Genomic DNA, 57,388 nt, shown 5'->3' with positions numbered 1-57,388 from the left:
TGCAGCGACTCGACCGCCAGACTGGAGGCGTAACCCTCGTTGCAGATCACCACGACGCGCAGATCGTGACCCGTGGCCTCGGGGGCGCGATGGCTGCCCCGCGGGTCGAGGCGCCACTCCAGCTCGTTCCGCTCGACGACGAGGGCGCCGGGAACCAGTCCGTCCCGTTCGCGCAGGGCGGCGTAGCGGATGTCGACCAGCAGCGCCTCCCCGCGCCGGGCGGCGTCGTACGCCTCCCGGGCCTCGATCCGCTCGTAGCCCTCGCGGACCCGCTCCAACAACTCGTCGATGCCGACCGGGAGTTCGCCCGAACCCTCACCGAGGCCACCCACCCGCTGCTCCTCCCGCGTGCCCGAGCCGCTCACTGCCAGTCCTCCGGGCGCTCCACGTGCTCCAGGCGCAGCACCTGTCCGGTGCGGCTGTAGCGGCGGATCTGCGGCAGGGGCGGGTAGTAGGCGTGGACGGAGACCGCGTGCTCGGCGGTGGACTCGTTGAGCACCTCGTGGACGTGGTGCTGCGCGAAGGAGCGCCCCTTGCCGGCCGTGAGCCGCCGCTCCCGGTCGATGCCTTCGGAGAGTTCCAGGGTCTGCCAGCCGTCCGCGGGGAGCCGGGCGGTGAGCGAGTTCTCCTTGAGCTCACCTGAGGCCGTCACGAAGGCGCCGACGGACTCGGCGTGGTCGTGCCAGCCGGTGCCCGTACCGGGCGGCCAGCCGATCAGCCAGGCCTCGCTGCCGCCGGGCCCCTCCAGGCGCACCCAGGTGCGGCCCTCGGGGTCGAGCGGGAGCGAGGAGATCAGCTCGGAGTCGGCGGCGGTCCGCCGTACGAAATCGAGGAGTTCCGCCTGCGTCGGCGTGGAAACGGCGGACACAGAAGGGGAGACAGACACGGGCACCGTCCTGATGAACGTTCGCGGGAAGCGCGCGGCAGCACCGAAGCGGCGCGCGCTGGAAAAGAGAGAGGCGAATTCAGCAGGACACGCGACACACGCAGCCCGCATAGCGGACGAGGTCCATATGGACCCTCCGCCACAGGCGCACACAGGTGTCGGTCACGATCCGGAGTACACCATGACGGTGCAGACCGGTCAACTCACTGTCACGATGTGGACCTCACGGTGACGGTGCGTACGGCAGCCACGGACTGTGCGGCTCGGCCCGTGACCTCGGGCCGAGCCTTCCGCACCACTCGGACTCGACCCCGCGACGACCGCGGCCCGAGCCGTCCGCCACCCTCGGTGCGAGCCGGATTCCGCTCCCGCACGAGCTCCCCGGCGCCGTCAGCGCGCCCCCGCTCCCGCCTCCGCCTCCGTCTTCGCCGGCCCGCCCAGCGTCGCCTCGGCGGCCGCGTACAGGTCGGCCGGCCGCACGCCGTTCAGCGCGGTCACCAGGTGACCGTCGGGCCGTACCAGCAGCACCGTGTGGGCCGCCGCGCCCGGATAGCTCTCCGCGACCAGCAGCTCGGCCGGATGCGGCAGCGCCGTCACCGCGGCCGCGAGGCGGGGCATGAGCCCGGCGCCCACCCAGTGCTTGCGCTCCCACACCCCGGTGCCCGGCGCGATCAGCACCACGAGCAGCGCCCCACGACCGAGCCGGTCCCGCAGTCGTACGAAGGAACCGTCCTCGGCGGTGACCCGGACATCGGCGACCGGCGCGCCCGGCGCGGTGTTCACCGGGACCTCCGCCTCCAGATGCCGCGGCGCGAGCGGCGAGGTGGCGTACGCTCCCGGCGCACCGAGGGCCCCGCGCCCCAGGTGACCGTCCGTGAGCAGCGCGTCGTGGCCCCGCGCTGCACCCGGGACGACGGCCCGCAGCCCTCCGCCGCCGCGCACCAGCGGCAGGGCCTGGTCGGCGGCGCGCAGGCGGGCGGCGACGACCGCGCGCCGCTCGGCCTGGTAACTGTCGAGCAGCGCCTCGTGCGGCCCGTGATGCCAGGCCAGGGCCAGCTTCCAGGCGAGGTTGTCGGCGTCCCTGAGTCCCTCGTCGAGCCCCTGCGTGCCGAGCGCGCCGAGCAGATGCGCCGCGTCCCCGGCGAGGAACACCCGCCCGATCCGCCAGCGGCGCGCGAGGCGGTGGTGCACGGTGTGCACTCCGGTGTCGAGGAGTTCGTACGGCGGTGTCGGGCCGCCCGTCCAGCCGGCGAGGGTCTCCCGGACGCGGGCCACCAGGAGCTCGGGTGTGACCAGCTCCTTGCCGGGCGGCAGCAGCCAGTCGAGGCGCCAGACACTGTCCGGGAGGGGCCGTCCGGTGACCTCCCCGGCCGAGGGCCCGGACGTCCGCCACGGAGGCATCCGATGGAGCAACGCTTCGTCCTCCCACGGAAGTTCCGTGCGCAGCGCGGCGACGGCGTGCCGCTCCACCGCCGTACGGCCGGGAAAACGGATGTCGAGGAGTTTGCGGACCGTGGAGCGCGGGCCGTCGCAGCCGACCAGGTAACTGCCCCGCCACCACGTGCCCTTGGGGCCGCGGGTGTGGGCGGTGACGCCGGAGGGCTCCTGCTCGACGGAGTCGAGACGGCTGTCCACGGAGACCTTGACCAGCCGCTCCTCGGCGCAGGCCTCGCGCAGGGCGCCGGTCAGCACGTGCTGCGCGATGTGCAGGGGCGCCGGCTCGACGTCGTCGAAACTGACCTCGCGCATCACCTGCTTGCGGCGCAACGACCGCCATCCGGCCCAGCGGCAGCCGGCCTCGGAGAGGGGGACGCCGGTCAGACGCTCCATCAGGGCGGCGGTGTCCTCGCGCAGGACGACGGTGCGGGCGGGACGCGGTTCGTCCTTGCCGGGACCCTCGTCGAGGACCACGGACGGCACGTCCTGACGGGCCAGCGCAAGGGCGAGCGTGAGCCCGACAGGCCCCGCTCCGACGATGATCACCGGGTCCACGACGCGGCGCCCCCTGCCCGCGAGGGCGTCTCGAGAGACGTATGTGAACAGGAGGTTGGAGCAGGGTGCACGATCACAGAACGTATGCAACCCATTGCCGGTGCTTGCGTCAAGTGACGGAGGCAGTGGCGATCATGCCACTGCCTCCGCACTGGTCACGGCGGTGTGCCCGTGCCCTTCAAGCAACTTGACTGTTCATCAGATCATCAAGGTCCGATGGAATGGATCATCAAGGTTTCTTGGTGAAGGTGAAGCCACCTGGGCCACCGCCCTCACCACCGGTCCCGAGGGTGCCGCCGATCCCGGCGGGGTTCATCTCCTCCATGTCCTCGGCGCCGAGGACCGCGCCCGTGCTCCTCTTGCTGCGCCGCAGCCGCTTCTCCAGCCAGCTCGCGAAGCTGGTGAGGATGAAGTTCAGGACGATGAAGATGATCGCGACGACGATGAAGCTGGGGATGACGTTGGCGTAGTTGGCCGCCAGCGTCTGGCGCGAGTTGAGGAGCTCGGTGAAGTTGAGCATCACGCCGCCCAGCGCGGTGTCCTTCACGATGACGACGAGCTGGCTGACGATCGCCGGCAGCATCGCGGTGACGGCCTGCGGCAGCAGGATGCTGGACATCGTCTGCCCCTTGCGCAGACCGACCGCGTAGGCGGCCTCCGTCTGGCCCTTGGGCAGGGAGAGGATGCCGGCCCGGACGATCTCGGCGAGGACGGACGCGTTGTAGAGCACCAGGCCGGTGACGACCGCGTACAGCGGCCGCTGCTCGCTGCTGATGTCCGTGGAACGGTCGTAGAACTCGTTGGCGAACAGCATCAGCAGCAGTACCGGGATGGCCCGGAAGAACTCCACCACCGTGCCGGCCGCACCGCGCACCCATCGGTGGTCGGAGAGGCGGGCGATACCGAAGACCGCGCCCAGCGGAAGGGCGATCACCATGGCGAGCGCCGCGGCCTTCAGCGTGTTGGCGAGTCCTGGCAGCAGATACGTCGTCCAGGCCTGCTCGGTGGTGAAGGGCTCCCACAGGTTCCACTCGAGCTGGTTCTTGTCGTCCATGACCTGCCATACCCACCACGCGAGGAGGGCGAGCAGGAGGAAGAAGACCACCGAGATGAGGACGTTGCGCCGTTTGGCGCGGGGTCCCGGGGTGTCGTACAGAACGGAGCTCATCGCTTCACCGCCAGTCGCTTGCTCAGCCATCCGAGGAAGAGGCCGGTCGGCAGGGTCAGGACGACGAATCCGAAGGCGAAGACGGCGCCGATGGCGAGCGTCTGGGCTTCGTTCTCGATCATCGTCTTCATCAGGGCGGCGGCCTCGGCCACACTGATCGCGGCCGCCACGGTCGTGTTCTTGGTCAGGGCGATCAGTACGTTGGCCAGCGGGCCGATGACCGCGCGGAAGGCCTGCGGCAGCACGATGAGCCGTAGGACCTGGCTGAAGTTCAGTCCGATGGCGCGTGCCGCCTCGGCCTGCCCCACGGGCACGGTGTTGATGCCCGAACGGATCGCCTCGCAGACGAAGGCCGCGGTGTAGACGATGAAGCCGAGGATCGCCAGCCGGAAGCCCTGGACGTCGAAGTCCTTGGAGCCCATGGTCACGCCGAAGGTGTCGGCGAGGCCGAGCGACGTGAAGACGATGATCACCGTCAGGGGGGTGTTCCGGACGATGTTCACGTAGGCGGTGCCGAACCCGCGCATCAGCGGGACCGGACTGACCCGCATCGCGGCCAGCAGGGTGCCCCAGATCAGGGAGCCGAGGGCGGAGATGACGGTGAGTTTCACCGTCATCCAGAACGCCGCTAGGACGTCGTAACCATCAAGAAAGTCGAACACGATCTCCCGCGCTTCCGGGTGTCTGGGGTACGTGGAGGGGCGCGGCGCGCCGCCGCCCTGATCGCGGCGGGCGGCGGCGCGCCAGTGGATCCCGGTGTTACTTGACGATCACGCCGATCTTCGGGGCGGGCTCGTTCTTGTAGTCGGCCGGGCCGAAGTTGTCCTTGACGGCGGTGTCCCACGCGCCGTCGCTGACCATCTTCTCGAGAGCCTTGTTGATCTTGTCCACGGTCGCGGTGTCGCCCTTCTTGACGCCGATGCCGTAGTTCTCGTTGCTCAGCTTGAGGCCGGCGAGCTTGAACTTGCCCTTGTACTGCTCCTGCGCGGCGAAGCCCGCGAGGATCGAGTCGTCCGTGGTGAGCGCGTCCACGGTGCCGCTCTGGAGGCCGGAGATGCACTCGGAGTAGCCGCTGACCGTCTTGAGGTTGGCCTTCGGCGCGAAGTCGTCCTTGACGTTCTGCGCCGAGGTGGAGCCGGTCACCGAGCACAGGTTCTTGCCGTTGAGGTCCGTGGCCTCGGTGATGTCCGAGTCCGCCTTGACCAGCAGGTCCTGGTGGGCCAGCAGGTACGGGCCGGCGAAGTCGACCTTCTGCTTGCGCTCGTCGTTGATCGAGTAGGTGGCGGCGATGAACTTGACGTCACCACGGGCGAGCGCGTTCTCGCGGTCGGCGCTCTTGGTCTCGACGAAATCGATCTGGTCGGCGTCGTAGCCGAGCTGCTTGGCCACGTACGTCGCGACGTCCACGTCGAAGCCGGCGAAGGAACCGTCGGGCTTCTTCAGGCCCAGACCGGGCTGGTCGTACTTGATGCCGATCTTGATCTTGCCGCCGCCGCTGGAGCCCGAGTCGGCGCTGTCGCTGTCGCCGTCGTCTCCGCCGCACGCGGTCGCGGTCAGGGAGAGGACCAGCGCGGCGGCGGCCGCGGCGGTGACCTTGCGGAGCTTCATGGTGAACATCCTTTGTGTGATGAGAGATGCGGTCCGTCGAGACTGGGCGGCGGGTGACGCAGGTCGTGACGCAGGTCGTGACGCGCTGTCAGTGGTGCAGGATCTTGGACAGGAAGTCCTTGGCGCGGTCGCTGCGCGGGGCGCTGAAGAACTGGTCCGGCACAGCCTCCTCGACGATGCGACCGTCCGCCATGAACACCACCCGGTTCGCGGCCGAACGGGCGAACCCCATTTCATGGGTGACGACGATCATGGTCATGCCGTCGCGGGCGAGCTGCTGCATGACCTCGAGGACCTCGTTGATCATCTCGGGGTCGAGCGCCGAGGTGGGCTCGTCGAAGAGCATGACCTTGGGGTCCATGGCCAGGGCACGGGCGATGGCGACGCGCTGCTGCTGGCCGCCGGAGAGCTGGGCGGGGTACTTGTCCGCCTGGCTCGTCACGCCTACCCGGTCGAGCAGGGCACGGGCTTTCTCCTCGGCCTTCTTCTTGTCCGCCTTGCGGACCTTGATCTGGCCGAGCATCACGTTCTCGAGCACGGTCTTGTGCGCGAAGAGGTTGAAGGACTGGAAGACCATCCCGACGTCGGCGCGCAGCCGGGCCAGCTCCTTGCCCTCCGCGGGCAGGGGCTTGCCGTCGATGGCGATCGTGCCGGAGTCGATCGTCTCCAGGCGGTTGATGGTTCGGCACAGCGTGGACTTCCCGGACCCGGAGGGTCCGATGACCACGACGACCTCGCCGCGGGCGATCGTGAGATCGATGTCCTGGAGAACATGCAACGCGCCAAAGTGCTTGTTGACGCTCTTCAGGACGACCAGTTCGCCGGTCGCGGCCACATCTTCCTTGGCCACCGATACTTCGGTCATCGCTATCGGGCTCCGTCCTCCTCGGTTTCGGAGGACAGTAGTGACCCCACGCGACCTGCGTCATTACCTTTGAGGGGAATCTGAGCATCACGATCCGATAGCAATCGGACACGTGTCGTAGCAGTTATGAGCAGGGCGCATATCGGCCGGGTAACGGAAGCGGCTCGCAACCGGAACCCACTTGACGTCGTCCTCTTCCATCGGCGTGACTTCACAAGGTGCACGCGCGCGCGTGCACGCGTTTTTGTACACACCTGAATCGTACTTTTACCCTCATTTAGATCGTACGGCCGATGAACCGAAGGAGGCCCGGATGAGACTGCTCCTCGTAGAGGACGACAATCACGTCGCCGCCGCTCTGTCCGCGGTTCTGGCGCGGCACGGTTTCGACGTCACCCACGCGCGCAGTGGCGAGGAAGCCCTTCAGGCACTCGTCCCGGAAGGCGCCGGCTTCGGAGTCGTCCTCCTCGACCTGGGCCTGCCGGACCAGGACGGGTACGAGGTCTGCGGCAAGATCCGCAAGCGCACCAGCACCCCGGTGATCATGGTCACCGCCCGCTCCGACGTCCGTTCCCGCATCCACGGCCTCAACCTCGGCGCGGACGACTACGTGGTGAAGCCGTACGACACCGGAGAGCTGCTCGCCCGGATCCACGCCGTCAGCCGTCGCACCGCCCACGAGGACCCCGCTGCCGAGGCCGAGGCCGCGCTGCACCTCGGCCCGGTCCGTATCGAGCTGCCGACCCGTCAGGTCAGTGTGGACGGTTCGGTCGTCCAACTGACCCGCAAGGAGTTCGACTTGCTCGCCCTGCTGGCCCAGCGCCCCGGAGTCGTCTTCCGCCGGGAGCAGATCATCAGCGAGGTGTGGCGCACCAGTTGGGAGGGGACCGGGCGCACTCTCGAGGTCCACGTGGCCTCCCTGCGCGCCAAGCTGCGCATGCCGGCCCTCATCGAGACCGTACGCGGCGTCGGCTACCGGCTCGTCGCCCCGTCCTCGTAGCGGGCCCGGGTGCGCACACGACTCCTCCCGCTGCTGATCGTCCTGATGGCGGCCGTACTGCTGGCGCTCGGCATCCCGCTCGGCTTCAGCGTGGCCGCGGCCCAGCAGCAGAAAGTGGTCGTCGACCGGATCGACGACACCGCGCACTTCGCGGCCCTCGCCCAGTACGTCACCGGTGAGGGCGGCGAGCGCCAGAAGACGCTGCAGAGCGAACTCGACAGCTATTACGAGGTCTACCGCATCCGCGTCGGCGTCTTCTACCAGAACAAGAGCATCATGGCCAACGCTCCCATGACCTTGTTCATCCCCGAGGCGGGCGAGGTGCGGACCGCGTTCGACGAGGCGCTGCTCAGCCGGCGCAGCGAGGATCCACCGCAGGTCTTTCCCTGGCAGCAGGGGCGGCTCGTGGTCGCCTCCCCGGTCATCCGGGACGGTGACGTCATCGCGGTCGTCGTCACCGACTCGCCCACGGGGGAGATGCGTTCGCGCATTCTGCACGGCTGGCTGATCATCGGCGCGGGCCTGATGGCCGCGATGCTGGTGGCCGTCGGCGCCGCCCTGCGGCTGACCGGATGGGTCCTCAGGCCGGTGCGTGTCCTCGACGCCACCACGCACGCGATCGCGAGCGGCCGCCTGAAGTCGCGGGTCGCGGCCGCCGGCGGACCGCCGGAACTCCAGCGCCTGGCCCGGTCGTTCAACGAGATGGCGGACAACGTCGAGGACGTCCTGGAGCAGCAGCGCGCGTTCGTCGCCGACGCCTCGCACCAACTGCGCAACCCCCTCGCCGCGCTGCTGCTGCGCATCGAACTGCTCGCCTTCGAACTCCCGGAGGGCAACAAGGAGATCGCCTCGGTCCAGACGGAGGGCAAGCGTCTCGCCCAGGTCCTGGACGACCTGCTGGACCTGGCCCTGGCCGAGCACACGGACGCGCATCTGCGCATCACGGACATCGGCGCGCTGGCCGCCGAGCGCGTGGCGGCCTGGGCGCCCACCGCCGAGGCCAAGGGCGTACGCCTGGTGGGTGACTGCCCGCCCACCACCGGCTGGGCCGACCCGGTCACCCTGTCCAGCGCGCTGGACGCGGTCATCGACAACGCGGTCAAGTTCACGCCCGAGGGCGAGTGCGTCGAGGTGACGGTCTCCTCCAACGGCGAGACGGCGACCGTCGTCGTCACCGACAACGGCCCCGGTCTGACCGCCGAGGAACTCGCCCGCATCGGCGACCGCTTCTGGCGCAGCAACCGCCACCAGAACATCAAGGGCTCAGGCCTAGGCCTGTCCATCTCGCGGACCTTGCTGCACGCGGGCGGCGGCACGATCTCGTACGCCCCTCACGAACCGCACGGCCTGAAGGTGACGGTGACGGTGCCCCGCAGCGCCGCTACGGCTTGACGGAGCGGTAGTAGCGCCGTGCGCCCTCGTGCAGCGGCAGCGGGGAGGTGTAGATCGCGGTGCGCAGGTCGACCAGCTGTGCGGAGTGCACCTTGCCGCCGATGTAGTCCCGGCTGCGGATCACGGTCCGGGTCAGCCACTCGGTGAGCCGCGGGTCCAGGTCCTCGCGGGTGATCAGCAGGTTGGACACGGCGATCGTCGGCACGGCGTACGCGTCCTGCCCGTCGTAGGCCGCCTCCGGGATGTTGGTGGGCCGGTAGTAGCGGTTGGCGGCGCTCTGGGTGTGGAGTTTGGCGACGAAGTCGGCCTTGATCGGGACGAACTTGAAGGAGGCCGTCTCGGCGAGCGCCTTCAGTCCGTTCGTCGGCAGTCCGCCGGACCAGAAGAACGCGTCGATGGTGTGCCCGAGCTCGTCGACGTCCTTGATGCCGTACGAGAACGGCTTGATGTCCGTGGCCGGGTTGATGCCCTCCGCATTGAGCACCCGCTCGGCGATCAGCCGCACGCCCGATGTCTCCGGCCCTATGGCGACCCGCTTGCCCTTCAGGTCGTCCAGGGACTCGATGGTCGAGTTCCGCGGGACGATGAGCTGAACGTAGTCGTCGTACAGACGTGCGACACCGCGCAGTCGGGCGGCCTCGACCGGATGGTCGATCGCGAACGACTCGACCGCGTCAGCCGCAGCGATGGCGAAGTCGGCCTCGCCGGACGCCACGCGCGCGACGTTGTCCTGTGACCCGTCGCTGGTCTCCAGGTCCACCTTGAGGTCGGGCATGTCCTTGGCGAACTCGTCGCTCAGGTCCTTGCCGTACTCCTCGTACACCCCGCCGTGCGATCCGGTGGCGAAGGAGATCGTCCCGCCGGGCGGCTCCTCGCCCGGCAGCAGCCACCACAGCAGCAGCCCGAAGACCACGAAACCGGCGGCCGCACCCTGTAGCGCCCGGCTCCTGCTCATACGGGGGAACACCTTGGACATGCGCGCGATCCTGCCAGCAGGGACGCGGTGCTGACCAGGGCAGGGGTCACAGGGGCGTCCGGTGGGTTGCCGGGCGGGGTGGACGGGCGCGGTGAGGCGGTCGGTGGGTGCTGGGCGGGGTGCCGGTGACGTCGGTCGGGGTCGGCAGAGCCCGCCTGACTGTCAGTGGTGATCGATAGAGTCGCCGTATGAGCTCATCGCCCGCCGACCTGGTCCGTCAGTTCCACCTCGCGTTCGGGCTGGACGCCCGCAGTACACCGACCGCGGTCTCCCCGGAGCTGGCCGCCCACCGCGGCGAGCTGCTGGCGGAGGAGGCCGCCGAGGTGGCCGAGGTGGCCGTCGAGGGCCCGCTCGACCGGCTCGCGCACGAACTCGCCGACGTGGTCTACATCGCCTATGGCACGGCTCTCGTCCACGGCATCGACCTCGACGCGGTGATCGCCGAGATCCACCGTTCCAACATGACCAAGCTGGGGCCCGACGGCCATGTCGCCCGCCGGGCCGACGGCAAGGTCCTCAAGGGTGAGCACTACGAGGCGCCGGATGTGTCGGGTGTGCTGCGGAGACAGGGGTGGGCGCCGGAGGGGGTTGCCTGAGTGGGCGGAGGCGGGGGCGGGGGCTTGTCGGGCGGATGGGACTGATGCCATGCACCCGACATGGGGCTGATGTCACGCGCCTGACGCCGTCCCTCAGTCAGCCACCGATGCCTCCGCCACCGTCGACGAGTCCTCCCGAACCGTCCGACGCTCCTCGGAGCGTCGTGTCCACCAGGACGCCAGCGGCTCGGTGTAGCGCGCGGTCAGTGGGCCCAGGACGACCAGGATCAGGACGTACGCCGTGGCCAGCGGGCCCAGCGACGGTTCGATGCCGGCGCTCACCGCGAGGCCGGCGATGACGATCGAGAACTCGCCGCGGGCGACCAGCGCGCCGCCCGTACGCCAGCGGCCCTTGACGGAGATCCCCGCCCGCCGGGCGGCCCAGTAGCCCGTGGCGATCTTCGTCGCCGCGGTGAGCACGGCCAGCGCCAGGGCGGGCAGCAGTACGGGCGGGATGCTCGCCGGGTCGGTGTGCAGCCCGAAGAAGACGAAGAACACGGCGGCGAACAGGTCCCGCAGCGGGCTCAGCAGTGTGTGCGCCCCCTCCGCGACCTCCCCGGACAGCGCGATGCCGACCAGGAAGGCGCCGACCGCCGCCGACACCTGCAGCTGCTGGGCCACGCCCGCGACCAGGATCGTCAGCCCCAGCACCACGAGGAGCAGCTTCTCCGGATCGTCGCTCGACACGAACCGCGAGATCAGCCGCCCGTAGCGCACCGCCACGAACAGCACCAGCCCCGCCGCGCCCAGCGCGATCGCCAGCGTCACGCTCCCGGCCAGCAGTCCGGCTCCGGCCACCAGAGCGGTGACGATGGGCAGGTACACCGCCATCGCCAGGTCCTCCAGGACCAGCACGCTGAGGATCACCGGCGTCTCCCGGTTGCCCACCCGGCCCAGATCGCCGAGCACCTTCGCGATGACGCCGGACGACGAGATCCAGGTGACGCCCGCGAGGACCACGGCGGCCACCGGCCCCCAGCCCAGCAACAGCGCGGCCACCGCACCCGGTACGGCGTTCAGCGCGCAGTCGACGAGCCCGGACGGATAGTGCGCCTTCAGGTTGGTGACGAGATCGCCCGCCGAGTACTCCAGGCCGAGCATCAACAGCAGCAGGATGACGCCGATCTCGGCGCCGATGGAGACGAACTCCTCGCTCGCGCCCAGCGGCAGCAGCCCGCCCTCCCCGAAGGCGAGACCGGCGAGGAGGTAGAGCGGGATGGGGGAGAGCCGGAACCTGGCGGCGAACCGACCGAGCAGGCCGAGGCCGAGAATGATGGAACCGAACTCGATGAGCAGGACCGCGGAGTGCACCGGTTCACTCCCGCCCGAGTATCGCCGCGGCGGCGTCGACGCCCTCACGCGTACCGACGACGATCAGCGTGTCCCCGCCCACCAGCCGGAAGTCCGGCGCCGGGGAGGGAATCGCCTCGGCCCGGCGCAACACCGCCACGATGGACGCGCCCGTGTCCGTGCGCATCCGGGTCTCGCCCAGCACCCGCCCGTTCCAGCGTGAGGTCGCGGCCACCTCGATCCGCTCGGCGACCAGCCCCAGATCCGTGGTGTAGAGCAGGCTCGCGCTGTGGTGGGACGGCATCAGCGCGTCGATCAGCGAGCCCGCCTCCGCACCGGTCAGCCGCAGCGACTGGGCACAGGAGTCGGGGTCGTCGGCCCGGTACAGGCTCACCGTCCGGGCACCGTCGCGGTGCGCCACCACGGACAGATGGCGGTGTTCCCGGGTCACGAGGTCGTACTGGACCCCGATCCCCGGCAGCGGCGTCGCCCTCAGGCGCGGTGCAGACACGTTTCTCCTTTTGTACTGAGCCTAAGTACCAAGCGTGATCGTGGGTGCCGAGTCCGCATGCTGCCATCGGCCCGTACCGTGGCGACATGGGTGTTGCCACGGATATGCGCGACCGGCGCCGGGCGGCGAAGCTGGTCGCGGAAGGGCCATGCGACAGGGGCGAGGAAGGCGAGACCACGCACGTGTCACTGTTCTGGCGGATCTTCTCGCTCAACGCCGCCGGTCTGGTCGTGGCCGCCGCGCTGCTGCTGGGCCCGGTCACCGTGTCGACACCGATCAGACAGGCCGAGGCGCTGGTCGTCCTCGTCGGCCTCGCCCTGCTGCTGGTCGCCAACGCCCTGGTACTGCGCGTCGGCCTCGCCCCGCTCAAGCGGCTCGGCCGGGCCATGTCCACCGCTGACCTGCTGCGGCCCGGCGCCCGCGCCGACGTCGCCGGTCCCGCCGAAGCGGCCGAGCTCATCACGACGTACAACACGATGCTCGACCGGCTGGAGGCCGAGCGCGCCGCCGGGGCGGGCCGTGCCCTCTCCGCACAGGAGCGGGAGCGCCACCGCATCGCGCGTGAGCTGCACGACGAGGTCGGTCAGACCCTGACCGCGGTCCTCCTCCAGCTCAAGAGGGTCGCCGACCGGGCCCCCGAAGGGCTGCGCGAGGAGGTGGCCCAGGCCCAGGAAGCCACCCGCGCGGGGCTCGACGAGATCCGTTTCATCGCCCGTCGGCTGCGCCCCGGTGTCCTGGAGGAACTCGGCCTGGCCAGCGCGCTGCGCTCGCTCGCCGGTGAGTTCAGCGCCCATGGTCTCACCGTGCGCCACCACGTCCCCGGCGGACTGCCGCCCCTGACCGAGGAGTCGGAACTCGTGCTCTACCGGGTGGCCCAGGAGGGCCTCACCAACACCGCCCGGCACGCCGCCGCCGCGCACGCCGAGGTCCGCCTCCGGCAGATCGACGGCGGTGTCGAGCTGCTCGTGCGCGACAACGGCAGGGGCCTGGGCGACGCCACCGAAGGGGCGGGGATACGGGGCATGCGCGAGCGGGCGCTGCTGATAGGAGCGGAGCTCACGGTCGCCGGGGCCCCCGGCGGGGGCACGGACGTACGCCTGCGCGTCGGAGGGCACCGATGAATCCCCACGCCCCCCGCACCCCGGTCCGCGTGCTGCTCGCCGACGACCACACCCTCGTACGACGCGGAGTCCGCCTCATTCTCGACGGCGAGGACGATCTCACGGTCGTCGCCGAGGCCGGCGACGGTGCGGAGGCCGTCGAGCTGGCACGCGCGCGTGACGTCGATCTGGCCGTCCTGGACATCGCCATGCCCCGGATGACGGGCCTCCAGGCGGCCCGTGAGCTCTCCCGCCGCCTGCCCGACCTGCGCATTCTCATCCTGACCATGTACGACAACGAGCAGTACTTCTTCGAGGCCCTCAAGGCCGGGGCCAGCGGCTACGTCCTCAAGTCCGTCGCCGACCGCGATCTGGTCGAGGCGTGCCGGGCGGCCGTCCGCGACCGGCCGTTCGTCTACCCGGGAGCCGAACGCGCCCTCGTCCGCTCCTACCTGGACCGCCTCCACCGCGGCGACTCCCTGCCAGAGCGGGCCGTCACCGAACGCGAGGAGGAGATCCTCAAGCTCGTCGCCGAGGGGCACACGTCCAAGGAGATCGGCGAGATGCTGTTCATCAGCGCGAAGACGGTCGAACGCCACCGTGCGAACCTGCTGCAGAAGCTGGGCATGAGGGATCGCCTGGAACTCACGCGGTACGCGATACGGGCCGGGCTGATCGAGCCCTGAGACCCCGGTTGTCCACAGGGCGACCGAAGCCGCTTCCGGCACCGCCTACCCTTGTCACATGAGCAGCATCGACCGGAGCCAGGCAGTGGACGTCTCCTCTTCCAAGACCTACGAAGTGCGCACCTACGGGTGCCAGATGAACGTCCACGATTCCGAGCGATTGTCCGGGCTGCTCGAAGACGCCGGTTACGTGAAGGCGCCGGAGGGTTCCGACGGCGACGCGGACGTCGTCGTCTTCAACACCTGCGCGGTGCGGGAGAACGCCGACAACAGGCTGTACGGCAACCTCGGCCGGCTCGCCCCCATGAAGACCAAGCGCCCCGGGATGCAGATCGCGGTCGGCGGCTGTCTGGCGCAGAAGGACCGCGACACCATCGTGAAGAAGGCGCCCTGGGTGGACGTCGTCTTCGGCACGCACAACATCGGCAAGCTGCCCGTCCTGCTGGAACGCGCGCGCGTGCAGGAGGAGGCGCAGGTCGAGATCGCCGAGTCGCTGGAGGCGTTCCCGTCCACGCTGCCGACCCGGCGCGAGAGCGCGTACGCGGCGTGGGTGTCGATCTCCGTGGGCTGCAACAACACCTGCACCTTCTGCATCGTCCCGGCCCTGCGCGGCAAGGAGAAGGACCGCCGGACCGGCGACATCCTCGCCGAGATCGAGGCCCTGGTCGGCGAGGGCGTCTCCGAGATCACGCTGCTCGGGCAGAACGTCAACGCCTACGGCTCCGACATCGGCGACCGCGAGGCGTTCAGCAAGCTGCTGCGGGCCTGCGGGAAGATCGAGGGCCTGGAGCGCGTGCGCTTCACGTCCCCGCACCCGCGTGACTTCACCGACGACGTGATCGCGGCGATGGCCGAGACGCCGAACGTGATGCCGCAGCTCCACATGCCGATGCAGTCCGGCTCGGACACGATCCTGAAGGCGATGCGCCGCTCGTACCGGCAGGAGCGTTTCCTCGGGATCATCGAGAAGGTGCGTGCCGCCATGCCGGACGCCGCGATCTCGACCGACATCATCGTGGGCTTCCCCGGCGAGACCGAGGAGGACTTCGAGCAGACCATGCACGCGGTCCGCGAGGCCCGCTTCACGAACGCCTTCACCTTCCAGTACTCCAAGCGCCCCGGAACCCCCGCGGCGACCATGGAGGGGCAGGTCCCCAAGGAGGTCGTGCAGGCGCGCTACGAGCGTCTCGTCGCCCTCCAGGAGGAGATCTCCTGGGAGGAGAACAAGAAGCAGGTCGGCCGCACTCTCGACCTCATGGTCGCCGAGGGCGAGGGCCGCAAGGACGGCACCACCCACCGCCTCTCCGGCCGTGCCCCCGACAACCGCCTCGTCCACTTCACCAAGCCGGACGACGAGGTCCGCCCCGGCGACGTCGTCACGGTCGAGATCACCTATGCCGCCCCGCACCACCTCCTCGCCGAGGGCGAGGTCCTGAAGGTCCGTCGCACGCGCGCGGGCGACGCCTGGGAGAAGCGGAACGCCGCCGAGGCGGCGAAGCCGGCGGGCGTGCTGCTGGGGCTGCCGAAGATCGGCGTACCGGAACCGCTGCCGGCGGCGACGGGTGGCTGCGCGGTCGACTGAGCGCACGCCATACTCGTCGTCCGACGAGGGACGGGGGCGGGACATGGCGCGCTGGGTGGTCGTGGTGCAGGCCGGCTACGGGGAGTCGTACTCGCTCGATGAGGTGGAGCACATCGAGGACACCCTCGAACGGGCTCGCGCGAGGCTGTACGAGATCGCCTGCACCCACCGGCCGCGGTCCGGGCTGCGGCAGAAGAGCCGACAGGTCTACCGGATCGGCGACGGGGACGCGTACTACGCCACCATCGAAGGCAAGATCTCCAAGCATCACGTGCTGTACCGCCTGGCCGAACTGGCGTGGAGCACCGATACCGAGCCGAACCCCTGGCAGTAGGCTGCCGATCATGCTTGTCGCCGCCGCCGTCTGCCCTTGTCCGCCGCTCCTCGTGCCCGAGGTCGCCGCGGGTGCCGCGCCCGAGCTGGACACGGCCCGGACCGCGTGCACGGACGCGCTCGGGGTGCTCGCCGCCGCCCGGCCCGACCTGCTGGTGGTCCTCGGACCCGCCGAGCAGAGCGGGCGCGGAACGCATCCGGAAGGCACGGCGGGGTCCTTCCGGGGCTTCGGCGTGGCGCTCGACGTCAGGCTGGGCGCGGATCAGAGCGCAGACCTGGGCGCGGTGTCCGGGCGTGAGCTTCCGCCCTCCCTCGCCGTGGCCGCGTGGCTGCTGGAACGCACCGGTTGGGCGGACGCCCCGATCGAGGGACTCGGCGTGGGGGAACCTCTGGCCGCCGAGCGGTGTATTGAGACCGGAAGGGACATCGCCGCGCGAGCCGAGCGCGTGGCGCTGCTGGTGATGGGGGACGCCAGCGCCTGCCGCACGCTCAAGTCACCCGGCTACCTCGACGAGCGCGCGGCGCCCTTCGACGCGGAGGTCGCGCGTGCGCTGGGGGCGGCGGATGTGGCGGCCCTCGAAGCGCTCGACGCCGAGCTGGCGTACGAGCTCAAGGTGTCCGGACGGGCCCCCTGGCAGGTCCTCGCGGGCGCCGCCGAAGGGGCGGGCCTCGATGGCCGACTGCTGTACGACGACGCGCCGTACGGCGTGGGGTACGTGGTCGCGACCTGGTCGTGACCGGCCTCGTCGTGACCGGCCTCGTCGTGACGCCGGTGTGGGTCGTGTGAAACGGCGGACGGCCGCCAGGCGTCATGCCCCGCGGCCGTCCGTCGGTGTGCCGTTCAGGAAGCAGGCGGCGGTGTGGACGGGGGCGTGGTCGTGCCGCCGCCCGTTCCGTCGTCCTTGTGCGCGAGTCGGTCCATGGCGTTCTTGGCCTTGCCCGTGCCCGTCTGGATCTTGTCGCTGTACTTGCCCTTGGTCTTTTCGTCGACGACCTTCGCGGCCTTGTCGAGACCGTGCTGCACCTTGTCCCCGTGCTGCTGTGCGAGGCCGGAGACCTTGTCCTTGGCCGGGCTGAGCTTGGCTTTCAAATTGTCCAGGAGACCCATCGTTCACCTTCCCGCGCGGGGCAGTTACGTGCGGGCGCCCTCGCCGGCCTCGCTGTCGGCCGCCTCCTCGGCGGACTGCTGCTTGGGGATGTCGACGCCTTCGGCGGCATCGGCCTCGACGGCCTCCGTCGCCGTCGGCTCTGCCGTGTCCCCGGCGTCGGTCCCGGCCGTGGCGTCCGCCTCGGCCGGCTCCTTCGCCTCTGCCGCCTTCTCCGCCTCGGGTTCGGCCGTCAGCGTGGCGGCCTCTGCCTCGGCGGTTGACGCCTCCTCCGCAGCCTTTGACCTCCGGAGAAGTCGTGCGAAAACGCCCATATCCACTCCATACGTTACTCGTGCGGGGGAAATCCCGCGTTGCCCGGTGCGTCCGTTTGCGTCGCCCGGGACGCCGCCTCTCGAAACCGGCGGCGAAAACCTCGCAACAGGCAACGACCCCGCACGCGTGCCGTCACGTAACTCGTTCGAGGCCATGCCCTGACGTTTGCGAGACTGGGGCGGTGAGCAGCGCACCCCCCGCCCCCCGCGTCATCGCCGTCGTCGGACCGACCGCGGCCGGAAAGTCCGATCTGGGCGTTTTCCTGGCCCGACGCCTCGGCGGCGAGGTCGTCAACGCCGACTCCATGCAGCTCTACCGAGGGATGGACATCGGCACCGCGAAACTGACGCCCGAGGAGCGCGACGACGTCCCGCACCACCTCCTGGACATCTGGGACGTGACCGTCACGGCCTCCGTCGCCGAGTACCAGCGACTCGCGCGCGAGCGCATCGACGCGCTGCTCGCCGAGGGACGCTGGCCGATCCTGGTCGGCGGCTCCGGCCTGTACGTCCGTGGCGCCGTCGACAACCTCGAGTTCCCCGGCACCGACCCCGAGGTCAGGGCCCGGCTCGAGGAGGAGCTCACGCTCCGCGGCTCCGGCGCGCTGCACGCCCGCCTGGCCGCCGCCGACCCCGAGGCCGGCCAGGCGATCCTGCCCAGCAACGGCCGCCGCATCGTCCGGGCCCTGGAGGTCATCGAGATCACCGGCAAGCCCTTCACCGCCAACCTCCCCGGCCACGACTCGGTCTACGACACCCTCCAGATCGGCGTCGACGTCGCGCGCCCCGAGCTCGACGAGCGCATCGCGCGCCGGGTCGACCGGATGTGGGACGCGGGCCTGGTGGACGAGGTGCGGGCGCTGGAGGCGCACGGGTTGCGCGAGGGGCGTACGGCCTCCCGCGCGCTCGGGTATCAGCAGGTGCTCGCGGCGCTCGCCGGGGAGTGCACGCTCGGGGAAGCGCGGGACGAGACCGTCCGTGCCACGAAGCGCTTCGCGCGCCGCCAGGATTCATGGTTCAGGCGCGATCCGCGGGTGCACTGGTTGAGTGGGGCTGCGGCGGATCTCACAGAACTTCCGCAGCTCGCGCTGGCGTTGGTCGAACGACCGGTCACAGCCTGATCACGTCCTGGCATCGGGACGCTCAGGCCGTCATCCGGCCCTCCGGCGCCGTGCCATCATCGAGCTTCGATCGACCAAGTGGAGTCCGAGTTGGGAGGGCGCGTGGCGATGGAGGCCGGCCCTCGCGACACCGCACAAGGCACCGAGCCCCTCACCGTCGACGGCGGTGAACCGGAGCAGGACGGAGACCGTCTGAGCCCCGACGGGCCCGACGACACACAGGGCGGTGTGACCGCCGACGGTCCCGAGCCCGAGGAGATGTTCGCGGGCGGCCCGGAGGTCGAGGTCGAGCTGCGCCCGCAGCGCCGGATGCGCATCTGGCAGCTCGCGCCCATCGTCGCCCTGGCCGCGGTCGGCTCCCTGATGTTCGCCTTCCCGCTGGCCTTCGACTTCGGCGACAGCGGGGCCGTGATCGCCATGCTGGGCCTGCTGATCTGCTCCTGCGCGGCAGGGTGGGGCATGATGGCCGCCCGCCGGGTCGGTTACACATGGCCCGGACTGCCGCAGCGAGGGTCCGGGCGGCGTCCCGACTGGCGCGTGGTGCTGCTGTACGTCGTGGTCGTGGCCGCGGTGATCGCGCTGGCCGTGTTCCGCGTGGCCCGGCTGCGCTGACCTCGTGCGCCCGGCGTGACGTGCGACCACGTACGCGTGGAGACGTCGTAGGGCTGTCCGTGACTCGGTGTCGTACCCACCCCGTACGATCGAGGAATGAGCACGCGGATCGCCTTCCTCAAGGGTCACGGGACCGAGAACGACTTCGTGATCGTCCCGGACCCAGAGAACGCCATCGACCTCCCCCCGGCCGCCGTCGCCGCCCTGTGCGACCGCCGCGCCGGCATCGGCGGTGACGGCCTGCTGCACGTGGTGCGATCCGCCACCCACCCGGAGGGGCAGGGCATGGCCGCCGAGGCGGAGTGGTTCATGGACTACCGCAACGGCGACGGCTCCATCGCGGAGATGTGCGGCAACGGCGTACGCGTCTTCGCGCGCTACCTCCAGCACGCCGGGCACATCACCGAGGGCGACCTGGCCGTGGCCACGCGTGGGGGCGTGAAGACCGTGCACCTCGCGAAGGACGGTGACGTCACCGTCGGCATGGGCACGGCCCGGCTCCCCGAAGGGGACGTCACCGTGAGCGTCGGCGAGCGCAGCTGGCCCGCGCGGAACGTGAACATGGGCAACCCGCACGCCGTGGCCTTCGTGGACGACCTCGCCCACGCGGGCAACCTGTACTCCCCGCCGCCCTTCAGCCCTGCCGCCGCCTACCCGGACGGGGTCAACGTGGAGTTCGTCGTCGACCGCGGCCCCCGTCACGTCGCCCTGCGCGTGCATGAGCGCGGCTCCGGTGAGACCCGGTCCTGCGGCACGGGCGCGTGCGCCGTCGCCGTGGCCACCGCTCGCAGGGACGGCGCCGACCCGGCTGTGACCGGGACCCCGGTGACGTACACCGTCGATGTGCCCGGCGGCACCCTCGTGATCACCGAGCGGCCCGACGGCGAGATCGAGATGACCGGCCCCGCCGTGATCGTCGCCGAGGGCGAGATCGAACCGGAATGGCTGGAAAACGCGGCCCGCTGAGCGCGTGAATCATGGGGTCCGGCGGCCCCGGTCGCTGGGATCCGCAGCTCCAGGCATCCGGAGCGGTTCGAATCGACGGACAATCGCAGGTCAGCTGGCGCGAAATCGTAAACCTCGGAATCGTCGCTCGAATGGGTGATCCGTTTCACGCTCGACGAGAGGCGGTCAGCCGCACGTGGTGGGCTCGGTAGCATCAAGCACCGGCCCGGACGGGGGACCGATGCCATCCCCTGAGCCGTGTCCGCCCTGGGGCACCCCGTCCGCCGGTTGACGCAGCCGGAGGTGCCCATGAGTGCGGAGGCCACGAACCCCGCGACCCCAGGTCCGGTAACAGGGCCTGCGGCGCGCTGGCGGGCGCGGATCGACCTGCGCCGTCTGGGCCGCGCCGCCCTGCTCGGCCCCGCGACCCGCGACCGGCTGCCCGACGCCATCAGCCACGTCGTCGAGGCCCACCGGGCCCACCACCCCGACGCCGACCGCGACATCCTGCGCCGCGCCTATGTCCTGGCCGAGTCCTCGCACCGCGGACAGATGCGCAAGAGCGGTGAGCCGTACATCACACATCCGCTCGCCGTGACCCTGATCCTCGCCGAACTCGGCGCCGAGACCACGACTCTGACGGCGTCTCTGCTCCACGACACCGTCGAGGACACCGATGTGACGCTCGATCAGGTGCGGGAGCAGTTCGGTGAGGAGGTGCGCTTCCTCGTCGACGGTGTGACGAAGCTGGAGAAGGTCGACTACGGCGCCGCCGCAGAGCCCGAGACCTTCCGCAAGATGCTCGTCGCCACCGGCAACGACGTCCGTGTGATGTCGATCAAACTCGCCGACCGGCTGCACAACATGCGCACTCTCGGAGTGATGCGCCCCGAGAAGCAGGCGCGCATCGCCAAAGTGACCCGCGACGTCCTCATCCCGCTCGCCGAACGGCTCGGCGTGCAGGCGCTCAAGACCGAACTGGAAGACCTGGTCTTCGCGATCCTGCACCCCGAGGAGTACGAGCACACACGGGAGTTGATCGTCGACAACGCCTCCCGCGCCGACGACCCCCTCGCGGAGATCGCGGACGAGGTGCGCGGTGTCCTGCGCGACGCGGACATCCAGGCCGAAGTCGTCATCCGGCCCCGGCACTTCGTCTCCGTGCACCGTGTGTCCCGCAAGCGCGGCCGGCTGCGCGGCGCCGACTTCGGCCGGCTGCTGGTGCTGGTCAACGAGGACGCCGACTGTTACGGCGTGCTCGGCGAGCTGCACACCTGTCTGACGCCCGTCGTCTCGGAGTTCAAGGACTTCATCGCCGTACCGAAGTTCAACCTGTACCAGTCGCTGCACACCGCGGTCGCCCGCGGTGACGGCCAGGTCGCCGAAGTCCTCATCCGCACCCACCAGATGCACAAGGTCGCCGAGGCCGGCGTCGTCGCGCTCGCCAATCCCTACGCTCCTCCTTCGGAGGAGTCCGTGGACGGCGAGCGCGAGGACCCCACACGTCCCGGCTGGCTCTCCCGCCTCCTCGACTGGCAGGAGGCCGCACCCGACCCCGACACCTTCTGGTCCACCCTGCGCGAGGACCTCGCCCAGGACCGCGAGATCACCGTCTTCCGGCCCGACGGCGGCACGCTCGGTCTCCCCGAGGGGGCGACCTGTGTGGACGCCGCCTACGAGCAGTACGGCGAGGACGCGCACGCGTGCATCGGCGCCCGCGTCAACGGGCGGCTGGCGACGCTCAGCACCGTTCTGCGGGACGGTGACACCGTCCAGCTGCTCATGGGCCAGGACCCGGCCTCCGAGCCCTCCAGAGAGTGGCTGGAGCACGCGCACACGCCCGCCGCGCGGATCGCCATCCAGCGGTGGATCGCGACGCATCCCTCGCAGGAGGAGCCGCACGAGGTCGAGGAGCGCGAGCCGGCCCCGCGCTCCGCCGCCGAAGCGCCGGTCGCGGACGGTCCCGCCGCCCGCCCGGGCACCGCCGACGTCCTCGTCGACCAGCCCGGTGCGACCGTACGGCTGGCCGGGTGCTGCACGCCCGTACCGCCCGACGACATCACCGGTTTCGCCGTGCGCGGGGGAGTGGTCACCGTGCACCGCGTCGGATGTGCCGCGGTGGCGCGTATGAAGAACGCGAAGCGCACGGAGGTCGATGTGCGCTGGGGCGACACCACCGAGTGCCGGGTCACGCTCTTCGCCGAATCGTTCGGCCGCCCTCATCTGCTCGCCGACCTCACCGAGGCCATGGCACTCGAAGGCGCCGAGATCGTCTCGGCGACCGTCGAACCCCCCACCCAGCAGCGCGTCCGCCACACCTATACGGTCCAACTCCCGGACGCGGCACTGCTGCCCGCGCTCATGCGGGCGATGCGGAACGTCCCGGGTGTGTACGACGTGAGCAGGGCGCAGACGACGGGCGTGTGACGGGCTCGCCCTACTCGAACTCGAAGGCCGTCTCGGCGAAGGAGCAGCCGTCGCGCTCGGCGTGGCCCAGGACGAGGCGGGGCGAGAGCCGGGGCGGCTGCCGGATGTACTGGCGGAAGCCGGGGGCGCGGAACCTGAGGTCGAACGCGTGCCCCTCCAGGTGCCACAGCGGCGTGTCACTCCACCCGGGCCTGTCGTCCTCGGGCGTCAGCCGGTGCAGCGCGTCGATCTCCAGGTCCACGCCCAGCCCTCTGAAGTCGAGGTCCCCTTGGAGATCCCAGACGTCGTCGAAGACGAGCGTCGACGGCGCGATCCAGAAGCTGAAGTGTGTCTCCGGCGGGACCGGATGGACCCAGCGGGTGATGTAGTCGAGATCGAACAGCAGGCGCGGCAGCACGTCATCGGTTCGCTGTACGTACATGGCGTGCACGGTGACGTCGTGCCACCCCAGCTGCTCGAAATCGGCGTCGCTCCAGACCGCCTTCGTGAGTCCGGACTCCTCGTACACGTCCATGCCCGCATCCAACCAGGCCGTTACCCGTTCGGGTGGGCCGGGCGCGAGTCGCCGCCGTACGGCACGCGCGCGCTGGTAGCCGTGGTGCATGCTGCTCACCTCCCACGCCAGGAGCCCTCGCCGGCTGAAGGCGGCCGCGCTGCTCGCCTCCGCCGTCTGTCTCGTCGCCGCGAGCGCGCCCGCCGCCCCGCTGGGCGTCGGCGACCGTCTCTTCCCGCACCTGGGCAACCCCGGGTACGACGTGGCGTCGTACGACCTCTCCTTCACCTATCCCGGTTCCAACAGCAAGCCGCTGAAGGCCGTCACCACGATCGACGCCTGGACGACCACCGAACTGGACCGCATTAACCTCGACTTCGCCCACGGCAAGGTCGATTCGGTCGAGGTGGACGGCGAGTCCGCCGCGTTCACCGGCGCCGGCGAGGACCTGGTGGTCACGCCCGAGGAACCGCTGCCCGGCGGCAGTTGGATGCGGATCACCGTGAAGCACACCAGCGACCCCGTGTCCGCCGAGAACCGGGAGGGCGGCTGGGTGCGGACCACGGACGGCCTCGCCATGGCCAACCAGGCCGACGCCGCCCATCTGGTGTTCCCGTGCAACGACCACCCCTCCGACAAGGCGATGTTCACCATCCGGGTCACCGCGCCCGACGGCTACACCGCCGTCGCGAACGGTCTGCCGGCCGGCGTGGACCGGGTCGCCGGGGAGACCACGTGGACGTACCGGACCCAGCACCCCATGGCCACCGAGCTCACTCAGGTGTCCATCGGCCGCTCCACCGTGCTGCACCGCACCGGCCCGCACGGACTGCCGGTCCGCGATGTCGTGCCCACCAAGCACCGCGAGGCGCTCGAACCCTGGCTGGAGAAGACCCCCGACCAGATCTCCTGGATGGAGAGCAAGGTCGGCCGCTACCCCTTCGAGACGTACGGGCTGCTCATGGCCGACGCCGACACCGGCTTCGAACTCGAGACGCAGACCCTCTCCCTCTTCGAGAGAGACCTGTTCACCGAGCCCGCCTACCCCAAGTGGTACGTCGAGTCGATCATGGTGCACGAGCTCGCCCATCAGTGGTTCGGCGACAGCGTCAGCCCCCGCAACTGGTCCGACCTGTGGCTCAACGAGGGACACGCCACCTGGTACGAGGCCCTGTACGCCGAGGAGAAGGCCGACAGGCCCATGGAGGCGCGGATGAAGGCCGCGTACGGCGCCTCCGACCGCTGGCGTGCCGCGGGTGGGCCGCCGGCCGCGCCCAAGGCGCCGAATCCCGGCCAGAAGATCAGCATCTTCCGTCCCAACGTCTACGACGGCGCCGCGCTGGCCCTCTACGCCCTGCGCGAGGAGATCGGCCGCCCGGCCTTCGAGGGCTTGGAGCGGGCCTGGGTGAGCCGTCACGAGGACGGCGTCGCCACGACCGCCGACTTCGTCGCGCTCGCCGAGGAGATCTCGGGCCGCGAGCTGGGGGGCTTCTTCCAGGACTGGCTCTACGGTGAGAAGACCCCGCCGATGCCGGGCCACCCGGACTGGAAGTCGGTGGCGACCACCAAGGCGGCCACGGGGAAGGCCGCGAAATAAGGCGATGACGAGACGGGCCGTGCCGTGCGACCATCTTCAGGTCGGCGCGGCACGGGACACGGGAATCTCCCGGGGTACTCGTGCGTTGTCACCAGTGACGGTCGCCGAATCGCCATCCCCAACGACGTAAGGACCCAATGACCTCCTCTTCATCCCCTTCCCAGGACTCGCAGCGCTTCGCGCACACACACCCCGAAGGTCTTCGGGCCGATGCCCTGATGGAAGAGGACGTCGCCTGGAGCCACGAGATCGACGGAGAGCGGGACGGCGACCAGTTCGACCGCTCCGAACGCGCGGCCCTGCGCCGCGTGGCAGGCCTCTCCACCGAGCTCGAGGACGTCACCGAGGTCGAGTACCGCCAGCTCCGCCTGGAGCGGGTCGTGCTCGTCGGCGTCTGGACCTCGGGGACCGCGCAGGACTCGGAGAACTCCCTCGCGGAGCTCGCCGCCCTCGCGGAGACCGCGGGCGCGCTCGTGCTCGACGGCGTGATCCAGCGCCGCGACAAGCCCGACGCCGCCACCTACATCGGATCCGGCAAGGCCACCGAGCTCAGGGACATCGTCCTGGAGACCGGCGCCGACACCGTCATCTGCGACGGTGAGCTCAGCCCGGGCCAGCTCATCCACCTCGAAGACGTCGTCAAGGTCAAGGTCATCGACCGTACGGCCCTGATCCTCGACATCTTCGCCCAGCACGCCAAGTCCCGAGAGGGCAAGGCGCAGGTCGCGCTCGCGCAGATGCAGTACATGCTGCCGCGACTGCGCGGCTGGGGTCAGTCGCTGTCCCGTCAGATGGGCGGCGGCAAGGGCGGCGGTCTCGCCACCCGTGGTCCCGGTGAGACCAAGATCGAGACGGACCGGCGACGGATCCGCGAGAAGATGGCGAAGATGCGCCGGGAGATCGCGGAGATGAAGACCGGCCGCGAGATCAAGCGCCAGGAACGCAAGCGCAACAAGGTGCCGTCCGTGGCCATCGCGGGCTACACCAACGCGGGCAAGTCCTCGCTGCTCAACCGCCTCACGGGCGCGGGTGTGCTGGTCGAGAACTCCCTGTTCGCGACCCTCGACCCGACCGTGCGCCGGGCCGAGACGCCGAGCGGGCGGCTGTACACGCTGGCGGACACCGTCGGCTTTGTACGCCACCTGCCGCACCACCTGGTCGAGGCGTTCCGCTCCACCATGGAGGAGGTCGGCGAGTCCGACCTGATCCTGCACGTGGTGGACGGCTCGCACCCGAACCCGGAGGAGCAGCTGGCCGCGGTGCGCGAGGTGATCACGGACGTGGGTGCCACCCGCGTGCCCGAGATCGTCGTGATCAACAAGGCCGACGCGGCGGACCCGCTGACGCTCCAGCGGCTGATGCGGATCGAGAAGCGCTCCATCGCGGTCTCGGCCCGTACCGGCCTGGGCATCGAGGAGCTGCTCGCCCTCATCGACAACGAGCTGCCGCGGCCGTCGGTCGAGGTCGAGGCGCTCGTGCCGTACACGCTCGGCAAGCTCGTCGCCCGCGCCCACACCGAGGGCGAGGTGATTTCCGAGGAGCACACACCGGAGGGCACCCTGCTCAAGGTCCGTGTGCACGAGGAGCTGGCGGCGGATCTCGCACCGTACGTGCCGGTGCCGGTGTCGGTCGCCTGACGGCCGTAGCTCTTCAGGAACACCGTGAAGGCCCGCCCCCTTTCCGCAGGGGGCGGGCCTTCAGCTTGCTCCGGTCACTGACCGCCGTACGTCTTGCTCATGCTCTGGTAGATCGCCTCGGCCTCCTGGCCCAGCTGCGGGCCGGCCAGCCAGGTGTTGTCGGCCGGGCCGATCGACGTGTTCGAGACCAGCTTGGTCTCGCCGTCCACCACCCGGAACCAGCCGCCGCCGGACGAACCGCCGGTCATCGTGCAGCCGATGCGGTACATCGTCGGCAGCGCCGTGCTGAGCGAGAGACGGCCCGGCTGGTCGATGCACTTGAACATCTTCAGACCGTTGTACGGCGCCGCCTGCGGGTAGCCCCAGGCGCCCATCTTGGCGACCTCGGTCGCGGACGGGGCGGAGAAGTCCACGTCCAGCGCGGCTCCGACCGTCTCCTCCAGCGACTTGGCGCCGGACTCCGGCTTCACATGCAGCACCGAGTAGTCGTACGCGGCACCGGCACCGCCGGTCTCCGAGCCGCCCGCGATCCACTCGTTCGAGGTCGACGCCCAGTCCGCCCACCACTGGCCGTAGGGCGCGATCTCGGTGGCGTTGGAATTCGTCAGCTGCGCCTCGGACTTGCCGTAGTCGTTGTAGGCCGGGACGAACATGATGTTGCGGTACCAGCCGCCGCCGTCGCCCGCGTGCACGCAGTGGCCGGCCGTCCACACCAGGTTCGACTTGCCCGGGTGGTTCACGTCCTTGACGACCGTGCCCGAGCAGACGGCCGAGCCCTCGGGAGTGTCGAAGAAGATCTTGCCGACCGGGGCCGCGTTCTCGTGGTACGGCGTCTTCTCGGCCGAGGCCTCGACGGGGGTCGGGTCCGGGTCGCTGACGCCCTGGTCGGCCGCCGCGTCCTTCGTCGAGTAGGTCTTGTTGGCCGACTTCGCGGACTTCATCCGCTCCGGCTTCCAGAGGCCCTCGATCACCGGGTTGACGAAGTCCTTGGCCTCACTGAGCCACTTGTCCTTGTCCCAGTCCTTCCAGGCGCCGTCCTTCCACTGGTCGACGTCGATGCCGTGCTCCTTGAGCTTGTCGGCGAGGTCGGCGGGGATCTGGACCTTGCCGCTGTCGGCGGCCTGGGACGTGGTGGCACTCGGCTTGTCACTCGCCGCGTCCGAGCCTTCGCAGGCGGTCGCGGTCAGCGCCAGGGCGGCGGCGAGGCCGGTGACGACAAGGGTGGTGCGTCGCCTGCGACGCGGCGTCGCGGACGTACGTGTGGAACGCATGGTGCGGTAACCCCCGTTGGAGCGATCGGTGTTTCGAAGTGCGGTGATGTCATGCGCGCGTCACTCGATCCAGGGGGGTTCGTGCACTGTGCGAACCCCCCTCGTCACGCGACAACCCACTATGCCCGTGGAGTTGAGGGCGAACGGCGACGGGGCGGTGAAGGTTTTCGTGAGCCGCTGAGCCCGGTGAACCGCCCCGTCGCCGTCGTCGTCACTGACCGGCGAACTTGTCGCTGACCGAGTCGTACACGCCCTTGGCCACCTCACCCAGCCGCGGTCCGGCCAGCCAGCCCGCGGTCACCGGGCCGATCGAGGTGTTGGACACCAGCGCCGGCTTGCCGTCCGAACCGGTCGCGACCCAACCGCCGCCGGACGAACCGCCCGTCATGGTGCATCCGATGCGGTACATCGTCGGGTCCGAGGCGCTGAGCGAGAGCCGACCCGGCTTGTCCTGGCACTGGTACAGCGTCTGGCCGTCGAACGGCTCCGCCGCCGGGTAACCGGTCGCCGTCATGTTCTGGATCCTCGTCGCGGCCGGAGCCTTGAAGTCCACCGGCAGAGCCGAACCGACCGTCTCCTCCAGGGACTTGCCGTTGCCGCCCTCCTCCGGGGTCACGTGGAGCACGGAGAAGTCGTAAGAGGCGCCGTCGCCGCCCGTCGTGCCGCCCTGCTCGATCCACTGGTCCGAGGTCTGCGCCCAGTCGCTCCACCAGACGCCGTACGGAGCGACCTCTTCCCGAGCGGCATTCTCCAACTCGGCAGTGGCCAGGCCCTTGTCGTTGTACGACGGCACGAACGCGATGTTGCGGTACCAGCCGCCGCTCTTGCCCGCGTGGACACAGTGGCCCGCCGTCCACACCATGTTGGACTTGCCGGGGTTGGCCGGGTCCTGCACGACCGTTGCCGAGCAGACCATCTGTCCTTCGGGGGAGTCGAAGAACACTTTGCCCGCCTCGGGGACACTGTCGTGATACGTAGGCGATACGGCCTTCGCGTCCACCGGCGCAGGCTCCGGGTCGGTCACTCCCTGGTCACCGTCGAGGTCGCTGTCGTCGACTTCCTGGTCCGGCTCCTCGGCCTCCCGCATCCGGTCCGGGTCCCACAGGCCCTCGATGATCGGGTTGATGTAGTCCTCGGCCTCGCGCAGCCAGTCGTCCTTGCTCCAGTCCTTCCAGGCGCCGTCCTTCCACTGGTCGACGTCGATCCCGTGCTCCTTGAGCCGGTCCTTGATGTCGTCCGGGATGGTGATCTTCCCGTCGCCCGACGTGGCGGAGGCGGAGGACTCGCCGCCTGCCTCGGCGTCACCCGAGTCGCAGGCGGTCGCCGTGAGCGCGAGCGCCGAGGCGAGAGCAACGGCGGCCAGCACGGGGGAGGTTCTGCGGCGCGCCCCCCTTTCCCGGCGGACGGTGGACAACGGCCGTATGGATCGCATGATCTGACTCCCCCTGAGGTGAACGAACTAGGCGCTGCGGCCGTGACCCCCACATCGGCACCCCGGCGGCTCTGGTCCGTCCGGTGCCGTTCTCCTGTGTGCGCACGACCTCTTGGAACGGCAACACACACTATGCGCTCGCTGTGGGGGACTCCCGACGGAACGGCAACGGTTCCGTCACGGCAAGGATCTTGAGGCAACCCGTAACCGGGTGAACCGTCCGGGGTTGGTAGCCGTGGGGGCCTGCTGTCTCTGTGCGGTCCCCTGTGCCCGTGGTGCGACTTCGGCTCGCCCGTGGGCGTGGGACGACGGCGGGAGGACAGCGAGACGTGGCCGAGTCTTCGTACGGCGGGTGCGTGTCCGCGGGGCGCCCGCGCCGGCAGTCGGCACGCGAGTCGGCGGCGCGCACCTATGCGCGTGCCCTGCCGATCGTGCCCGTACGGGCGCGCGGACTCACCATCGAGGGCGCGGACGGCCGCCGGTACCTGGACTGTCTCTCCGGCGCGGGGGCCCTGGCGCTCGGGCACAACCATCCCGTGGTGCTGGAGGCCATCCGCAAGGTCCTCGACTCGGGCGCGCCCCTGCACGCTCTCGACCTGGCGACCCCCGTCGAGGACGCCTTCGTCGCCGAGCTGTTCCGCACCCTGCCGGCCGGTCTCGCCGACCACGCACGCGTGCAGTTCTGCGGCCCCGGCGGCGCGGATGCGGTGGAGGCCGCCTTCAAGCTCGTGCGGGCGGCAACCGGACGCACCGGCATGCTGGCCTTCACCGGCTCCTCCCACGGCTTGACCACCACGGCACTCGAGACGCCCCAGGAGGCGGCCGACGTCCGCGTGACGCGGCTGCCCTATCCGCAGGACTACCGCTGCCCGTTCGGCGTCGGCGGCACTGGCGGCGCCGAACTCGCCGCCCGTTGGAGCGAGTGCCTCCTCGACGACCTCGAGTCGGATGCTCCCGGACCCGCCGGAATGATCGTCGAACCCGTACAGAGCGAGGCCGGAGTCATCCCCGCGCCGGACGCCTGGATGCGGCGCATGCGGCAGATCACGGCGGTCCGCTCCATCCCCCTGATCGCCGACGAGGTCCACACCGGTGTGGGTCGCACCGGCGCCTTCTGGGCGGTGGAGCACAGCGGCATCACCCCCGACGTGGTGATCCTCTCCAAGGCCATCGGGGGCAGCCTGCCGCTGGCAGTCCTGGTCTACCGCGACGATCTCGACCTCTGCGAACGCGGCGCCCCCGCCGACACGTTCCGCGGCAACCAACTCGCCCTGGCCGCGGGCACCGCGACGCTCACGTACGTTCGCGAGAACGGTCTCGCCGAGCGCGCGTCGGTGCTGGGAGCGCGGATGCTGTGCCGACTTCGGGATCTGGAGCAGCGGCTTACGTGTGTGGGGGAGGTGCGGGGAAGGGGGTTGATGCTCGGGGTTGAGCTGGTGGATCCCGAGGTGGGGTTTCGGCAGGCTGAGGTCGGTCGGAGCGGGGCTGCCGAGAGCGCGGCCACCGATTCCCACCCTGCTGCTCCTGACCTCGCCGCCGCGGTCCAGCAGGAGTGTCTGCGGCGCGGCCTCATCGTCGAACTCGGTGGCCGCCACGCGAGCGTCGTGCGCCTCGTCCCACCCCTGACCATCAGTGACGAGCAGGCGGACGCGGTGCTCGACCGGCTGTCCGACGCGGTGGAGGCAGCGGCTCGCGGCCACGCCTCGCACGGCCGGACAGGCCCATCGGGTCACGCACACCACCGTCACGGCGATCGCTCCGCCCGCGTGGGACAGCCGGCCGGCCGATGACACGTAACGCGCGAACGCCCAGACCCGCATCGCGACTTGGACCAACCCCGACCCACTGCTCCAGCTCCGGAACGACATCGCACCCCCACCCGACTCATCACCAACCCAGACGCCACAGACCGACGCACTCCCGCACCCCGACATGACCCCGGCCCGCTCTCACGGCCCAGAGCCCGCTCACGAGGAACAGCCTTGAACAGCACCTCCGCACCCGACGGCCCGGTCCACACACCCACCCGAGGCTCCTCCGTCACGGAGGCTTCCCGGACGTCCGAGCCCGGACCGACGACCGTCGCGGTCCCTCGCCCGCAGGAACGGGTTCCGGAACAGGGTCGGGGTCCTCAGGAAGGGAAGACCTCCAGCCGGGGCGACGGCCCAGGTCAGGAACGGGTTCCAGGTCAGGAACGGGTTCAGGGACAGGTTCCTGACCACGGCAGGACCCCCGTGCCGGGAAATCGTCAGAGCATCGACCGGCTGCGGGGCATCCCCACCGAACCCCTGGACCATCCCGACCCGCACACCGCGGCCCAGGCCGCAGCCGTGGAGAACCTCCTCCGTTGCTGGGCGCGCGAAGCCGACCTTCCCGCCCCCGCCGACGGCACCCTCCGCATTCCCCTGCCCGCCAGCGGCACCGCTCTGCTGGCCCCCGTCCACTACTGGTCCCCGACGGGCTGGCACCGCTTCGGCCCTCCCTGCCTGGCTGACGTTCCTCCACAGGCCCCGCCCGTCGACGCCGTCACGGTCGCGGCACTGCTCACCAGGGAGACGTCAGGCGGAAGCCCCGACGCCCGAGCCCTGGCCGCGGTCTCCAGCCCGGCCGCCGTCGCTGAGCCGGCCGCCGTCGCTGAGCCGGCCGCCGCCCGCGCCCCGGCAGGCCAAGCCACCTCCACGCCCCTGGACGCCACCGCCGGCACCGACCTCGTCGCCCGCGTAGCCGACTCCGTGCGCCGCACCGTCACCTTCATCGACGAGCGCAGAAAGCATCCCTCCGACGAGCCCGACCCTTTCCTCGCCGCCGAACAGGCCCTGGTGCTCGGACACCCCCTGCACCCTGCTCCGAAGAGCCGTCAGGGTCTCTCCGAGGCTGAAGCACCTCTCTACTCACCTGAGTTGCGCGGTTCCTTCCCCCTCCACTGGATCGCTGCCGCTCCCTCCGTACTCGCCACCGACTCGGCCTGGACCGAGCGCGGACGCCCCATCCCGGCGCCACAACTCACGGCACGCCTCGCCGAAACCGGACTGCCCCTGCCCGACGGCCACGCGGCCCTGCCGCTCCATCCCTGGCAGTTGCGGGAAGTCCGACACCACCCCGTGACCGCGGCCCTGCTCGACGCCGGACTGCTCAAGGACCTCGGAGCACACGGCTCCGCATGGCACCCCACCTCCTCTGTCCGCACCGTGTATCGCTCCGGTGCCCCCGCCATGCTCAAGCTCTCGCTGGGACTGCGCATCACCAACTCCCGCCGCGAAAACCTCCGTAAGGAACTCCACCGAGGCGTCGAGGTCCACCGTCTTCTGCGCAGCGGGCTCGCCGAGCACTGGCAGGCCGTTCACCCCGGCTTCGACATCGTCCGCGACCCGGCCTGGCTGGCCGTGGACGGGCCGGACGGCAACCCTGTGCCGGGACTCGATGTGATGATCCGGCACAACCCATTCCGCCCCACGGACGACGTCTCCTGCGTCGCCGGGCTCGTCTCGCCCAGGCCTTTCCCCTGGTCGGACAGCAGCACGGGTGGCCGACTGGCCCACCCGTCGGCCACGCGGTCCCGTCTCGCCGACGTCGTCACGCGCCTCGCCGGCCGGACCGGTCGACCGCCGGGTGCCGTCGCCGCCGAGTGGTTCCTGCGCTATCTCGAGCAGGTCGTCCGACCGGTGCTGTGGTTCGACGCGGAGGCGGGCATCGCCCTGGAGGCACATCAACAGAACACGCTGGTCCACCTGGACGGCGACGGTTGGCCCGTGGGAGGCCGTTACCGGGACAACCAGGGCTACTACTTCCGAGAGTCCCGGCGCGCGGAACTCGACACCAGGCTTCCCGGAATCGGCGAGCACAGCGACACATTCGTCTCCGACGAGGTCACCGACGAGCGCTTCGCGTACTACCTCGGCATCAACAACGTCCTCGGTCTCATCGGTGCGTTCGGCTCCCAGCGACTCGCCGACGAACGGCTGCTGCTCGCCGCCTTCCGCCGTTTCCTGAGCGAAGTCGCCTCCGGACCCTCCCGGCTGCGCACGTCGCTGCCTGCCCGCCTGCTCGACTCACCCGTTCTTCGTTGCAAGGCCAACCTTCTGACCCGACTGCATGGCCTCGACGAACTCGTCGGCCCGGTCGACACCCAGTCCGTGTACGTCACCATCGCCAACCCCCTGCACTCGTGATCACCGCCGTGTACCGCGTCAGCGCCGGCACTCCTTCGCTCGTGAACACCGTCAACCCCCTTCATTCCTGAGGAACATGCCCCGACCCGTCTCCTGAGAGGAGCGTCGCCGTGCCTCCCACCGACGCGAGTGCCGACGCCGGTACCGCCCCCGGCACCGATGCCGCAACCCGCACCAACCCCGGCCCGGCTGACCGCCGCACCGCCTTCGAGGCCGGCCCGGGCGTCGCCGGTGCCGATCCCCTCCGGGGTATCGACGCCGATCGAGCTTGGGGCTCCGACAGCGAGGACACCCTCGATCTGCGTCTGCCCGACGAATTCTTCGCGCTCATCGCGAACGAAGCTTCCGACCGCGGTGAGAACCGACGAGGCGTGCACGGTACGGCCGGGCCCGGCTCGGCTTCCCGGGCTTGCGGCGACCTACTCGGCTGCGTCGCCGACTGGGGATGTGTGGCCACGCCCGTGGGGGTGTTCCACCTCGTTCCCGTCCAAGCCGAGCAAGACCTCGCGCTCATCAGCCGCTGGATGAACGACCCCACCGTCGCGGAGTTCTGGCAACTGTCCGGCCACCGGAACTTGGCCGCGGACCACGTGCACGCCCAGCTCGCCGGAGACGGCCGAAGCGTCCCCTGCCTCGGCGTCCTGGACGGCACGCCGATGAGCTACTGGGAGATCTACCGGGCCGACCTCGATCCCCTGGCCCGCCACTATCCCGCCCGACCCCATGACACGGGTATCCATCTCCTCATCGGTGAGGTCACGGACCGCGGACGAGGTATCGGCAGCGCACTGCTCCGAGCCGTCGCTGACCTCGCGCTCGACAAGCGCCCTGCCTGCGCCCGTGTCATCGCCGAACCCGCCATGCGAAACACCCCTTCCGTCTCCGCTTTCCTGAGCGCCGGCTTCCGGTTCTCCGCCGAGGTCGACCTGCCCGACAAGCGGGCCGCCCTCATGGTCCGAGACCGATGCCTGCGCGATCTGATGTGACACAACGTCGCGATGGCGTCACTTTTGGTACACCGCTCGCGCCGACTCGGTTCCCACTCGCGCCGCGCCTTTTTCAAGCCGGAGCGACATCGCTGTGCAGGGCCGGTGCAGCGCCCCGACCGGGCGCCCCTGGACCAGCACTGGCCGCCTGGCCGCCTGTACACCTGCGCGCCCTCGACCGACACCGCTCGACCGGTCGGCACCCGGCAAGTCCGCGCTCATCCAGTCCGCGCCCGACCCCGGCCCGTCTTTGAGTGTTCGACGGGCCCGCGCACAGCCGACCGATCCCGTCCGCAATTGACTGATCTGGACCGAGCCCGACGTACTCCTCTCGCATCCGAATCGATCTCGCCTCCGCGTAGACCGAGACCGACTCTGAATCGCCCAATCCCGACCTCAAGCGAACCCATCCGATCCCCAGCCCCTCCCGCATCCGGCCTTGATCCCGCCCCTCGTCCCCCCTTGGCCTCTCGTTTGTCAGTGGTGGGCCGTAGGGTTGTCGCGCTATGACGAAGCCCTCACTCCCCGAACTCCTGCATGCCGCCGTCTCTGCCGTCGGCGGCACAGAGCGCCCAGGTCAGGTGACCATGGCCGAAGCCGTCGCGGAGGCGATCGACGACGGCTCCCATCTGCTGGTCCAGGCCGGCACCGGCACCGGAAAGTCGCTGGGCTATCTCGTGCCCGCGCTCGCGCACGGGGAGAGGGTCGTCGTGGCCACCGCCACCCTGGCCCTGCAGCGCCAGCTCGTGGAGCGGGACCTCCCACGCACGGTCGACGCGCTGCATCCTCAGCTCCGCCGCCGCCCGGAGTTCGCGATGCTCAAGGGCAGGTCGAACTACCTGTGTCTGCACCGTCTCCATGAGGGAGTGCCGCAGGACGAGGAAGAGGGCCTCTTCGACCAGTTCGAGGCGGCAGCGCCCACCAGCAAGCTGGGCCAGGACCTGCTGCGACTTCGCGAGTGGTCGGACGACACGGAGAACGGCGACCGCGACGACCTCACCCCGGGCGTCTCCGACCGGGCCTGGGCCCAGGTGTCGGTGTCGTCCCGGGAGTGCCTGGGCGCCACGAAGTGCGCGTACGGCGCGGAGTGCTTCGCCGAGATGGCCCGTGAGCGCGCCAAGCTCGCCGAGGTCGTCGTCACCAACCACGCGCTCCTCGCCATCGACGCCATCGAGGGCGCCCCTGTGCTCCCGCAGCACGAGGTGCTGATCGTCGACGAGGCGCACGAACTGGTCTCCCGGGTCACCGGAGTGGCCACCGGCGAGCTCACCCCTGGGCAGGTCAACCGCGCGGTGCGCCGGGCGGCGAAGCTCGTCAACGAGAAGGCCGCCGACCAGCTCCAGACCGCCGCCGAGGGCTTCGAGCGGCTGATGGAACTCGCGCTGCCGGGCCGCCTGGAGGAGATCCCGGAAGACCTCGGCTACGCCCTCATGGCGCTGCGTGACGCCGCCCGGACAGTCATCTCCGCCATCGGCGCCACTCGCGACAAGTCCGTCCAGGACGAGGACTCCGTACGCAAGCAGGCTCTGGCTTCTGTCGAGAGCGTGCACGACGTGGCCGAGCGGATCACCAACGGCTCCGAGTGGGATGTCGTCTGGTACGAACGGCACGACCGCTTCGGCGCCTCCCTGCGCGTGGCCCCCATGTCCGTGTCGGGCCTGCTGAGGGAGAAGCTCTTCGCGGACCGCTCCGTCGTCCTGACCTCGGCGACCCTGAAGCTGGGCGGCGACTTCAACGGCGTCGGCGCTTCCCTGGGACTGTCCCCCGAGGGCACCGAAGGAGACGACCTCCCGCAGTGGAAGGGCGTCGACGTCGGCTCGCCCTTCGACTACCCGAAGCAGGGCATCCTCTATGTCGCCAAGCACCTCTCGCGCCCCGCGCGGGACGGCGACCGCGCGGACATGCTCGACGAGCTCACGGAACTGATCCAAGCGGCCGGCGGTCGCACCCTGGGCCTGTTCTCCTCGATGCGGGCCGCCCAGCTCGCCGCCGAGGAACTGCGGTCCCGTATCCCCGAGTTCCCGATCCTTCTCCAGGGCGAGGAGACCCTTGGTGAGCTGATCAAGAACTTCGCGGCAGACCCGAAGACATGCCTGTTCGGCACGCTGTCGCTCTGGCAGGGAGTCGACGTCCCCGGCCCCAGTTGTCAGCTGGTCGTCATGGACAAGATCCCGTTCCCACGCCCCGACGACCCACTCATGAGCGCCCGGCAGAAGGCGGTGGAGGACGCGGGCGGCAACGGCTTCATGGCGGTCGCCGCCACGCACGCGGCGCTGCTCATGGCGCAGGGCGCCGGCCGTCTCGTACGGGCGTCGGGTGACCGGGGTGTGGTCGCCGTACTGGATCAGCGGCTCGCCACCGCACGGTACGGGAGCTATCTCAAGGCGTCGCTGCCCGACTTCTGGTACACGACGGACCGTAATCAGGTCCGGAAGTCGCTGGCCTCGATCGACGCGACGGCGAAGTCGGCGGAAGCGGAGTAGGGGTGTGGGGTGGCCTGACCGTCGCTGGTCAGGCCACCCCACACCCCACGCCCGGCGAAGGCATCGGTCGCCTGGACCGCCGTAAGGCGCCCGCACAGCACTGGGCCCCGGAACCGGCGCAGGGGTCCCGGGGCCCGGTCAGAGGGCGAACCATCGACGTGGTCCGCCCGCCGCAGCCGTCACACGCGGCGCAGAACTGCCACCACCTTGCCGAGGATGGTCGCGTCGTCGCCGGGGATCGGCTCGTACGCGGCGTTGTGCGGGAGCAGCCAGACGTGGCCGTCCTCGCGCTTGAAGCGCTTGACGGTGGCCTCGCCGTCGAGCATCGCGGCCACGATGTCGCCGTTCTCGGCGACGGGCTGACGGCGGACCGTGACCCAGTCGCCGTCGCAGATGGCGGCCTCGATCATGGAGTCGCCCACGACCTTCAGGACGAACAACTCGCCGTCACCGACGAGCTGTCGGGGGAGCGGGAACACGTCCTCGACGGATTCCTCGGCGAGGATCGGGCCACCGGCGGCGATACGTCCCACCAGTGGGACGTAGGACGCGGCGGGCTTGCCGGCGGTGTCCGTGGGCTGCGCGGAGGCGGCCTGGTCGGAGCCGCGCACCTCGTATGCGCGTGGGCGGTGCGGGTCGCGGCGCAGGAAGCCCTTGCGCTCCAGTGCCATGAGTTGGTGTGCGACCGAGGAGGTGCTGGAGAGGCCGACGGCCTGTCCGATCTCCCGCATCGACGGCGGGTAGCCGCGCCGCTGCACGGAGTCCCTGATGACCTCGATCACCCGGCGCTGGCGGTCGGTGAGCCCCGAGCTGTCCGCCCGGATGCCTGGCGGTCGGCCCGGCAGGGAGCGCTTGTGCCCCTCGGGATTCGTGGCTTCGTTCATCGCATGCACCGGCTCGAGTCGGCCCTGGGAGCGGTCCTGGGCAGTGATGGTGGCACTGTCTGCGGTGGTGGTCACGTCGGCCCCTCTCGATGGTCTCCCTGCTGGACAACGGTAGTTGCTTTCGAAAGGTTGCGCCAAACACACGTTCGAGTGAAAAATCGCGGATTGCCTGCCGCGATCGTGTGTCTGGGTGTATGGCTAACGTGATGTCCGGCGGACAAAAGGGCCCTTTGTCGTACTCTTCACCGCCGAGGTGGGGACCTCGTGGGTTGTTGCCCCAGTCTGCCATCCGGTGCTCCGGCGACGGGGTCCCGGTCCTCATCTGTGCGGGAGCCCCACGTCCCCTCCGTGCGGTGCCCACGGTATCTCCGCATGCGCCGCAGCGGTACGCCTGTGCATGAGCGTCCCCGGCGTGGCGGCGTGGTCGTGCGGCACATGCCAATACGGGCGGGACACGCGCGTACGGCGTGTTTATGGAGCCGATCCCTACATCTAGTGCTTGGATTGCTACAGCAGCCCAGAAGTTGTGGTCCCTCGGGTCTTCGGACCCTCGGCGATCGCCTATGCTTGGGGCTGCTTCGAGGGGCCCAAGAGGCCCAGCGAGGCTATTGATTCTGCTGTGAGGAGGGTTGGGACTTCATGCACTGCCCCTTCTGCAGGCACCCCGACAGCCGCGTCGTCGACAGTCGTACGACCGACGACGGCACGTCGATCCGCAGGCGCCGCCAGTGTCCGGACTGCTCCCGTCGTTTCACGACCGTGGAGACGTGCTCGCTCATGGTGGTCAAGCGGTCCGGGGTCACCGAGCCTTTCAGTCGTACCAAGGTCATCAACGGTGTGCGCAAGGCATGCCAGGGACGACCTGTCACCGAGGACGCGCTCGCCCAACTCGGCCAACGGGTCGAGGAGGCGGTGCGGGCCACCGGAAGCGCCGAGCTGACCACCCATGACGTGGGGCTGGCCATACTCGGCCCGTTGCAGGAGCTCGACCTGGTCGCCTATCTGCGATTCGCCTCCGTCTACCGGGCGTTCGACACGCTCGAGGACTTCGAGGCCGCCATCGTGGAGCTCAGGCAATCGGCGGGACGCCCCGTCGCGGACGACGAGGACCGCGAAGGTGCTGTCACGGGGAGCCAGGGAGACGACCGCGGGTCGGGAGAGGCCGTTCAGGTCCCCGAGCCCGCAGGCGCCGCCGACTGATCGGCGGGCCGGGCCCGGTCGGAGACACCGGGGTCGGCCGGACGGCGGCGAACCAAGACCTGTTGCGGGCGGCAGCGAGAAGGTGCCCGCAACACCAGACAGAACACCGTGCCACGGGAACATCGTGGCACTTCAGGGCGTTTTAGCCCGTAGAGGGAGGCGGCATGACAGAGACGGCGAGCGGTCCGGCACGGAGTTCCCGCGCCAAGGGCACCAAGGCGACCAAGGGACTGCGTATCGAGCGCATCCACACCACCCCCGGCGTGCACCCGTACGACGAGGTGGCCTGGGAGCGCCGTGACGTCGTCATGACCAACTGGCGCGACGGCTCGGTCAACTTCGAGCAGCGTGGCGTCGAGTTCCCCGACTTCTGGTCGGTGAACGCGGTCAACATCGTCACCAGCAAGTACTTCCGCGGTGCCGTGGGCACCCCGCAGCGCGAGACCGGCCTCAGGCAGCTGATCGACCGCATCGTGAAGACGTATCGGAAGGCCGGTGAGGACTACAAGTACTTCGCCTCGCCCGCCGACGCCGAGATCTTCGAGCACGAGCTGGCGTACGCCCTCCTGCACCAGATCTTCAGCTTCAACAGCCCCGTCTGGTTCAACGTCGGAACCCCGCAGCCGCAGCAGGTCTCCGCGTGCTTCATCCTGGCCGTCGACGACTCCATGGAGTCGATCCTCGACTGGTACAAGGAAGAGGGCATGATCTTCAAGGGCGGCTCCGGTGCCGGCCTGAACCTCTCCCGGATCCGCTCCTCCAAGGAGCTGCTGTCCTCCGGCGGCAACGCCTCGGGTCCCGTCTCCTTCATGCGCGGTGCCGACGCCTCCGCGGGAACGATCAAGTCCGGTGGTGCCACCCGTCGCGCCGCCAAGATGGTCATCCTCGACGTCGACCACCCCGACATCGAGGACTTCATCGAGACCAAGGTGAAGGAAGAGGAGAAGATCCGCGCCCTGCGTGACGCGGGCTTCGACATGGACCTGGGCGGCGACGACATCACGTCGGTCCAGTACCAGAACGCCAACAACTCGGTCCGTGTGAACGACACGTTCATGAAGGCCGTGGAGACGGGCGGCAAGTTCGGCCTGACATCCCGTATGACCGGCGAGGTCATCGAAGAGGTCGACGCCAAGAGCCTGTTCCGCAAGATGGCCGAGGCGGCCTGGGCCTGCGCCGACCCGGGCATCCAGTACGACGACACCATCAACCACTGGCACACCTGCCCGGAGTCCGGCCGTATCAACGGCTCGAACCCCTGCAGCGAGTACATGCACCTGGACAACACGTCCTGCAACCTCGCCTCGCTGAACCTGATGAAGTTCCTCAAGGACGACGGCAAGGGTCACCAGTCCTTCGAGGTCGAGCGCTTCGCCAAGGTCGTCGAGCTCGTCATCACCGCGATGGACATCTCCATCTGCTTCGCGGACTTCCCGACGCAGAAGATCGGTGAGAACACGCGCGCGTTCCGCCAGCTCGGCATCGGCTACGCCAACCTCGGCGCCCTGCTGATGGCGACCGGCCACGCGTACGACTCGGACGGCGGCCGCGCCCTCGCCGGTGCCATCACCTCGCTGATGACCGGCACGTCGTACAAGCGTTCCGCCGAACTCGCCGCGGTCGTCGGCCCGTACGACGGCTACGCCCGCAACGAGCAGCCGCACCTGCGGGTCATGAAGCAGCACGCGGACGAGAACACCAAGGCCGTCCGCGTGGACGACCTGGACACGCCGATCTGGGCCGCCGCCACGGAGTCCTGGCAGGACGTGCTGCGCGTCGGTGAGAAGAACGGTTTCCGTAACGCCCAGGCGTCCGTCATCGCCCCGACCGGCACCATCGGTCTCGCGATGTCCTGCGACACCACCGGCCTCGAGCCCGACCTCGCCCTGGTCAAGTTCAAGAAGCTGGTCGGCGGCGGCTCGATGCAGATCGTCAACGGCACCGTTCCGCAGGCCCTGCGCCGCCTGGGGTACCAGGAGGAGCAGATCGAGGCGATCGTTGCCCACATCGCCGAGAACGGCAATGTCGTCGACGCTCCGAGTCTCAAGCCCGAGCACTACGAGGTCTTCGACTGCGCGATGGGCGAGCGCTCCATCTCCGCGATGGGCCACGTCCGGATGATGGCCGCTATCCAGCCCTGGATCTCCGGCGCGCTCTCCAAGACGGTCAACCTGCCGGAGACGGCGACCGTCGAGGACGTCGAAGAGGTCTACTTCGAGGCATGGAAGATGGGCGTCAAGGCGCTCGCCATCTACCGCGACAACTGCAAGGTCGGCCAGCCCCTCTCCGCCAAGACCAAGGAGAAGCCCGCGACGGACGCTGTCACGGCGAAGGCCGAGGCGACCATCCGCGAGACGGTCGAGAAGGTCGTCGAGTACCGCCCGGTTCGCAAGCGCCTCCCCAAGGGCCGTCCCGGCATCACGACGTCCTTCACGGTCGGCGGCGCCGAGGGCTACATGACCGCCAACTCCTACCCGGACGACGGTCTCGGCGAGGTCTTCCTGAAGATGTCCAAGCAGGGCTCCACCCTCGCGGGCATGATGGACGCCTTCTCCATCGCGGTGTCCGTCGGTCTCCAGTACGGCGTGCCGCTGGAGACGTACGTCTCCAAGTTCACCAACATGCGCTTCGAGCCGGCCGGTATGACGGACGACCCGGACGTGCGGATGGCGCAGTCGATCGTCGACTACATCTTCCGTCGCCTGGCGCTCGACTTCCTGCCCTTCGAGACGCGTTCCGCGCTCGGCATCCACTCCGCCGAGGAGCGTCAGCGCCACCTGGAAACCGGTTCGTACGAGCCGTCCGACGACGAGATGGACGTCGAGGGGCTGGCCCAGTCGGCGCCGCGCGCCCAGGAGCTGAAGGCCGTCGTCACCCCCAAGGCCGAGGTCGAGGCGGCCAAGCCCGCCCCGAAGCAGGCCCACACCAGCGCCGAGCTGGTGGAGATGCAGCTGGGCATCCAGGCCGACGCCCCGCTCTGCTTCTCCTGCGGTACCAAGATGCAGCGGGCCGGTTCCTGCTACATCTGCGAGGGTTGCGGCTCGACCAGCGGTTGCAGCTGAATGTGAGCGCCGTCCAGGCGTGAAGTGACTGCCAGAGGCGGGGAGTCGGCGAATTGCCGGCTCCCCGCCCGGCTGTCAGCGCCTCATGTCGCCAGGTCGGTCTCGCTCATGGATTCTCCGTCCCTTGCCGGTTCGGGGATATGAGGGCATGAGCGCGCAGCCTTCCGGTGAGCAAGGTGGCCATCCCCTTGTTCGAGCACGCGCTCCGCCTGCACCAATGGACGCCGCACGCACCCCTTCACCGTGACGGTCGTCGACGTCGGGCACGTGTGCCGCGGCCGGCCGATGACCTGGTCGGAGTCGACGTCACCCGTATCCTCGACGCGTGCTTTGCCCGTCCGGACGCCGATCCCGGGGACCTGGTCGGAGCGGGTGACGGGCTGAGGCCGGGGCCACGTGGTGGAGGCGCTGTGCGACCTTGCCGACGAGCATCCGGACGTACGGCCCTGGCTGTTGCGCGCAGCAGCCGACGGGGACCAACTCAACGGCTGCTGCCCAGGCAGGGTCGCGGAGGTGGTGGGTCTGCGCGACGCCACGTCACGGCAGGCACCCGACATTCACCGAACGGTTCTTCATCGCCGGGATGCTGGCCAGGAGCCAGGAGCCAGGAGCCAGGAGCCAGGAGCCAGGAGCCGGGGTTCGGAGACACGGAGAGACTCTGTCGGTCCCGCCGAGCGGTGGACGGCGTTGCGTCGCGCCTGTCTCGCACTGCTCGACCGTGAGGACTGGTGCGAGACTGCCCGAGCCGGACTCGTTGCCGGTCACGGGCAGTTGGTGTGGCTCGCGAGGGTCGCGGCGGACTTGGAGCTCAAAGGGCTGGGGCTCAGGGGTCCGGGCATCGGCACCCCTTGATCAGGGCCGGTGTGCCTGCCCCATGGCCCGCGTGTACCCGGCGGGGTCGTCCTCGAAGCCGTGGGTGCCGGGGTGCAGCTCCCACGTTCCGGACCCGTCCCGCACGAATTCCGCGACCGTCGCCGCGGTCGCCCCGAGGACACTGCCGAAGTTGTCCTCGGTGAGCACGGTGTATCCCTCGCGGATCCGCAGCGCCGGGTTGAGCACGCCGACGAACGTCCGGTCCACGGAGCGCTGTTGGATGACGACACCGACGACCACGCGCGCGTACCGGCTGTCGAGCCGGTTGAGCTCCAGGGTCATGACCTCGTCCCAGCCGAAGCCCTTGCCGTCCTTGCTGTCCCGGTTGAGGGTGATGGTGCCGTCGGGGGAGCGGCTGTCGAAGTGGACCACATAGGCGGGATCGCCGTACGGATCCGCCTCCAGATACGTTGCGGCGACGATGTCCAGATCGGTGGCAGCGCTCCCCACCGGACTCGGATCCCACTTCAGCGAGACCTCGACCTTGCGGATCCCCTTGTTGAGGGCGTTCACCAGGTTTCCCCTTCCCCGTGTCCACGGTCCGAACTGCCAGGCAGTCGGAGCCGGTTGTCCATCCTGCCACGCGCGCGTACCGCCCGCGGCAGAGATCTCTGGCGGAGCGTGACCTGGGCCACGCTGCGTGGCCTTACGATGGCGCGGTGCTGGTCAAGTGGATTCGCTGCACCGTGGTGGACCGCCGCGGCTTCGAGCGCGGGCAGCGGAAATGGGCGGGGCTTCTGGGGGAGCCGGGGTTTCGGGGACAGGGCGGAGGCTGGAGCCGGGGGCGGCCCGGAGTGGCGCACATCTTCTCCTTCTGGGAGAGCCGTTCCTTCTACGACTCCTTCATGGCCCGTTCCCACGACCGGCTTGCGTCCACGCAGTCGGGCACGTTCAAGGACGCGCAGGTCAAGCTCTTCGACTACCGCTTCGACGTGAAGACCGGCTTTGAACCGCGTTTCACGGACACCGACCTGGTACGGGTCGCCCACTGCCGGGTCCACGGGGAGCGCGCCGAGCACTTCTCGCTGATGCAGGAGAAGGTCTGGAATCCCGCGATGGCCGGCTCGCCCGGCATGATCCGCGGTCTGTTCGGTGAGGCGCCGGGCCACGAGTTCCTGGTGCTGTCGATGTGGCAGTCGGCCGCCGAGCACGGCAAGTACCGCACGGAGCGAGTCGAGCGCCTCGCGCTGCGCGCCCAGACGGAGGCGGACGTGGCGTCCTTGACGGGCGACATCGTGGAGCTGGAGCCGAGCTGGACGGTTTGAAAACCGGACTGTTAATCGTGCGCCCTGGTGTGGCCCATGGTGCAGGAAATGTGTGACCTACGCCGTATGGAGGCCGTACGGGTGCTCGATCGGCCCTCACTCGATCTAGGGTCTTGGCATGGCACGACCACGGCGCATCGTCCTTGTCCGGCACGGCGAGTCAACGGGCAATGTTGATGACACCGTGTACGAACGCGAGCCAGACCACGCTCTGGCACTGACCGAGCGGGGCTGGCAGCAGGCGGAGGAGACCGGCAAACGACTGCGAGAGGTGTTCGGTCGCGAGCGGATCAGCGTGTACGTCTCCCCGTACCGCCGCACCCACGAGACGTTCCGCGCCTTCCACCTCGACCCCGAGCTCGTACGCGTGCGTGAGGAGCCCCGGCTGCGTGAGCAGGACTGGGGAAACTGGCAGGACGGTGACGACGTACGCCTGCAGAAGGCCTACCGGGACGCCTACGGCCACTTCTTCTACCGCTTCGCCCAGGGAGAGTCCGGGGCCGACGTGTACGACCGGGTCGGCGGCTTCCTGGAGAGCCTGTTCCGCAGCTTCGAGGCCCCCGATCATCCACCGAACGTCCTGCTGGTGACCCACGGCCTCGCGATGCGCCTGTTCTGCATGCGCTGGTTCCACTGGACCGTCGCGGAATTCGAGTCCCTGTCGAATCCGGGGAACGCGGAGATGCGGATGCTCGTTCTCGGGGACGACGGCAGGTACGCGATCGACCGGCCTTTCGAACGTTGGCGTGACCCGGAGCCCTACGGGATCACCGGATAGAGTGGCAGAGCGATGACCGCTGACTCCTCTCCCGACGGGCGCCTGGACCGCGCCCTGTCCAGCCTGCGCGGACTCGCGGTCGGGGACGCGCTGGGCTCACAGTTCTTCGTGCCGGTGAACTACCCGCTGCTGAAGCGCCGCGAGCTGCCGCCCGAGCCCTGGCAGTGGACGGACGACACCGAGATGGCCTGCTCCGTGGTGGCCGTCCTGGGCGCCCACCACCGGATCGACCAGGACGCGCTGGCCCACTCCTTCGCCCACCATCACGACTTCGACCGTGGCTACGGCCCCGCCGTCAACCGTCTGCTGCGACTGGTCCGGGAGGGCGGCGACTGGCGTGAGCTCGCCGCCGCGCTCTTCAACGGGCAGGGGTCCTGGGGCAACGGAGCCGCGATGCGGATCGCCCCCCTGGGAGCCTGGTACGCGGACGACCCGGAGCAGGCGGTCCACCAGGCGGAGATCTCCGCCTACCCCACGCATCAGCACCGCGAGGCCGTGGTGGGCGCCATGGCCGTCGCCGCAGCGGCCTCGTTGGCCGCGGCCCCCGGAGGGCCGCCCGGCCCTGAGACCCTCCTCGACGGAGTCATCGCGCTGGTCCCGAAGAGCGCCGTAGGAGCGGGCCTGCGACGCGCCCGCGACATGCTCGACTACGGGGACGCGGGAACGGTCGCGGCCGTGCTGGGCTGCGGACGCCGCACGACGGCTCATGACACGGTGCCCTTCGCCCTCTGGTCGGCAGCCCGGTCCCTCGGGGACTACGAGGAGGCGTTCTGGTCGACCGCTCAGGTGGGCGGCGACGTGGACACGACCTGCGCCATCGTGGGCGGGGTGATCGCCGGGGGTAAGGCGGGGACACCGCCTGCCGCGTGGGTGGAGCGCACCGAGGCGCTGCCGGAGTGGGTGTCGGCCGCCGTCTGAGGCCTCGCTGCATCCACCTGCATGAAACTCTCTGTGCATGCCGGGAACTCTGTGTGACCGTGCGCTCGTTGTCGTGGCAACCGCTGTGTGAGCCATGGGGGCGCGCAGACAGGTGACACACGAGGGGCGCAGGGGGTGGTCATGCGGTTCATGTCGATGTTCGCGGTCCTGCCGGCCGTGTTGGCCATCGTGACCGGAGCGTGGGCCGTACGACGACGCGCCGCCTGCGTCTCGTCGCCTCCCGTGCGCGGAGTGCGGATGGCCGGAGCGTCGTCCTCGCCGTCGGCTCACTGGACGAGGTCCGGCCATCCGCGACCCTGCGAGGCCCTGGTGGAGTCAGCCGACTCCGGGGCCCGCCGTGCCCGCGAGCGCCTCCAGGTCGCTCTTGCGGACCCGGATGACCAACGAGGCGGTGGCCAGGGCGAGTACGGCCATCAAGGCCGCGGCGACGAATCCCGTCGAGATGCCCTGGGTGAGCACTTCGTGTCCCCAGGGCGCGGGCAGCTCGTGGGTCTTGGCGAACTCCGCCTTCTGCTCAGGCGAAGCGTCGGCCATGAACTGCGGCAGCTGCTTCTCCGCCTCGTTCTTGCTGGCCGTGCCGAACACCGTCGTCAGGATGGACAGACCGAGCGACCCGCCCACCTGCTGCGTGGCGTTGAGCAGTCCGGATGCCGCACCCGCCTCGTGCGGGGCGACCCCGGAGACAGCGGTGATGGTCAACGTGACGAAGTTGAGGCCCATGCCGAAACCGAAGACCAGCATCGGACCGAGTACTCCGCCGGCGTACGAGCTGTCGGAGCTGATGAGGGTCTGCCAGAACAGTCCGATCATCGAGAGCGCCGAACCGACGATCATGAACGGCTTGGGTCCGAGGACCGGCAGGAACCGTTGGGACAGGCCCGCGCCGAGGGCGATCACGACCGTCACAGGCAGGAAGGCGAGACCTGCCTCGATCGGGGTGTACCCCAGCACGTTCTGCACGAAGAGCACGATGTAGAAGAACATGCCGAACATCGCCGCGGCCAGGCTCAGCATGATCACGTACGTGCCCGAGCGATTGCGGTCGGCGAACATCCTCAGTGGTGTGATCGGCTCCTTCGCCCGGGTCTCGATGAAGACGAAGGCGACCAGCAGCACGATCGCCGCGCCGAACGAGCCGATGGCCAGACTGTCCCGCCAGCCCTGGTCCGCCGCGCGGATGAAACCGTAGACGAGGGACGCCATGCCCGCCGTCGAGGTCAGTGCGCCGGCGATGTCGAAGCGGCCGGTGTGCCGTTCGGAGTCGCTGATGTACAGCGGCGTGAGGACGGCGATCAGGACACCGATCGGCACATTGACGAAGAGCACCCAGCGCCAGTCGAGCCACTCGGTGAGCATGCCGCCCGCGAGCAGGCCGATCGCGCCGCCGCCCGCGGAGACCGCGGCGAACACTCCGAAGGCCCTGTTCCGTTCCGGGCCTTCGGGGAACGTGGTGGTGATGAGGGCCAGCGAGGTGGGCGACGCGATCGCGCCACCGACGCCCTGCAGGACGCGTGCGGCCAGCAACTGCCAGGGCTCCTGGGCGAGTCCGCCGAGCAGCGAGGCGAAGGTGAACAGCAGGATGCCGGCCGTGAAGACCCGGCGTCGGCCGAGGATGTCACCGGCTCGGCCGCCCAGGAGCAGCAGCCCGCCGAAGGTGAGTGTGTACGCGCTGACGACCCAGGTGAGGTCGGTGGTGCTGAACTTGAGAGCGTCTTGAATGTGCGGGAGGGCGATGTTCACAATCGTCGCGTCGAGGACCACCATGAGTTGGCAGGCCGCGATGACGGCGAGCGCGATGCCGGGGTGTCCTTCCCGGCGGGCCGCACCTGGCTTCCGTTCCTTGATCAACTGAGAGGTTGTCACTATGGGTCCCCCACAAGTGCGTTAGTGAACGCTCGCGTTCACTGTCGCGTCAACCGTAGTGAGTCCCTCATAGTGAACGCAAGCGTTCACTTAGGTTCTCGTCATGCGGCGCATCCCCCCGTCGTCGCCGCGCACCGTCCCCGTATCCCCGGAATCCCCGCTTCCTCTGCTCGCTGGAGTCACTCAGATGGTTACCTCGCGCTGGACGGCCGCCCCCGCTCAGGCGGCCTCCCTCCGTCGGCGCGGCGCCGTGCTCGAACGCGCGATCCTCGATGCCGCGCTGGAACAGCTCAGTACGGTCGGCTGGAAAGGCCTCACGATGGAGGGCGTCGCCGCCGGCGCCCAGACCGGAAAGGCCGCGGTCTACCGGCGCTGGCCGTCCAAGGAGGACCTCGTCGCCGATGCCCTGCAGTCCGGGCTGCCGATCATCGAGACGGCTCCCGATCTCGGCAGCGTGCGCGAGGACCTCCTCGAGTTGTGCCGGCAGGCGCGTGAGGCGATGTACTCACGCCCCGGCTTCGCGCTCCGTGCCGTGATTCACGAATGCGACCCCATCCAGGCGGAGCGTTTCCATGGCGTGATCTTCGACGGGGTCGTCGAGCCGACCATCCGGTTGCTCCGTGAGGTCATCACCCGTGGAATCGTGCGTCAAGAGGTCCGCTCCGACGCGGCGAACAGCTACGTCTTCGATGCCATACCGGCGATGATGATGTACCGATCGAAGATGTGCGGAAGCGAATGGAATGATCGGGATCTTGAGGAGATGATCGACCAGTTGATGGTTCCCCTGCTGCGGACGAGTGACGGCTGAACGTGGCTCGGGCCGGGGGCGACAGGGCTGGGGGGAACCGGGGTGTCGCCCGGTGATCCAGGCGGCGTACGCTAAGGGCGCCATGCCGTACGAACCACCTACACACACTGTCGAGCGCTCCCTCCGTGCCACGACCGGAGCGAAGGTCATTGCCGGTGTCGACGAGGTGGGGCGCGGCGCGTGGGCCGGCCCCGTCACCGTCTGCGCGGCGATCACCGGACTGCGCCGACCCCCCGAAGGCCTCACCGACTCCAAGCTGCTCACCGTCAAACGGCGCACCGCGCTCGATGTGGAGCTCCGGAAGTGGGTGACGTCGTACGCCCTCGGGCACGCCTCCCCGGAGGAGATCGACTCCCTGGGCATGACGGCCGCCTTGCGACTGGCGGCGGTCCGCGCCCTGGAGGTCCTGCCGGTCCGGCCGGACGCCGTGATCCTCGACGGCAAGCACGACTATCTCGGGGTCCCCTGGAAGGTCCGTACGGTGATCAAGGGTGACCAGTCGTGCGTGGCTGTCGCGGCGGCCTCGGTGATCGCCAAGGTTCACCGCGACAAAATGATGGCCGAACTGGGTATCGACCATGCAGACTTCGGTTTTGCGGACAATGCCGGGTATCCGTCGCCCGTGCACAAGGCCGCACTGGAGGAGCGGGGACCCACCCCGTACCACCGGATGTCGTGGGCGTATCTTGATGCGCTGCCCCAGTGGCGGCACCTGAAGAAGGCCCGCAGCTGGGCAGACGGAGGCGTTCCGGAGATCGAAGGCCAACTCGGATTCGATTTCTGACCGTTCCGCTCGCCCTCATGTGCCACCCGCCGACGCGAGTCGCACCAACGTTTGATAGAAGTCAGCCATGCCTCTCCTTCCCGAGGAGCCTCAGATTCACGAGAGTGCCCAGGGTCCCCGCGCCACTTCGGCCAGTGGCCGTACCGCGCCGACCCCCCGTCCCGTACCCGGCCCCCGGCCCGCGGCGCATCCGCGTCCCGGCCGTCCCGGCCCCCTCCGGCCCACGCCTCCGGTGCAACGCACGCCGCATGACGTGGCCGCCAAGCCCGGACCGTCGGGTCCGGCCGCCCACACCGCCGCCGCTCCGGCTCCGGTATCCCCGCAGATCCAGCTGATCCCGGCCTCCGCCGAAGGCGCGCTCGACGCCGCCGAGGAAGCCGTGGACCTGCTGCTGGATTCGGGTCGTGCCCCCGGCGAGGTGCTGGTGGTCACCACCGGCGAGCAGCACCCGTGGGCCACCCACGAGCTGACCTTCGGCGAAGCCTCCTACTGGGCCCAGCACGACGCGGGCGACGACGTCTTCTACGCCGACGCCGTCGCAGTGGGCCGTGCCACCACGCGCCCCGTGGTCGTGGTCGCCGTCAACAGCGGTCCCGACTCCTCTGTCGCGACCGTTCTGCCCCTGGCGCTTGGCCGGGCCGGCGCCCAGCTGATCGTCTGCGGTGACCCGCAGCAGATCAACTCGGTGCTGGGCGCGGGCGTCTGAGCCCGTCCCCGCACGTCCGGGGGACGCGGGGGTGACGAAGGCGCCGCTTCGGCGGCACCTGCACAGAGGCGGGTTTGTCGTGCGCGGACGATCGTGGGGATGGTCCGTGCGCGTCTGCCCTCACTCGAGTGCATCCTGAGGCCGTGGGGGAGTTGTGCCGTGGCCCGCAGCGCAGGATCGAGGTAGGGCCGGCGATCGCTGGGCGGGCCTTCCGATGCTCCTCGCGTCCGCCGGTCGTACGCCGCACCAAGGCGTGTGCCGTGCGAAGTCGAGTGCCGTACGCGGCTGATCGCGACGCGAACCGGAGCGATCCGTGGGCATGCTCAGCCGGACCGCTCCATCGACTCGGGCTCGGAGTGTTCCCCGACCTCTGATCCGCGAGGGCCGGCCGGGGTTCTCCGTGGTTCTTCAGCGGGCTGCCGCGCGGCGCAGGACTTCCGAGGCGGCACCGCCGGTACGGGGCAGCGGGGGCGGCGCCTCGGAGAGGGCGAAGGGCTCCGGTGACGATTCGGAGTTGGGGCGGCGGCCGCCGCGGCCCTCGCCGAGAACCTGCCAGCCGTCACGGGTCAGCGTGATGTACGCGCCGCAGCGCAGCCCGTGCAGCGTGCAGGCGTCCCGCAGGCCCCACATCCACGCGCCGTCCTCTTCCGTCCAACGCGCGTCGCCGTCCCGGCAGTAGAGCAGCACGGCGGTACGCACCGGAGTGCGGCGCCGCAGGTCGTGCGGGATGACCCGGCGCAGTTGTGCGAGCAGCGTGTTGCGGAACATCCAGCCGTCGGCCGGCGCCGGGCGTCGGGTGAACGATGCACTCGCGCGCAGCCGCTCGTCCGGATCTAGCACGGCCACGATCGCGGTCGCCGGCTTCGGGCGATGCCGGGAGTGCAGTCCGCTGACGACCTCCCGGGGGTTGCGCAGCAGGGGGATTCCGGCTGCGGCCCACTCCGAGGGTTCGAGCATGCGGGTCAGCGGGTTGTTGGATGCGGCGGACAGGTCGGCAGACGTCGACGTGGATGCCGCGGAGGACGGAGCGAATCCGAAGGTCACGGTCCTCCCTTCGGCTACGCGCCCACACTGCGGGCGGGGTCGGATTCGGGGGAACGCACGCCGCAGCAGAGCCCTACCGGACCACGGGCGAGCCGTGCGGGGAGCGGACTTCAATTCTTCCTGTCGAACTTGGTTGCGGCAACGAGCAATTGGGGCCACCGACCGGAATCTGGCGGTGTGTGGTTTATATCCCTACCCGGCGAAGCGCCGTGTGACGCCCGAGGCATCCGCGCACCTCAGAGAGGTGCGGACTCCCGAGGTACCAGGCAGCCGGTGTGTGCCGTCGGAGACCGGGTTCCGCGACGCGGCGTCATCAACCCTGCACGGCCAGCACCAGCGGCAGCACCCCCTGCGCACCGGCCCGCCGGAGCATCCGGGCGACCACCGCGAGGGTCCAGCCCGTCTCGGTGAAGTCGTCCACGAGGAGGACGGGACCCCCGGCCTCGGCCAGCGCGGTGGACAGGGCGGGCGGCACAACGAGGGCTCCGTCGAGTGCCTTGAGACGCTGGGCGCTGTTGCTCCGGGACAGCGGGGGCGCTTCGCCCGCGTACTCCACCGACCCCAGCAGCGGCAGTCGCCCGACCTCCGCGATGCGCGCACCGAGGGAGTTGATCAGCTGAGGCCGGGTGCGCGAGGGGACGGTGACGACACCGACGGGCCGCGGCGGGGCGTCCGGCGTCCCCGAAGCCCAGCCGCCCGGGCCCCTGGCCCAGTCGGTCAGCACGCCCACGACCGCCTTCGCGATGTCGTCGGGCACCGGACCGTCCGGGGCATGGGGGGCGAACATCGGGCGCAGCCGGTTTCCCCATCCGATGTCCGACAGGCGGCCCAACGCCCGTCCGGGTGCGGTCTGTTCGCCTGCCGGGATGCGCCCCTTCAGCTCGACACCGATCGCCGGCAGCCCGGTCGGCCACATGCGGCGCGGCTCGACCTCGACACCTGCCCGGCCCAGGTCGACGCGTGCGGCGTCCAGTGCGGCCGTCGACGTGTCCGCGGTGAAGCGCGTCCCCGCGCAGTTGTCGCAGCGGCCGCAGGGCTTGGCGCCCTCGTCGTCCAGCTGGCGTTGCAGGAACTCCATCCGGCAGCCCGTCGTGGACGCGTACTCGCGCATCGCCTGCTGTTCGGCCTTGCGCTGCCGGGCGACCCATTCGTACCGCCCCGCGTCGTAGGCCCACGGCTCCCCGGTCGCGACCCAGCCGCCCTTGACCCGGTGGACCGCCCCGTCCACGTCCAGGACCTTGAGCATGGTCTCCAGCCGGGAACGGCGCAGCTCCACCAGCGGCTCCAGCGCGGGCAGCGACATCGGTCCCGTCGCGCGGGTGAGGACGTCGAGCGTGCGGCGCACGAGGTCCTCGGAGGGGAAGGCGAGAGAGGCGAAGTACTCCCAGATCGCCTCGTCCTCCTTGCCCGGCAGGAGGAGCACCTCGGCGTGCTCGACGCCGCGCCCCGCGCGACCCACCTGCTGGTAGTAGGCGATGGGGGAGGAGGGCGAGCCCAGGTGGACCACGAAGCCGAGATCGGGCTTGTCGAAGCCCATGCCCAGGGCTGAGGTGGCGACCAGGGCCTTGACCCGGTTGGCCAGCAGGTCGTCCTCGGCCTGCTGGCGGTCGGCGTTCTCCGTCTTGCCCGTGTACGAGGTGACGGTGTGGCCCCGTTGCCGGAGGAAGGCGGTGACCTCCTCGGCGGCGGCCACGGTGAGGGTGTAGATGATGCCGGAGCCCGGCAGCTGGTCCAGGCGGTCGGCCAGCCAGGCCATCCGGTGCGCGGCATCCGGCAGCGGCAGGACGGCCAGGCTCAGGCTCTCCCGGTCCAGCGGACCGCGCAGGACCAGGGCGTCCGAGGTGGCCCCCGTGCCGAGCTGCTCGGCCACGTCGGCGGTCACGCGCGCGTTGGCGGTGGCTGTCGTCGCCAGCACGGGGACACCGGGCGGGAGGTCGGCGAGCATGGTGCGCAGCCGCCGGTAGTCCGGGCGGAAGTCGTGGCCCCAGTCGGAGATGCAGTGGGCCTCGTCCACCACGAGGAGTCCGGTCGCGGCGGCCAGCTTGGGCAGCACCTGGTCGCGGAAGTCAGGGTTGTTCAGCCGCTCGGGGCTGACGAGCAGGACGTCGACCTCGCCGGCCGCGATCTCGGCCTGGACCGTGTCCCACTCCTCCGTGTTGGAGGAGTTGATGGTCCGTGCGTGGATGCCGGCCCGGGCCGCGGCGTCGACCTGGTTGCGCATCAGCGCGAGAAGCGGCGAGACGATCACGGTGGGGCCGCTGCCCCGGGAGCGCAGCAGCGACGTCGCCACGAAGTACACCGCGGACTTGCCCCAGCCCGTGCGCTGTACGACCAGGGCCCGCCGTCGGTCGGCCACCAGCGCCTCGATCGCCCGCCACTGGTCCTCCCGCAGGCGGGCCGTGCCCGTGGGGTCCCCGACGAGACGGGCGAGAACCGCGTCGGCGGCCACTCGGAGATCGGCGTTGCTCGTGTGCTCCATGCGTCCATACAACAGGACGCCACTGACAATCCGGGCCCGGGCGGCTCGGGGCAGGGGTGCTGGGTGGAGGTACCTGTGGAGGGGGCGCCGCGGTCGAGATATGCATTGACGTGTCCCTGGTCGGGGTTATCCACAGGGCAAAGCGGAACTTCATGATCCGCGAGATCGTCTGCGCATGACGAACCACAGCGAAACGACTGGATCCCCCGAAGACGGCGACGCGGCAGGGCGGGAGCCGCGCGCAACCCACGGTGCGCACGGCGGGCATGCGAAGCCCATGGGCCATCTCGACTGCACCACGTACGACGGCCACGGCGCCGAGCATCAGGTGACGCTGCGCACCCCGGCCGAACTGGCCGACGCCCTGCCGTATCTGCTCGGATACCGCCCCGAGGACAGCATCGTCCTGGTCGCCCTCCATGACAGGGGCGGACGGGGCCGCTTCGGGGGCCGGGCCAGGCTCGGCATTCCCGGCAGCGCCGACGACTGGCCCGCCGTGGCGCGACAGCTGGCCCACGGGCTGGTCACCGGCAGTGAACGCAGGGGAGCTCGCCCCGAGCAGATGGTCGCCTATCTCTGTCAGGAGCCCGGGAAGGGCGAGTCCGGCAGGCAGGTGATGGAACGGCTGAGGGGGCTCGCCCAGAAGCTGCGCGTCGAGTGCGGGCTCCTCGACGTACCGGTGATCGAGGCGCTGTGCATTTCGGACGGCCGCTTCTGGTCCTACTGCTGCGGAAGCGAGGATTGCTGCCCACCCGAGGGAGAGGCGATGGGCCTGCCCGGCACGTCCGTCCTGGCGGCAGCCGCCACCTACGCTGGGCTTCAGGTGCGCGGCACTCTCAGGGAGTTGCGGGGCAGGCTGCTGCCCTGGGAGAACGCTTCCGCCCTGGCTCAGGAAATCGCGCTGGACACGGGCAGTATGGCGATCGTCCCGAGGATCCTCGACGGCGCGAGCCGTACGGGCGTGGCCGAGGAGACGCTGCAGTTGGCGAGGCAGGTCATGCAGCGGTACGCACTGGCTCCGGCCGTGTCCGGCACGCTCACGGAGGATCTCCGCGATGATCAATTGCTCGACCACGACGAGGCCTCCACGCTCATTCTCGGTCTGCAGGACCGCACCACTCGAGACCGTGCCGCCGAGTGGATGGAGGGCGACGAGGCCGTCCTCGCGCTCCGGCTGTGGCGGGCACTGGCCCGGCGCTGTGTCGGCCCGTACGGCGAACACGCCGCCGCGCCGCTCACTCTTGCCGGCTGGGTCGCCTGGTCCACCGGCGACAACCTGGAGGCCAGGGAGGCCTTGGCCATGGCACTCGGCGCGGACCCCGATTACCTCTTCGCGCGGCTGCTGCACCAGGCCTGCAACGAGGGCTTGGACCCGGAGTCGATCCGCCGCTGTCTGCGCGCGGAGCGGGGGGACAGGGAACAGCCTGACTCCGGAAGTCCCGAAGGCGCCGAGGTCCCGGAGGTGGGCGACGTGGACGGACCTGCGCCCTGCGCCGCCCCGGCCACCGGACGCCGACGCAAAACGCGGTCCGGTGACGCCGCGGACACCAGGGCGCAGGGACACGGGGTGAACGTTTCCCGTCCTCGTACGCCGGCGGCGGGAGGCACGAGGCCGCTGGCCGCGAGGGTGAACCGCACACGGAAGAGGGCCGTGCGGAGCCGGGGCGGTGACACTGACGGTGACGTGTGAGCCGGAGCAACTGGTAGGCAGGTCCATGCCGGTGCCCAAGCGTCTTGGGCTGCCCGGATCTGAGTACTCGGGACGTCCGCACGGTCGCCCGGGTAGCCGGCCGGCGACCCCGGTGGACCCGGACACCGCCCTTCGGAATGTCAGCCCACATCGGCGTCCAACGGCTTCGGCCGACCGCACACCCGACCTCACGTATGCCGGCATACGCCCTGCTCAGGGGTTGAGGCCGACCGGACCGGCCTGCGGAATGGCGGCCCACGTCGGCACCTGGACGCCACGGCCGACCTGACACCCGCCGCCAATCGGTCGGCTCGGCCGGTCGCAGGCGTGACCCCGAGGAGCCCTGTTCCGTTCACCTGAGTGGCGGAACACCTGGACGGGCCTTGCCGGTGTGCCGCTCAGGCCGTTCAGGAACCTCCATGCCGACGCCGACCACGCCCGAGGCGCACAGAGCGCAGAAGAAGCCGCCCATGTATCAGCCGACTCCGCCCTCCACCGCCGACGACAACCGCTCCGCCGCGGGCGGACCAGGGCCGCAGACCGGCCTGCCACCGTACGCGGACGGCGCCGACCGGCACGCGCCGGAAGGTCCGACTGGCCCCTCTGTGCCTCCCGGCCAGGATCGATACGCGCCCAGCTCGTCCGAGGAGGGGGATTCTTCCGCCTGGCCGACGGGCCGGGTCGCCCGCCCTGGTCCGGTGACGGCTTCAGGCCCACTCCTCTCACGGGGGGCGCACCCGGACGGTCACCCTGGTTCTGCGATGCCTCCGGCCTCGGTGCCCTCATGGGAGTCGACCTCTGATGGCCGCCCCGGTTCTGCGATGCCCTCGGTCCCACGCCCCTCGTGGGAGGCCGACCCGGTTGATCGCCCCAGCCGGGCGAGGGAGCTGGGCCTGCCCGGCTGGGGCGAGGAGGACCCGGCCGTTCTGTCCGGCTCGCCCCCTGCCCGATCGGCAGGTCGGCCGCACCACTCAGGTCCGTCGGCCGGCGAACGGGCCACCTCTCCGCCTCCCACGGGCCACCGCTCGGCACCACCCCGGCCCACCGGCCAGGGAGATCGCCCGCACGCTTCACCTGGTCGTGGCAGCCCCCTTCCGCCACCCCGCCGCCCCGTCGACCTGCCGTCCACCCACACCGCCCTCATCTGCGTCGCTCTCCCGGGCCTCGCGATCTCCACGGAACAGGGGCAGTTGACCGGGCGGGGGCTGGAGGGGTTCTACCGGGCCGGTCGGCGCGTGCTGTCCCGCTGCCAGGTCCGAGTGGCCGGACGCGAACCCGTAGCGGTCCAGTCGCGCATGACCACGGCCGACAGCGCCCGCTTCCTCGGGACCGTTCGGACCTCCGCGCACACAGGTCCGGACCCGGACGTCGTCGTCGAGCGCATCCGCCACGCGGACGGCACGGAGCGGATCACCCTGTACAGCGCGGCCCCACGCCCGCTGCGCCTACCGGTCGAGGTGGCCCTCGGGACGGACCTGGCCGACCTGGGGGCGATCGCGAGCGGCACCCCCGGACCCGAACTGCCCGCGAGCGTCCACGACTCCGGTCTGCGCTGGTGCTCTCCCGCCGGTAACTCGTCGATCACGGCGGACCCTCAGCCCACCGACGCGCTGGCCTCGGCCGGGTTGCTGCGCTGGGAGTTCGTCCTGCCCCCGGGAGGCAGTACGAGCTTGGAGCTGCGGGTCCGTCCGGACGGTACGGGGCCCGTGCGGGCCGTGGGCCGGGCGGCCACGAGTCCCCTCGCTCCCGCACGGGCAGCGGGCGACGATCCCCGAGTCCAGGGCCTGCTCCGGACGAGCATCGAGGACCTCCAGGCGCTGCTCCTGCGGGACCCCGCACACCCCACCGACACACACCTGGCCGCCGGAGCCCCCTGGCGCTGTGGCCTGGCCCCGGCCGAGGCGCTTGCCGCGGCCCGAATGCTCCTGCCCCTCGGTACCCGGCTCGCCGCGGGCACCCTGCGCACCCTTGCCCGCACCCAATTCCGGGGCCCAGGGGAGCAGTCCGGCATGATTCCCGGGCCCAGACGCGACGCGGGCACCCATCTCCCGCCGAGCTGCACCGGTACGGAAGCCACGCTGCTCTTCCCGGTACTCCTCGCGGAGGCCCGCCGCTGGGGACTTCCCGACCCCGACACGGAAGAACTGCTGCCCACGGCCGAACGCTGTCTGACCTGGCTGCGGACCACCGTGGGCGACGCCCCCTACCTGCGCGATCCCCAGCCCGCCGGTCCGGTCCGTTGCGAGACACAGGCTCATGCCCATCGCGCCGCGCTGCTCGGCGCCGATCTGCTGGACGCCTGCGGCAGGCCGGGCGGTGCCGGGCTGCGGCAATGGGCCCAGGAACTGCGGACCGCCTTCCGGGAGGAGTTCTGGATCGACGACCTGGGCGGTGGCCGGCCCGCGGCCGGCCGCGGGCCGGACGGCCGACTC

49 protein-coding genes (2 of these 49 only partly in view) are annotated in these 57,388 nt (G+C 70.1%); 28 read left to right on the top strand and 21 right to left on the bottom strand.

Annotated elements, in window-relative coordinates; translation table 11 throughout:
- The 8 genes from ACWD3I_RS27820 to ACWD3I_RS27785 form a co-directional block, all read right to left on the bottom strand.
- On the bottom strand, positions 1 to 365 hold the 5' portion of the coding sequence (locus ACWD3I_RS27820) for a rhodanese-like domain-containing protein (RefSeq protein ID WP_451084202.1). Its footprint begins 82 nt before the window's first position; only the first 365 of its 447 coding nucleotides appear in the window; its start codon is at positions 363 to 365; its stop codon lies beyond the left edge, outside the window.
- Entirely contained in the window at positions 362 to 886 is a 525-nt protein-coding gene (locus ACWD3I_RS27815; RefSeq protein ID WP_365397824.1) for a cupin domain-containing protein, read from the bottom strand. The genes ACWD3I_RS27820 and ACWD3I_RS27815 overlap by 4 nt, the downstream gene beginning before the upstream one ends.
- Before the next feature lie 79 nt (positions 887 to 965).
- On the bottom strand, positions 966 to 1,037 hold the full coding sequence (locus tag ACWD3I_RS27810) for a putative leader peptide (protein WP_323185208.1): 72 nt from the start codon (positions 1,035 to 1,037) through the stop codon (positions 966 to 968).
- 239 nt (positions 1,038 to 1,276) lie between these two features.
- On the bottom strand, positions 1,277 to 2,878 hold the full coding sequence (locus tag ACWD3I_RS27805) for an FAD-dependent monooxygenase (protein ID WP_365397826.1): 1,602 nt from the start codon (positions 2,876 to 2,878) through the stop codon (positions 1,277 to 1,279).
- A 229-nt stretch (positions 2,879 to 3,107) separates the two neighbouring features.
- The gene (locus ACWD3I_RS27800; RefSeq protein ID WP_365397829.1) at positions 3,108 to 4,046 is read right to left on the bottom strand and encodes an amino acid ABC transporter permease; all 939 of its coding nucleotides are present in this window, start codon (positions 4,044 to 4,046) and stop codon (positions 3,108 to 3,110) included.
- A complete protein-coding gene (locus tag ACWD3I_RS27795) occupies positions 4,043 to 4,708 on the bottom strand; it encodes an amino acid ABC transporter permease (protein ID WP_365397832.1) in 666 nt (221 codons plus the stop codon). The genes ACWD3I_RS27800 and ACWD3I_RS27795 overlap by 4 nt, the downstream gene beginning before the upstream one ends.
- A gap of 97 nt (positions 4,709 to 4,805) precedes the next feature.
- On the bottom strand, positions 4,806 to 5,654 hold the full coding sequence (locus tag ACWD3I_RS27790) for a glutamate ABC transporter substrate-binding protein (RefSeq protein ID WP_365397834.1): 849 nt from the start codon (positions 5,652 to 5,654) through the stop codon (positions 4,806 to 4,808).
- Between the two features lie 88 nt (positions 5,655 to 5,742).
- Positions 5,743 to 6,519: an amino acid ABC transporter ATP-binding protein gene (locus tag ACWD3I_RS27785; protein WP_365397837.1), complete on the bottom strand. Its 777-nt coding sequence runs from the start codon at positions 6,517 to 6,519 to the stop codon at positions 5,743 to 5,745.
- 313 nt (positions 6,520 to 6,832) lie between these two features.
- Here ACWD3I_RS27785 and ACWD3I_RS27780 point away from each other — a divergent pair, with 313 nt between their 5' ends.
- Positions 6,833 to 7,519: a response regulator transcription factor gene (locus ACWD3I_RS27780; RefSeq protein WP_046257015.1), complete on the top strand. Its 687-nt coding sequence runs from the start codon at positions 6,833 to 6,835 to the stop codon at positions 7,517 to 7,519.
- Between the two features lie 9 nt (positions 7,520 to 7,528).
- Positions 7,529 to 8,911 carry a sensor histidine kinase gene (locus ACWD3I_RS27775; RefSeq protein ID WP_365397841.1) on the top strand — a complete coding sequence of 461 codons (1,383 nt, stop codon included), beginning with the start codon at positions 7,529 to 7,531 and terminating at the stop codon, positions 8,909 to 8,911.
- Here ACWD3I_RS27775 and ACWD3I_RS27770 read toward each other — a convergent pair.
- Positions 8,901 to 9,887 (bottom strand): TAXI family TRAP transporter solute-binding subunit, encoded by a 987-nt coding sequence (locus ACWD3I_RS27770; RefSeq protein ID WP_365397844.1) that lies wholly within the window; start codon positions 9,885 to 9,887, stop codon positions 8,901 to 8,903. The two genes, ACWD3I_RS27775 and ACWD3I_RS27770, sit on opposite strands and share 11 nt — an antisense overlap.
- A gap of 188 nt (positions 9,888 to 10,075) precedes the next feature.
- Here ACWD3I_RS27770 and ACWD3I_RS27765 point away from each other — a divergent pair, with 188 nt between their 5' ends.
- Entirely contained in the window at positions 10,076 to 10,483 is a 408-nt protein-coding gene (locus ACWD3I_RS27765; protein ID WP_266887224.1) for a pyrophosphohydrolase domain-containing protein, read from the top strand.
- A gap of 93 nt (positions 10,484 to 10,576) precedes the next feature.
- Here the strand turns inward: ACWD3I_RS27765 and ACWD3I_RS27760 are convergent, their stop codons facing one another.
- Both ACWD3I_RS27760 and ACWD3I_RS27755 read right to left on the bottom strand, forming a co-directional pair.
- A complete protein-coding gene (locus tag ACWD3I_RS27760; protein WP_365397848.1) occupies positions 10,577 to 11,794 on the bottom strand; it encodes a cation:proton antiporter in 1,218 nt (405 codons plus the stop codon).
- 4 nt (positions 11,795 to 11,798) lie between these two features.
- A complete protein-coding gene (locus tag ACWD3I_RS27755) occupies positions 11,799 to 12,284 on the bottom strand; it encodes a cation:proton antiporter regulatory subunit (RefSeq protein ID WP_266887220.1) in 486 nt (161 codons plus the stop codon).
- Between the two features lie 86 nt (positions 12,285 to 12,370).
- Here ACWD3I_RS27755 and ACWD3I_RS27750 point away from each other — a divergent pair, with 86 nt between their 5' ends.
- From ACWD3I_RS27750 to ACWD3I_RS27730, 5 genes are read left to right on the top strand one after another with little or no spacing between them, the layout of a single operon-like run.
- Entirely contained in the window at positions 12,371 to 13,405 is a 1,035-nt protein-coding gene (locus tag ACWD3I_RS27750) for a sensor histidine kinase (RefSeq protein ID WP_365397852.1), read from the top strand.
- Positions 13,402 to 14,070: a response regulator transcription factor gene (locus tag ACWD3I_RS27745; protein WP_365397855.1), complete on the top strand. Its 669-nt coding sequence runs from the start codon at positions 13,402 to 13,404 to the stop codon at positions 14,068 to 14,070. The genes ACWD3I_RS27750 and ACWD3I_RS27745 overlap by 4 nt, the downstream gene beginning before the upstream one ends.
- Positions 14,071 to 14,128: 58 nt before the next feature.
- Complete coding sequence (gene miaB, locus ACWD3I_RS27740; protein ID WP_365397858.1) at positions 14,129 to 15,652, top strand: tRNA (N6-isopentenyl adenosine(37)-C2)-methylthiotransferase MiaB; 1,524 nt, start codon at positions 14,129 to 14,131, stop codon at positions 15,650 to 15,652.
- 43 nt (positions 15,653 to 15,695) lie between these two features.
- A complete protein-coding gene (locus ACWD3I_RS27735; RefSeq protein ID WP_365397861.1) occupies positions 15,696 to 15,986 on the top strand; it encodes a hypothetical protein in 291 nt (96 codons plus the stop codon).
- 10 nt (positions 15,987 to 15,996) lie between these two features.
- Positions 15,997 to 16,722, top strand: coding sequence for a class III extradiol dioxygenase subunit B-like domain-containing protein (locus ACWD3I_RS27730; RefSeq protein ID WP_365397864.1), 726 nt, complete (start codon positions 15,997 to 15,999; stop codon positions 16,720 to 16,722).
- A gap of 104 nt (positions 16,723 to 16,826) precedes the next feature.
- Here the strand turns inward: ACWD3I_RS27730 and ACWD3I_RS27725 are convergent, their stop codons facing one another.
- Together ACWD3I_RS27725 and ACWD3I_RS27720 are read right to left on the bottom strand one after the other, a co-directional pair.
- Positions 16,827 to 17,093 carry an antitoxin gene (locus tag ACWD3I_RS27725; protein ID WP_365397867.1) on the bottom strand — a complete coding sequence of 89 codons (267 nt, stop codon included), beginning with the start codon at positions 17,091 to 17,093 and terminating at the stop codon, positions 16,827 to 16,829.
- Positions 17,094 to 17,117: 24 nt separating this feature from the next.
- The gene (locus ACWD3I_RS27720; protein ID WP_365397870.1) at positions 17,118 to 17,405 is read right to left on the bottom strand and encodes a hypothetical protein; all 288 of its coding nucleotides are present in this window, start codon (positions 17,403 to 17,405) and stop codon (positions 17,118 to 17,120) included.
- A gap of 182 nt (positions 17,406 to 17,587) precedes the next feature.
- On the opposite strand from ACWD3I_RS27720, the gene miaA reads away from it, so the two are divergent.
- The 4 genes from miaA (at position 17,588) to ACWD3I_RS27700 (ending at position 22,510) form a co-directional block, all read left to right on the top strand.
- Positions 17,588 to 18,526 carry a tRNA (adenosine(37)-N6)-dimethylallyltransferase MiaA gene (gene miaA, locus ACWD3I_RS27715; RefSeq protein ID WP_365397873.1) on the top strand — a complete coding sequence of 313 codons (939 nt, stop codon included), beginning with the start codon at positions 17,588 to 17,590 and terminating at the stop codon, positions 18,524 to 18,526.
- Positions 18,527 to 18,634: 108 nt separating this feature from the next.
- The gene (locus ACWD3I_RS27710; protein WP_365397952.1) at positions 18,635 to 19,138 is read left to right on the top strand and encodes a hypothetical protein; all 504 of its coding nucleotides are present in this window, start codon (positions 18,635 to 18,637) and stop codon (positions 19,136 to 19,138) included.
- Positions 19,139 to 19,234: 96 nt separating this feature from the next.
- Complete coding sequence (gene dapF, locus ACWD3I_RS27705) at positions 19,235 to 20,104, top strand: diaminopimelate epimerase (protein WP_365397876.1); 870 nt, start codon at positions 19,235 to 19,237, stop codon at positions 20,102 to 20,104.
- A 288-nt stretch (positions 20,105 to 20,392) separates the two neighbouring features.
- Entirely contained in the window at positions 20,393 to 22,510 is a 2,118-nt protein-coding gene (locus tag ACWD3I_RS27700) for a RelA/SpoT family protein (protein ID WP_365397879.1), read from the top strand.
- 10 nt (positions 22,511 to 22,520) lie between these two features.
- Here the strand turns inward: ACWD3I_RS27700 and ACWD3I_RS27695 are convergent, their stop codons facing one another.
- Positions 22,521 to 23,114, bottom strand: coding sequence for a hypothetical protein (locus ACWD3I_RS27695; RefSeq protein WP_365397882.1), 594 nt, complete (start codon positions 23,112 to 23,114; stop codon positions 22,521 to 22,523).
- On the opposite strand from ACWD3I_RS27695, the gene ACWD3I_RS27690 reads away from it, so the two are divergent.
- A complete protein-coding gene (locus tag ACWD3I_RS27690; RefSeq protein ID WP_365397885.1) occupies positions 23,113 to 24,600 on the top strand; it encodes a M1 family metallopeptidase in 1,488 nt (495 codons plus the stop codon). The genes ACWD3I_RS27695 and ACWD3I_RS27690 overlap by 2 nt on opposite strands.
- Positions 24,601 to 24,737: 137 nt before the next feature.
- Complete coding sequence (gene hflX, locus ACWD3I_RS27685) at positions 24,738 to 26,237, top strand: GTPase HflX (RefSeq protein ID WP_365397888.1); 1,500 nt, start codon at positions 24,738 to 24,740, stop codon at positions 26,235 to 26,237.
- Between the two features lie 74 nt (positions 26,238 to 26,311).
- On the opposite strand, the gene ACWD3I_RS27680 is transcribed toward hflX, so the two are convergent.
- Both ACWD3I_RS27680 and ACWD3I_RS27675 read right to left on the bottom strand, forming a co-directional pair.
- Entirely contained in the window at positions 26,312 to 27,508 is a 1,197-nt protein-coding gene (locus tag ACWD3I_RS27680) for a trypsin-like serine peptidase (RefSeq protein WP_365397891.1), read from the bottom strand.
- A 211-nt stretch (positions 27,509 to 27,719) separates the two neighbouring features.
- On the bottom strand, positions 27,720 to 28,940 hold the full coding sequence (locus ACWD3I_RS27675) for a trypsin-like serine peptidase (protein WP_365397894.1): 1,221 nt from the start codon (positions 28,938 to 28,940) through the stop codon (positions 27,720 to 27,722).
- Positions 28,941 to 29,269: 329 nt separating this feature from the next.
- On the opposite strand from ACWD3I_RS27675, the gene ACWD3I_RS27670 reads away from it, so the two are divergent.
- From ACWD3I_RS27670 to ACWD3I_RS27655, 4 genes are all read left to right on the top strand, one after another.
- The gene (locus ACWD3I_RS27670) at positions 29,270 to 30,730 is read left to right on the top strand and encodes a diaminobutyrate--2-oxoglutarate transaminase family protein (protein WP_365397897.1); all 1,461 of its coding nucleotides are present in this window, start codon (positions 29,270 to 29,272) and stop codon (positions 30,728 to 30,730) included.
- Positions 30,731 to 31,174: 444 nt separating this feature from the next.
- Positions 31,175 to 33,109: an IucA/IucC family protein gene (locus ACWD3I_RS27665; RefSeq protein ID WP_365397900.1), complete on the top strand. Its 1,935-nt coding sequence runs from the start codon at positions 31,175 to 31,177 to the stop codon at positions 33,107 to 33,109.
- Between the two features lie 110 nt (positions 33,110 to 33,219).
- Positions 33,220 to 34,095 carry a GNAT family N-acetyltransferase gene (locus tag ACWD3I_RS27660; protein WP_365397902.1) on the top strand — a complete coding sequence of 292 codons (876 nt, stop codon included), beginning with the start codon at positions 33,220 to 33,222 and terminating at the stop codon, positions 34,093 to 34,095.
- 506 nt (positions 34,096 to 34,601) lie between these two features.
- Positions 34,602 to 36,578 (top strand): ATP-dependent DNA helicase, encoded by a 1,977-nt coding sequence (locus ACWD3I_RS27655; protein WP_365397905.1) that lies wholly within the window; start codon positions 34,602 to 34,604, stop codon positions 36,576 to 36,578.
- A 179-nt stretch (positions 36,579 to 36,757) separates the two neighbouring features.
- Here the strand turns inward: ACWD3I_RS27655 and lexA are convergent, their stop codons facing one another.
- Positions 36,758 to 37,537 carry a transcriptional repressor LexA gene (gene lexA / locus ACWD3I_RS27650; protein ID WP_046257039.1) on the bottom strand — a complete coding sequence of 260 codons (780 nt, stop codon included), beginning with the start codon at positions 37,535 to 37,537 and terminating at the stop codon, positions 36,758 to 36,760.
- A 564-nt stretch (positions 37,538 to 38,101) separates the two neighbouring features.
- Between lexA and nrdR the strand changes: the two genes are divergently transcribed.
- Complete coding sequence (gene nrdR, locus ACWD3I_RS27645; RefSeq protein ID WP_365397908.1) at positions 38,102 to 38,662, top strand: transcriptional regulator NrdR; 561 nt, start codon at positions 38,102 to 38,104, stop codon at positions 38,660 to 38,662.
- A 164-nt stretch (positions 38,663 to 38,826) separates the two neighbouring features.
- A complete protein-coding gene (locus ACWD3I_RS27640; RefSeq protein ID WP_365397911.1) occupies positions 38,827 to 41,724 on the top strand; it encodes a vitamin B12-dependent ribonucleotide reductase in 2,898 nt (965 codons plus the stop codon).
- Between the two features lie 852 nt (positions 41,725 to 42,576).
- Here ACWD3I_RS27640 and ACWD3I_RS27635 read toward each other — a convergent pair.
- On the bottom strand, positions 42,577 to 43,110 hold the full coding sequence (locus tag ACWD3I_RS27635) for a TerD family protein (RefSeq protein WP_365397914.1): 534 nt from the start codon (positions 43,108 to 43,110) through the stop codon (positions 42,577 to 42,579).
- 146 nt (positions 43,111 to 43,256) lie between these two features.
- Between ACWD3I_RS27635 and ACWD3I_RS27630 the strand changes: the two genes are divergently transcribed.
- From ACWD3I_RS27630 to ACWD3I_RS27620, 3 genes are all read left to right on the top strand, one after another.
- Entirely contained in the window at positions 43,257 to 43,862 is a 606-nt protein-coding gene (locus tag ACWD3I_RS27630; protein WP_046257043.1) for a YdbC family protein, read from the top strand.
- Positions 43,863 to 43,980: 118 nt separating this feature from the next.
- On the top strand, positions 43,981 to 44,640 hold the full coding sequence (locus ACWD3I_RS27625) for a histidine phosphatase family protein (protein WP_365397917.1): 660 nt from the start codon (positions 43,981 to 43,983) through the stop codon (positions 44,638 to 44,640).
- Positions 44,641 to 44,652: 12 nt separating this feature from the next.
- The gene (locus tag ACWD3I_RS27620; RefSeq protein WP_365397920.1) at positions 44,653 to 45,558 is read left to right on the top strand and encodes an ADP-ribosylglycohydrolase family protein; all 906 of its coding nucleotides are present in this window, start codon (positions 44,653 to 44,655) and stop codon (positions 45,556 to 45,558) included.
- A gap of 336 nt (positions 45,559 to 45,894) precedes the next feature.
- Here the strand turns inward: ACWD3I_RS27620 and ACWD3I_RS27615 are convergent, their stop codons facing one another.
- Positions 45,895 to 47,442, bottom strand: coding sequence for an MFS transporter (locus ACWD3I_RS27615; RefSeq protein WP_365397923.1), 1,548 nt, complete (start codon positions 47,440 to 47,442; stop codon positions 45,895 to 45,897).
- 187 nt (positions 47,443 to 47,629) lie between these two features.
- Between ACWD3I_RS27615 and ACWD3I_RS27610 the strand changes: the two genes are divergently transcribed.
- From ACWD3I_RS27610 to ACWD3I_RS27600, 3 genes are all read left to right on the top strand, one after another.
- Positions 47,630 to 48,253 (top strand): TetR/AcrR family transcriptional regulator, encoded by a 624-nt coding sequence (locus ACWD3I_RS27610; RefSeq protein WP_365397955.1) that lies wholly within the window; start codon positions 47,630 to 47,632, stop codon positions 48,251 to 48,253.
- Between the two features lie 82 nt (positions 48,254 to 48,335).
- The gene (locus ACWD3I_RS27605; RefSeq protein ID WP_365397926.1) at positions 48,336 to 49,037 is read left to right on the top strand and encodes a ribonuclease HII; all 702 of its coding nucleotides are present in this window, start codon (positions 48,336 to 48,338) and stop codon (positions 49,035 to 49,037) included.
- Between the two features lie 67 nt (positions 49,038 to 49,104).
- Complete coding sequence (locus ACWD3I_RS27600) at positions 49,105 to 49,743, top strand: hypothetical protein (RefSeq protein WP_365397928.1); 639 nt, start codon at positions 49,105 to 49,107, stop codon at positions 49,741 to 49,743.
- A 408-nt stretch (positions 49,744 to 50,151) separates the two neighbouring features.
- Here ACWD3I_RS27600 and ACWD3I_RS27595 read toward each other — a convergent pair whose 3' ends face one another.
- Together ACWD3I_RS27595 and ACWD3I_RS27590 are read right to left on the bottom strand one after the other, a co-directional pair.
- A complete protein-coding gene (locus ACWD3I_RS27595) occupies positions 50,152 to 50,787 on the bottom strand; it encodes a hypothetical protein (RefSeq protein ID WP_365397931.1) in 636 nt (211 codons plus the stop codon).
- 313 nt (positions 50,788 to 51,100) lie between these two features.
- The gene (locus ACWD3I_RS27590) at positions 51,101 to 53,266 is read right to left on the bottom strand and encodes a RecQ family ATP-dependent DNA helicase (RefSeq protein WP_365397934.1); all 2,166 of its coding nucleotides are present in this window, start codon (positions 53,264 to 53,266) and stop codon (positions 51,101 to 51,103) included.
- Positions 53,267 to 53,441: 175 nt separating this feature from the next.
- On the opposite strand from ACWD3I_RS27590, the gene ACWD3I_RS27585 reads away from it, so the two are divergent.
- On the top strand, positions 53,442 to 54,956 hold the full coding sequence (locus tag ACWD3I_RS27585; protein WP_365397937.1) for a DUF4192 domain-containing protein: 1,515 nt from the start codon (positions 53,442 to 53,444) through the stop codon (positions 54,954 to 54,956).
- Positions 54,957 to 56,098: 1,142 nt separating this feature from the next.
- On the top strand, positions 56,099 to 57,388 hold the 5' portion of the coding sequence (locus ACWD3I_RS27580) for a glycogen debranching N-terminal domain-containing protein (RefSeq protein ID WP_451084203.1). 627 nt of this gene lie beyond the right edge of the window; only the first 1,290 of its 1,917 coding nucleotides appear in the window; the start codon lies at positions 56,099 to 56,101; its stop codon lies beyond the right edge, outside the window.

Source organism: Streptomyces sp. NPDC002817 (assembly GCF_053592055.1).
Note: the sequence above shows the minus strand (reverse complement) of the source record. Positions and strands in the feature narration are given on the sequence as shown.

Coding starts and splice junctions, on each gene's coding strand:
- ACWD3I_RS27600 (WP_365397928.1), top strand. CDS start 49,105: ATGCCTCTCCTTCCCGAGGAGCCTCAGATTCACGAGAGTGCCCAGGGT.
- ACWD3I_RS27690 (WP_365397885.1), top strand. CDS start 23,113: ATGCTGCTCACCTCCCACGCCAGGAGCCCTCGCCGGCTGAAGGCGGCC.
- ACWD3I_RS27770 (WP_365397844.1), bottom strand. CDS start 9,887: ATGTCCAAGGTGTTCCCCCGTATGAGCAGGAGCCGGGCGCTACAGGGT.
- ACWD3I_RS27680 (WP_365397891.1), bottom strand. CDS start 27,508: ATGCGTTCCACACGTACGTCCGCGACGCCGCGTCGCAGGCGACGCACC.
- nrdR (WP_365397908.1), top strand. CDS start 38,102: ATGCACTGCCCCTTCTGCAGGCACCCCGACAGCCGCGTCGTCGACAGT.
- ACWD3I_RS27620 (WP_365397920.1), top strand. CDS start 44,653: ATGACCGCTGACTCCTCTCCCGACGGGCGCCTGGACCGCGCCCTGTCC.
- ACWD3I_RS27720 (WP_365397870.1), bottom strand. CDS start 17,405: ATGGGCGTTTTCGCACGACTTCTCCGGAGGTCAAAGGCTGCGGAGGAG.
- ACWD3I_RS27800 (WP_365397829.1), bottom strand. CDS start 4,046: ATGAGCTCCGTTCTGTACGACACCCCGGGACCCCGCGCCAAACGGCGC.
- ACWD3I_RS27640 (WP_365397911.1), top strand. CDS start 38,827: ATGACAGAGACGGCGAGCGGTCCGGCACGGAGTTCCCGCGCCAAGGGC.
- ACWD3I_RS27585 (WP_365397937.1), top strand. CDS start 53,442: ATGACGAACCACAGCGAAACGACTGGATCCCCCGAAGACGGCGACGCG.
- ACWD3I_RS27730 (WP_365397864.1), top strand. CDS start 15,997: ATGCTTGTCGCCGCCGCCGTCTGCCCTTGTCCGCCGCTCCTCGTGCCC.
- ACWD3I_RS27610 (WP_365397955.1), top strand. CDS start 47,630: ATGGTTACCTCGCGCTGGACGGCCGCCCCCGCTCAGGCGGCCTCCCTC.
- ACWD3I_RS27790 (WP_365397834.1), bottom strand. CDS start 5,654: ATGAAGCTCCGCAAGGTCACCGCCGCGGCCGCCGCCGCGCTGGTCCTC.
- ACWD3I_RS27710 (WP_365397952.1), top strand. CDS start 18,635: ATGGAGGCCGGCCCTCGCGACACCGCACAAGGCACCGAGCCCCTCACC.
- ACWD3I_RS27725 (WP_365397867.1), bottom strand. CDS start 17,093: ATGGGTCTCCTGGACAATTTGAAAGCCAAGCTCAGCCCGGCCAAGGAC.
- ACWD3I_RS27765 (WP_266887224.1), top strand. CDS start 10,076: ATGAGCTCATCGCCCGCCGACCTGGTCCGTCAGTTCCACCTCGCGTTC.
- ACWD3I_RS27605 (WP_365397926.1), top strand. CDS start 48,336: ATGCCGTACGAACCACCTACACACACTGTCGAGCGCTCCCTCCGTGCC.
- ACWD3I_RS27655 (WP_365397905.1), top strand. CDS start 34,602: ATGACGAAGCCCTCACTCCCCGAACTCCTGCATGCCGCCGTCTCTGCC.
- ACWD3I_RS27590 (WP_365397934.1), bottom strand. CDS start 53,266: ATGGAGCACACGAGCAACGCCGATCTCCGAGTGGCCGCCGACGCGGTT.
- dapF (WP_365397876.1), top strand. CDS start 19,235: ATGAGCACGCGGATCGCCTTCCTCAAGGGTCACGGGACCGAGAACGAC.
- ACWD3I_RS27695 (WP_365397882.1), bottom strand. CDS start 23,114: ATGCACCACGGCTACCAGCGCGCGCGTGCCGTACGGCGGCGACTCGCG.
- ACWD3I_RS27745 (WP_365397855.1), top strand. CDS start 13,402: ATGAATCCCCACGCCCCCCGCACCCCGGTCCGCGTGCTGCTCGCCGAC.
- hflX (WP_365397888.1), top strand. CDS start 24,738: ATGACCTCCTCTTCATCCCCTTCCCAGGACTCGCAGCGCTTCGCGCAC.
- ACWD3I_RS27785 (WP_365397837.1), bottom strand. CDS start 6,519: ATGACCGAAGTATCGGTGGCCAAGGAAGATGTGGCCGCGACCGGCGAA.
- ACWD3I_RS27675 (WP_365397894.1), bottom strand. CDS start 28,940: ATGCGATCCATACGGCCGTTGTCCACCGTCCGCCGGGAAAGGGGGGCG.
- ACWD3I_RS27625 (WP_365397917.1), top strand. CDS start 43,981: ATGGCACGACCACGGCGCATCGTCCTTGTCCGGCACGGCGAGTCAACG.
- ACWD3I_RS27700 (WP_365397879.1), top strand. CDS start 20,393: ATGAGTGCGGAGGCCACGAACCCCGCGACCCCAGGTCCGGTAACAGGG.
- ACWD3I_RS27735 (WP_365397861.1), top strand. CDS start 15,696: ATGGCGCGCTGGGTGGTCGTGGTGCAGGCCGGCTACGGGGAGTCGTAC.
- ACWD3I_RS27750 (WP_365397852.1), top strand. CDS start 12,371: ATGGGTGTTGCCACGGATATGCGCGACCGGCGCCGGGCGGCGAAGCTG.
- miaB (WP_365397858.1), top strand. CDS start 14,129: ATGAGCAGCATCGACCGGAGCCAGGCAGTGGACGTCTCCTCTTCCAAG.
- ACWD3I_RS27780 (WP_046257015.1), top strand. CDS start 6,833: ATGAGACTGCTCCTCGTAGAGGACGACAATCACGTCGCCGCCGCTCTG.